We start from the raw sequence: 57,671 nt of genomic DNA on the forward strand, positions 1-57,671 counted from the left end.
TATTTGGTTTTCATAAAACCATTTCTGAAGTATTCCTCTTTTTGGAAAAGGTTCATAATAAACACTAATATTTTCACATTTATAACTACATAAATCTTCTTTAGCAACTAATACTGTAAGTTTAATACTATGATCGAATAAAAAATCTTGATTAGTTTTCATCACATGTAGAAAGGATTTTGCTACTGAATAAGCACCTCTCTTGTTTAAAGCAGTAGCATTAACTAAAAAATTCAATATAATCACCCATTCTGAAATTTTATACCAGGATTATTACTTAATAAGGATAAAAGTTTATTTCTGTTATCATCCATTGATTTAACAAAATCACTGATATTTACTAGATATTGCGAATAAATCTTTTCAGATTGAGTGGAATTCATAAAATCTATAAATTCACCAAAAGAGTTATTATATTGATAACCTAAATTATTATGCCGAATAAAATTCATACCTTTAACACTTGAAGTAATAACTGGTTTAAAATTATATAAGGCATCTAATACAACACCGCTTGATGCAAAGTTATAATAATCCTTATATGGTAATACTATAAATCGGGCACTCTCAATTAATTCATAGTACTGCTCTTCAGTAATATACTCATTCAAAATAGTTATGTTCTCTCCTGCCATTTTTTTAACGCTCTCAAATCTATCGGAATCCACAAATCTTCCAGCTATACAAGCTGTAAAGTGAGTTTTATTTAAACTAGTGACAACATCTTCAACATTTTTATCATCTCTGATAATGCCTAACATTACAAAATCATATTTTAAGTGTGTTGATACAGTAACAGTATTGGGAATATAAAAATAGTCAGGTACCACTACGCCATTAGTTACATTATATGAATTTAGTGATTCTTCTAACCCAGAAATCATTCCACAAACTTTTTTTTTAATTAATTTAAACATTATTTTTTTAAATTTACTCTTATTATTTAAACTATCATATCTTATAAGATAGATCTGTTTATCGCCATAGTAAAAAAATAAACATATTGTCATTACAAGTAAATCACAAGCTTGAATTACTACTTTATCATGATTTGACTTTAGTATAGTTATAAAATTACTTATTATTTTAAAAATCCTTACTAATTTTCCGATTTTCGAGGGTAAAGTGTCGACTAAATGATATGTTAGCTCTAACTTATTACAATTCTCAAATGGAGCTGAATTGAATTTGCTAGTGGTTACAGTAACTTCAAAATGTTCCAAAAGAATGTCTGCATATTGTTGACATGTTTTATTATAGTGTCCTGATGGTATCCCATTTGAATCTACTAATTGAAGGGGATCCGCTATTAATAATTTATTTTTTTTCATTTTGCCCTCTGTAAATAGTTTTTTCGTTTATCGACAAAAATAGTATATATTGTAAAATGGCCATTGAAAACCAAAATACAGGAGTTAGTAAATTATTAATTGAATTACCTAAAATTAATACGCTGATATTACATAACATTGCTATGCGTAGTGGATATTTATTTATAATATATTTTTCGTATTTAATATAGATTAAATATGGGTGGATTAGAAAAATAATATATAGTACGAATCCTAATAACCCATTTTCGGCAAGAACTTGCAGGTAATCATTAATGGCTCCCCAACTACCAAAAAGATTATAATCCCACGACACAAATTTATGAAAATTCCCGGTTCCAATTCCGAAGATTGGATTTATAGCAAATGCATTAAAAGCTAACATAAAAAGTCTAGGACGTGAAAAGTATTGGTCTGTGTAATTTTTGTCTGATACTTCAGATTTATAAAAATCTAACAAATCACTAGTCATTTGATGAAACTGCTCAGAAAATATCCCAATCATTATTATTGATAGTAATATTGAAGTACTTAATAAAGTATATAATAATACTTTTTTATTTAATCTAGTGTAAATCTTCATGGTTAAAAAGTAGCTTAGTAATACTGCAATAACAACGCTAACCCACACACCGCGGGAAAAAGTGTGGAGTAATAAGTATCCTACGACTAGATACTCGAATACATATATCTTTTTACCCGATAAGTTTGAATAGATCATTCTACAGCCAAACAAGATCACTAAAACAATTGCATAACCGGTGGCCTCAAGTGCGAACCCGTCAATCCTATACCCAGAAAAAACAAAAAATTCCCTAAAACCATATTTTTGAGAAAAATCAGGAAACACATTAAATATTGACATAACTCGCTGTAAAATACCAATGACTAAATGAATACAATAAACATAACTAAGAATACGAAAATTAGTAGTAATTGTATTTTGCTTTAAAACCCAAACTAAGAATAGGGAGTACAATAAGAAAAGTAAATATCTTAAGTTTTGATGAAAAAAATAAGATTTCTCATATATTGAAGATACAAATTCGAAATCTTTACTCATTACAAACAGTACTAATCCAATTAATAAATTACTTGATATAAAAAGAATAAAAAGAAAATTTCTCAAATGTAACAATTCGTAAAATCCATTTTTACAGAGAAAATAAATTGAACAAATAAACATAAACCCATAAAAAATAAGTTGAGTTTTGTTGTGATAATACCCAAAAACCAAAGTATACAGTGCAAGAATAAAAATCATTATTAAATACTTACTCTTCATACTCTCATTAATTTCTCTTTCTCAGAAGTAGATAATGAAAGATAATAACGTATTATGACTATTACGCTACCAAGAAAAACAGCTACAAAACCTGCAAGAGCTACATTTAAAATTCTCCTTGGACCAATGGGTTCAGTGGGTTCAATCGCTGGGTTTATTAAAACTGCGTTTATCCCCTCAAATTGATTTGTATAGTTCACATTAGTAGAATCACTGTACTTATTTTCAATTTTCTCTATTAAAGTATTGTTCTCCAGGATTCTATCATTATATACTTTCTTCTCGGCTTCCAACTTTGTAATTTCAATAGAGCTAGTTGAAACCTTTTCTTTGAGTTTAATAAAATTAACATTGATTTGTTCATCAATGAGTTGAAGCGTACCTGACTCTTTTGCGCTAATCTTTAATTCATCCGCTATTATTGATTGCAGGTAAGGTTGTTCCGCCAAGGTTTTTTTAGTCGTCAGCTTTTCGGGAGTTAGTTCTAACTCTTTTTGCGCTTGGGCCAATTCCCCCTTAGACATGATAAGCTTGTCTTCAACTTCAAGTGTTTTTTTACGATAATTAGCGATTAAGTTTAATCTATCAAACACCTCAATATTTGTACTTAGCTGTAATGATGTCAAATTTGCAATTTTTGTTATTTCTTGAGGATTTGTTCCAGTAACAGTTATTTCAATATTGTTAGTCCCACTAGTCTGATCTAACCGTATAATTTTTCTTAGGTATGGAATAGTATATGATTCATTGTTCATGTCAAGTTTACTTTTTATTTTCGTTAGTTGAGAATCACTTTTCATTTGCTCAACAATAGAGGGAATAAATTTTAATTGCTCATCATCAACGTTTATCCGAACTACTGCATTTGAACTGTATTTCGTTTCTAAGATAGTGAAGCTATAAATATATGTAGATACAACACACAATATGGTAATTAGGATAATAACAAACTTACCTTTCCATAGAGCGCCTATCAAATCTCTAATTGTAAAAAAATCTTGCATTTTCTGTACTCTCCTCTATTTATTTGTTAGATTTTGACGAATTACGTTCATTCTATCAGATTAGATGTGCAAAAACCATAATGACAATAATATTGTTACTATCTCTCATAATTGGAATAATAAAAAAATGAGTATGAAAACCTACAATAATCAGTTAATGTCTTATACATACGTAGAATATTTGGATAAACTTATGATTCTATGATAAAATTTTTAAGTGCATTCACGAAATTAGAGGGAGCTAGAACTATGAACCGACAAATCAAAGGAAGTACTTACAAACAACATCTAACAGCAATATCAGAGGATAAGGAGAGTTTCCCATTTATTTACTGGCTTCTATTTGGTTTTATTGTAATCTTCCTCTGTGTTGCTCCTTTTCAGAAAGGCTTGTTTAACGGGTATACCCTACAATTTGAAAGACCTCTTTATTTTTCGATTTTTTGGAGTTCGTGTATTTTGTTGTTAGCATCTGTCTATTTTTTTTATAATTGGAAATTCAAAGACCGAGTGGACGCATTAACAATTTATATATGGTTAATTCCACTCACATTCCTGATTTCCTCATGGGATGCCGCGTCAACACATTTAGCTATCAACATGACTTACTTGCATGTGATGTATGCGATTTTTTTTATTTTAGGGGCTTATTTATCATCAGTTCGTCAAGGATATCTATTACTACAATCTGCTATTATGCTCTCGGGTTATATAATAATCGTTTATGGACTTTTGAATTTATTAGGTAACACATATTATCGTGATGCTATTATGATAACTGACATCGGCGAACTTCGTTTAACTTCTGTCTTTCAGTATGCCAACGCTTATGCAGCATTCTTGATGGCCTTGCTTCTTGCCTGCCTTTTCTTAATCGTCAATTCAAAAAAATGGTACGTTATTGCAGGAAATTCCCTTTTTATCGTTCCGATCATATTATCTTTCTTACTCACTCTCTCCAGGGGCGGAATAGTTGTATTACCCATTGCTATGTTATTTATCCTCCCGTTTATGATGATGACTCGCCAGCTCATGTATGTAATATATTTAACTATATGCAGTGTCGTCACTATACTTGTAACGGATAAGATAGCTGAAATTGGTAAAGAGATTGCAATATTAATAATGAAAACACAACAAACCGATGGAACTGTAAGTCTATCTGGACTCAGTTCGTTTTCAAGTACAGGATGGGGTTATTTAACCATAGCGACTTTAATTGGTGCAGCAATAATAACTCTAATACAAATTTATATTGCTCCGTTTTTGGAAAAAAAATTAGCACACTTGAATAGTTTCAAATATTCAAATCTAACCCTACCTGCATTAGGGGTAGTCGTCAGCGGGATAGCAATATTTCTGTTGTTCAGTAGCAGCTTTATTACAAATCTCTTTCCCTCTTCCATCCGTGAGCGTGTTGAAAATATAAATTTTAAACAACATAGCGTAATGGAAAGGGCTGCGATTTACCATGACTCAATGAAGTTGATAAAAGACTATCCAATCTTCGGTACCGGTGGAGGTGGTTGGGCAGTCTTGTATGAGAAGTACCAAAGCAACCCTTACACCAGCCGACAGGCACACAATTTCTTCCTTCAATATTGGCTGGAGGTAGGCATTGTTGGACTGTTGCTGCTTTCCGCTCTTATTCTGTATATTATCTATCACTTCATACGAACCAACGTCAAAAATGGCATAAAGGGTTCTCAAAACCATATGGTTTTCTACATTTTATGTATTTCACTGCTTCTACACAGTATCATAGACTTTGAAATGAGTTATGCATTTCTGGCTGCTTTAGTATTTCTTAGTCTCGGAGGAATGTCATCATACTTAACTGGACAGAAGATTTCATTCAAAGGTATAAATAAGATACAAAAATGGAAATGGGTTTATCCTGCAATTATCGGAATCATTTCGATTACCGTGATTTTCCAGTCTGCAAGGAATTTGAGTGCTAATTCATCTTTTCGCCAAGCCATTGACACAGCTAATGCCCGCAAACCATTCCAGGAAGTATTAAATCCAATGAATCGTGCTTTAGAGTTGCAGTCGGGGAATCCAGAAATTGTTTTAACAAAAATAAATATGCTTAATCAGGTCTACAAACAATCCAAAGACGAAAATTTGTACAACCAAGCTCTGTCATTGCTAAACAAGTTGAAACACAATGAACCTTATAATCGTCAGTTGTTAGAAGAAGAGTACAATATGTATTTGGTAAAGAATCAATATGTAAATGCATTACAGGTAGCAGAAAACGGAATAGTTCAGTTCCAATGGGAAATCAGCTTTTATGAACGCGCTATACTATTAAACAAAGAACTAGGCAACCAAGCTAAGGTCGAGAATAATAACACAGAATCAAAAAAATACTGGGACAGAGCGATACAACTGTATACCACTATCAATCTAAAAGTTCAAGAGCTAGAGAAGTTACCTGAAGGACAATCACAAGGACGAGCATTCGGAGTAAATTCAAACATGATCCAGGCGATCGGACAAATTCATTATCTAAGAGGAGATTTCGCTTGGGCAGCCCAAATACTGCAAACAGGTCTTCAGGATAAATTAGATCAACCGATTCATCAGCAAATTACACGTTGGTACTTAGCCGCAATAATAAAACAAGGTAAAGAAGACAAAGCACTTTATGACAAATTAATTAATCAAATCCCAACGGAGAAAGGTGAAATTGATCGACTAATAAGTATGAAATTTTAGCTGCACGATCTCATTCAAAAGAGCCACTTCTATTGTGCAGTGCCCCCAAAAAATTAGACACTATTTAATTAGGCAGCTTTTAGGGCATGAATTCAGTATTATACCGGACTCATGCCTTTTAGTTTTGCCTAAATCCGCTTGTGATTGTAATATTTGATGTATTTATCTAATTTAACTTTGAACTGCTCAATACTCTCAAATTCTTGTGTGTATAAGAACTCAAATTTTATAATGCTGAAGAAGTTTTCGATGACGGCATTATCGTAACAATTACCTTTACGTGCGTTATCCTACGTCCCTTTAAAGCTTGCTGATACTAGCGCATTTGAATGCCAGCCCTGATCGGAATGAATCAGAAGTGTATCCTCGTCATTCAAATGATCAAATTTATGCTTTTCGTGGATGTAACTGCAGGCGGATAACCGTAGTACCTGAGTCTGATCCAAGCGGCAATCAATATGGTACTCAATATCTTCAATACAAGCGTAAGGGAGTTTAGCGTTGCCTTTTAATCAATCGATCCAGCTGGCTACTTTTCCGCCGTGACCACTGAGCATCAATAATGAGGCCGAATCGCTCTTCAAAAGATTAAGAAGCATAAGGGGCTCTTCATTTGTTCTCGTAAGGAATCGGCCATCGACCGGAGTCGCATTTCGTTTAGTTTATTAATAGATGTCTCGTTTAGCATGATTATTGCCTCCCGTAGTAGTTTGCGCCGCGTGTAAAGCTATGCTTGTTTTCAGACCGTTCGCCTGCTTGCCGTTCCGCTTCCTGAGGCTGCTCAGGGATCATGTCCTGCCCTGTTTGCAGGATCGTGGAGATATTCTTGTAGCTTGGATTCGGTGTATAACTGGAAGCTCTTATGCAGGCAGCCTCGAGTCGAAGCAGTGAATACTTGTCGGCTAATTTGAGATCCCCCCATACACGCCTTGTAACCCTGCTGCTCGATTCGATGATGCACCAGTATGGCACGAATAGCAGCCGTCGTATTGGGGCCCACATTCTGAGCCCACGACAAAAAGCGCTCAGCATTCCACTGAACGAACTGCTTATGCTTCTCAGGCATATGTTCTTGAACGGTTTAATATTGGCCAGGACGACCGTGTAGGCGCGGATGAGAGCAAATCCTCTGCTGACTAAAGAAGACTATTGTACGGTGGCAACCTTCCAAGTGGCTAATTCGTACACAGAAACCGGTAGGGGTTGAAGCACGTGCTTCTCCTCGGCAAGGAACGTACTCAGCCTGCTACCGGGCTTAACTATATATTGGAAACATTAAAAACAAAGGTTAAAACAACAGCTACAAATAGAAAATCCGATAAAATATTGAACTCTTGTTTTTAAATAATTCATTTTGAATTATATACACTTGTAAAGGTGTAAGAATCGCTGAAGGTATAGTACAGATAATAGTAGATAAAATTACACCGTTAATCATATAGGAATGTGCCAGAATAATAGACAAGGGAATATTGCATACTGCGGCCAGTAGAGCAATCCACAATGTTAATCTAATTTTCCCAGTGCCATTAAGCATATAAGCAAATATATTATTCCAAGCCATTAATATAACAAAAATAGCCATTAATATAATTAATGAAGTGTTTATTTCCATTAAATCTCCAACCCATAATTTGATGATACTTTTTGCAAATAGCGCTAAACAAGAGACAAAAAAAACCAAAGGAACCATTAGGAGTACAAGCCTTTTTATTGTCTTCTTTATCCAAATTAAATCCCCTTTAGTATAAGCCTCAGTGTATGCTGACCATAAAGGAGTAAAGATTATTCCTTGAATTAAAGTTACGATACTAAATAGTTTAAAAACAATACTATATGAAGTAACATATTCAGGGCCTAAAACTCTAGTAATAATAATATTGTCAGTTGTATATAAGACAAGTGCTGCTATTTGAATTACAAAGAACTGAAAACCTATACCTCCAATTTCTCTAATGTATCTCAATTGAAATAACTTAATAGAAGGAATTAAGTCTTTGTTATTCTTAAAAAACTTAATTGTTAGGAGAATATTTCCTATTATCAGTGAGGATCCGTAGACTAATGAGAAATAGACTGTATTTTTATCCGTTAGTATAAAAATGATATACAATGACAAAATAAGATATACATTTGAAATCAATTGACTAAAGCTTGTCATTCCTGATTGTTGATATGCACTAAAAATTTGATTTATCAAACTTAATACAAAGTTTAATAAGATAAAGAATGTTAAAATAATTATTATTAACTTTAAATTATAATTACTGATTACATCAGTGTTTAAAAGATTGTTATAATTAAGGAATAAGGATATAAGTGATACTAATGAAAAGGTAACTAAAGCAAGAACAGCAATAAAAAAATATGTCGTAGAAATATAATTTTTTACTAATTGTCTATTGTTATAGACCAAAGCCTCTGCCAACTTATTCCTCATACCATTTCCCAATCCGATATCAAAAAAAACTATCCATGATAATACTGATATTAACGTTGCCCAAATTCCATACATTTCAGATCCTAAGTATTTTAAGGTTATTGGGACAATTATAAAACTTAAACCTGCTGCAATAAATTTATAAACTAAAGAAATTCGAATTTGGTGAACAATGTTTTTGTTTCTTGAGCTTGAATTTACTTTATCTACATTAATATTATTAAATTTAAGAAATCTCATTAAAATTCACCAAGTGTTTTTGTTAGTTTATTATTGCTATTATTTGGTTTCTTATTCTCTAAAATGTCATAAAATAGATTATTAAAATCTGTCATCTGCTTTTCCTCACTACATTTAGAAATAGCTAAATTTCTACAAGAAGTTGACATTTCGATATATTCTATATCACTCATTGTCAAAACTTTCTTTATCCCATAATATAAATCCCCCGAATCCTTAAGCTTTGCTTTATAACCAGTTTCATTATTAATTATTAAATCTAAAGCACTCCCCATTTCAAAAGAAACAACTGGAGTTCCACACATCATTGATTCACTTATCATCATTGGGCCCGAATCTTCTATAGAAGGGCAAACGAAAAGATCAGCTACCTGATACAATTCAGCTAGCTTAGTACTATCTTTAACAAACCCTATATACTTTGATTCTGGTGATAAACTATTTTTAAAACTTTCATTTGCAGCCCCTGCATACAACAAAAAAACATCATTTTTAAGAGACGGATCTTTATCAAGCAGATTTAAGGCCTTCAATAAATATTTCATACCTTTACGTTCGTCTTCAATGTTTTGTGAACCGAAGAATATAATCTTTTTATCCTTGGGTAAATCATATTTTTCTCTTAGCTTCTTTTTATCATCACTAGGTTTAAATAGATCTGAGTCTAGTCCAATCATTATTTTTTCAATCCTACTATTAGCTAAAAGAGAACTATTTTTAGCTTGAATTTCTAACATTGTTGTAGGTGCAACAAATGTGACATTAAGATCCACTAAATATTTCTTTTTGTCCATCCATTTCCTTCTAGTATAGTCATTTTCCCTTTTATTAATTAATCCAGGACAAAAACCACATTCTTGTTTATACCCTTCACATTCAAATGCATAATGACACCCACCTGTAAATGGTTCCATATCCATCAAATAACAAATAATGGGCGCTCCTGTAATTTCTTGTATTTCTTTGAGGTGTCTCCAATTCAAAAAACGTGATATCCAGTGAACAACAATAATATCTGGTATAAATGGCCAATCCTTTATTATCTTCTTTACCGAATAGAAATCATTAATATAACTAGGCCAGATATATTTTCCCTGATTAGCATGTTTATTCAGCCTTAAACTCTGAAATTTAGACTCCAAACGTAAGAGTTTTTTTGTAACAAGACTGTAAATTTGTGTTATGTCTTCTGAAATTAGTCCACTTTTAATAGAAACGTAAAATTGTGATGAATGCCCTAAACCCAATAAATTTTGGTGAAGTCTGTAAGCAGCAATTGCAGCTCCTCCTTCTGTATAAGTGTTTAGATGAATAATGTTAAGCTTTGTACTATGATTCATTTTTGTTCCTTCCATACTAAGAGGATATGAATTTTAAATATTTAGTAAAACTTCTTTGGCACTATCATATATTACTGTAACAGCATATTCCATTTCCTCATTAGTCATAATATAAAATGGCAACCTGGCAATTCTCTCACTAACTAGATTAGTGACGGTCAAATTATAATTTAATCCACCAAGTCTCTGTCCCATAGGCGCGCTGTGTAATGGAATATAACCTATATATGGGCTGACATTTTTTGATAAGCATAATTGTAAGAACTTATCTCTTTGTTCTGGTTTATTAAAATATATCCAAAAAGCGTGATAATTCGAAGAACATTCTAAAGGTATAGTAGGTATCGTTAAACCATATTTTATTAAATCAGTTAATGTTGATTCATACGTTTTATATAGTTTTTCTCTTTTTATTTGTAATTCATCTTTTTTCTCCAATTGAGCAAGTAAAACAGCAGCAAGTAGATCTGACAGAAGAAATGATGAACCTTGATCAACCCAATGATATTTATTTTTAAGCCCATTTAGAACTTTAGATCTATCAGTTCCTTTTTCCCATAAATATTCGCTTCTCTCATAAAATCTTTCATTATTAATTGTAAGCGCCCCTCCTTCTCCACAAGAATAAGATTTAGTTGCATGGAATGAAAATGTCCCTAAATCAGATAAAGAGCCAGCGAATTGGTTTTTATATTTAGAATTAACGGCTTGTGCCGCATCTTCAACAACAACCAAATCAAATCGTTTCGCTATATCATTAATTGTATCCATTTCTGCTACTGTCCCAGCATAATGAATAGGTACTAATGCCCTAGTCCTTGGTGTTATTACTTCTTCAATTAATTTTTCATTAATATTTAAAGTATCATTTCTAATATCAACAAACACTGGTTTCATACCTCTTGAAACAAATGCTGTAGCTGTACTAGAAAAAGTAAAAGATGGTACAATAAATTCATCCCCAGGTTTAGCATCAACTAAAAAAGCTGCCATTTCCAGAGCATCTGTACATGAAGTAGTCAGCAAAGTCTTTTTTATATTAAATTCTTCATTTATTAGTTGATGACATTTTTGGGTATATGGACCGTTCCCATCATGCTTTCCAGTTTTAAAGGATTCAATTAAATAAGATAGTTCAGAACCTTGTTCAGTCATTGGTGGTTTCACAAAAGGAATTCTCATTTTTTATTACCTCCGTAAACATATTGATATAATTCAGAGATTACTGCCATTCTATTTTCTATAGATTCTCCTTCATTTAAATTATTACTATCTTGACCTATTACCTTTCTATAAAAAGCATTTAACATTTCATAGAAATGGTCTGTGGCAGGAATATTAATTACTTCTTTTTGATCTTGTTTTATTATATTTATTGTTCCTTCAAGATCTGCTGGTCTAGAAAAGCCCCTATTAATACTTAAAATCCCTTTACTTCCCCAAATTTTATATTCATTTCTATACATAAATCCAAATCCGTAAGAAATAAAAGCTGAGTGTTTCTTATAGTGAATGTGAATGAAGCCCCTCGAATCAATCTCATGATTATCATTTTTAATTATGTTGAAATCAACATGTTTATATTTTTCATTTGAAATATCTAAGCAAAGACTCAAAGGATATATTAGATTATCTAGTATCGCCCCTCCACCTATGTGTTTCTGGTTCCTTATATTATCATCTGGAAGTTCTGGGAAGCCAAATGATGCTTCTATCAATCTAATTTGACCAATAACATCATTATTAATTAAACTTATAACATTCTGATAAATAGGATGATATACATACATTAGCGCTTCCATGGCTATAAGATTTCGGAATCCTGCTAAACTTATTAACTCACTTGATGTCTCAAGTGAGTGTGTAAATGTTTTCTCCATTAATAAGTGTTTACCAGATTCAAGAATTTTCTTACCCCACTCATAATGTAAACCAACCGGTAAAGAGAGGTATATTGCATCTATATTATCAGAGTTAATTAAATCTTCATAAGAACAATTACCAACTTTGAATATATCTGAGAACAAATCCCCTCTTTCTTCTGTTCTAGAAGCAACCTTTACTAATTCAAATTTATTATTTTTAAGAATGGCAGGGATTACGGATTTTTTTGCTATATTTGAACATCCTAAGATCCCGATCCTGATTGTTCTCATTTATTCAGCACCCCTAAGTCAACACAAGCTATTAATGACCTAGCCTCAATATTAATATAACACTCAAAATCTAATAGTTCTTTTAGTTGGTATAAAGTAATCCATTTATAATTATTGTCAATGTCTATATTGTCTGTAGTATAGACGATCATGTATTGATTTTGTACATGATAAAATCTCCCACCTTCTTCAGATAATCGAGAAGAGAAGATAACATTAGCAGGCTCAGGAGATACAAAGTAATTAATGAAAGGCGTTGTTCCAACGTTATTTCGAGGTACATTGTGTACTGTCGGGCCTAACTCTGTTCCGTATGTTAGTCCTACTTCATCGCACAGCTTAACCAAAAAGTGGTAAGTACCATTTATTATTTTAACTAAAAAGCCGTTAATTTTCATATTATTGTCTGCAACAATTGGTTGACACCAAGTACTGACTTCTCTATTTTCAATTTTCACTCGAAGATATTTAACTTCAAAGTCTCTATTATCATGGGAGTATATGCTTTCATTATTTAGATTCCAACCATAATTAAGTATTTCATTAAGATTAACAAGCTCGCTTGTGTACCTGGAGGAACTTTTTGATTCTTTAATCCAATGCTCTATCTCCTTTGTTGTATGAAGGGCATGTTGATCTGTGAACAAAGAATAGATCCACTCTTTAGAAACTATCCCATCTATTTGCATTAAGACTTCATTTTTAGCTTCTTCATCCCAAGTATCAATTGAAAATTTTAGGCATGAAATTATACTCCTTAAATCCATATTTACATAATTATTAAATTTCAGAAGTTGTACTATTTGTCCTAACGTTAACCAGTAGTAATTTTCTTTTGTAATAAATTCATCATGTTTTAAGATCTTCCCAATAATATTATAATTTCTTTTTTCGAAAAACTTTGAACCTTGCTCAGATTGTAACTGTTTATAAATTATCTTTACTTCTTTATCTCCCAAGAAATATTCGATATAATTAACAGATTTACCGTTATGAACTTTTGTGTAATTACTTTTTGTAGCCTGCACAGTGGGAGAAATCTGTATTACATCTTCATTTCCTGGTTCAATTTTAAACTGCGTTAAGAAATAAGCTACTCCATTTTCAACTTTATATAAAAGACCTAAAATTCCATGTTCCGGTTGATTAATAATAGGTTGTTGTAATAATATTTTCTTAACTTTATCAATTGTTTTTAATCCCGTGATAGTAAAGAATTTACCAGATTGATGGTTTAGGTTTTTATCTTCATCAAAATACCAGCCTTCTAACTCTTCATAATTAATTAAATCGAGAATACATTTTGAACTTTCTCGTTTCTTTTCAAGTTGTAAAATGAGATCTTCAATAGAAAAAACGGCTGAATTAACTATCATTAAACTTTTAAGAAAAGCTTCTATATCATTTTGATAAACATCTAATGTCATATTAGACCACCTTAATATCTAATAGTAAATACTTATGTAAATTTAATTCTAAAATTTTTCATTGGAAAGAAGTTAGAATTTGTATTTTCAATTACTGCTTTAGTAATCTTAATTAAGCCCTTACCGCAAACTATAGTTGGTTGCCCATTGTGCATAAAAATTACTTTCCCTGGCATTCTATTTTCAATTATTCGATCATCAACTATTTCTGCATCAAGGATTCTTATTTTTTGCTCTACAGCATAGCTAAATGCCCCTTTATATGGAAAGCCAACTGAATCAATGAATCGTTTTATATAATGCGAATCCATATGCCAGTTAATATGGTAATCCTCTTCGTCCCTCCATAGACTATAAGAAGCCTGCTCATTATTTTGAGGTATAGAACTTAATTGATCTCCTGAATGTATCTTGTTTATAACCGAAACTATAAGTTCCGCGAATAATTCTTTTATTAAATCGATTGCTTTTTCAATTTTTATAGGATATTCAACCTCAACAGACCTTTGATCTATGATTTCACCTTCATCATATTCTAAAGATGCGAATAATGCCGTTACCCCTACGACTCTTTCTCCATTTATTAATGAGTTAACAAGCGGTGCAAATCCACGATATTTTGGCAGTAATGAATCGTGAGTAACAATTAACTTAGAGGGTAAATCCTTGATGAGCCATCTCCATCCGATAGCAATGCTGTATTTACTATCTAATTCATACTTATCATTTCTTCCAAAAAACTTTATATTATGTTTCTTACATAAATCATAAATATTGTCATAATAGTCGTTTAAAACATTAGAGTCCCTACTTGAAATAACGCAATCTATAATATCAACTCCGAAATTATTAATAACCTTTTCTAGAACATAAAAACCTTTTAAATTCATCAAAAAAAAAGAAACCTTTTGCATATCTATCACCTATTTTAAAATTAATTTTTTAAGATACCATCTAACAGTTTTATATAATCCCGATTCAAACTCTTCCTCTGGAGACCAGAGTAATTCCTTTTTTATTTTTGATGAATCGACAGCATATCTTCGGTCATGACCTGGCCTATCCTCGACAAAAGTAATAAGGTTTTTAAAACTATTTATACTATAATCCCTTCTAATTTCCGGAACTAATTCATCCATAATTTCGCAAATCTTTTCCGTTACATAAATATTAGTCCTTTCATTTGATCCCCCTATATTATAGGTATGACCTGGCTTCCCTTTATGATACGCTATGTCTATAGCCTTACAATGGTCATCAACGAAGAGCCAATCCCTAACATTTAGACCATCACCATATATTGGGATGCTTTGACCTTTTAATGCCTTTCTAATTATAGTAGGAAGCAATTTCTCTTTATGCTGACAAGGACCATAGTTATTTGAACAGTTAGTAGTAACTACATTTAAACCATAGGTATGAAAATAACTCCTAACAAGCATATCTGAACTTGCTTTAGATGCACTATAAGGGCTATTCGGTGCGTATGGGGACGTTTCTGAAAAAGAACCTTCTATTCCTAAAGAACCGTAAACTTCATCAGTTGAGATATGATGAAAACGACATTCATTATTGTTGTTATAATTATTATTAATTAGCGTTGAATTGATCCATGCCTGTCTTGATACTTCTAATAAATTAAAAGTTCCTAGAATATTAGTGTTAATAAATTCATTAGGATTAGCAATTGAATTGTCTACATGAGATTCAGCAGCAAAATGGATTACTGAATCAATTTTATATATTTTGAAAACTTCCTGTAATAAATCCCGATTACAAATATCCCCTTTTACAAACTCATAATTAATATAATTATTACATTCCAGATAATCCAAATTTGCCGCATAAGTTAATTTATCTATATTAATTATTCTATAATTGTCATACTTATTAATAAAATAATTAATAAAGTTTGATCCAATGAATCCTGCTCCACCCGTAATCAATATATTTGCTTTATAATTGGTCATAATTTATCCACACCATTCTCCACAAACCTATTATCTCTTTGATAATTATCCATTTGGGAAATATCTATCAAATACTTTCCATAGTCGTTTTTACTTAACGGAAAAGCTAATCTAAGTAACTGTTCTCTGTTAATATAACCTTGATTGTATGCTATTTCTTCAATACATGCCACTTTAAAACCTTGTCTTTTTTCAATAGTTTCGATAAATACAGATGCCTCAGTCAGAGAATCATGAGTACCAGTATCCAACCATGCAAAACCTCTTCCTAATAACTCTACATTGAGCTTGTTTTTTGATAAATAACTATTGTTAATATCAGTAATTTCAAGTTCTCCTCTTTTTGAAGGCTTAATTTCTTTAGCAATTCTAATTACATCATTATCGTAAAAATACAAACCAGTAACTGCAAAGTTAGATTTGGGGTTATTAGGCTTTTCCTCAATAGACAAGACTTTTTTATTCTCATCGAATTCAACTACACCAAATCTTTCCGGGTCCTTCACACGATATCCAAATACTGTAGCACTATTGGTTCGTTTACTTGCTCTTTTCAACATTTCAGTAAATCCTTGCCCGTAGAATATATTGTCACCCAATATTAAAGCAACATTACTATTACCAATAAAGTCTTCACCAATAATAAAAGCTTGAGCGAGACCATCCGGATTGGGTTGTATAGCATAAGAGATCGATATACCAATTTCAGAACCATCGCCTAATAAATCTTTATATCTCCCAATATCAGTTGGAGTAGTAATTATTAGGATGTCTTTAATACCAGCTAACATTAGCACTGATAATGGATAATAAATCATTGGTTTGTCATATACTGGAAGCAATTGCTTGCTTATGGCCCTAGTCAATGGATATAACCTTGTTCCACTGCCTCCTGCTAAAATTATTCCCTTCAAATCCGCACCTCCAACTCATCATTAAAGAACTAGTTATATTCAAGCAATCTCAGTCAAACATCTTCGATACTTTTTCTTCTTTCATAATCTTCTTCATATCTGATTCAACCATAATACAAACTAACTCCTCAAATGTTGTTTTTAATGGGTTCCAACCTAATAACGTTTTTGCCTTAGTTGGATCCCCTAATAATAGATCTACTTCTGCTGGCCTGAAATATTTAGGATTAATTTCAACGATAATTTCACCTGTTGCTTTATTTATTCCTTTTTCTTCTAAACCTTTTCCTGTCCATTCAATTTCAATACCAGAATGCTTAAAGGCTAACTCTACAAATTCACGCACTGTATGCATTTCACCAGTTGCTATTACAAAGTCTTCTGGTTTATCGTGTTGTAAAATTAACCACATACATTCAACGTAATTTTTTGCGTAGCCCCAATCTCTTAAGGAATCCAAATTGCCTAAAGTTAATTTATCTTGCTTACCTTGCGCAATACGTGCTGCAGCTAGTGTAATTTTGCGAGTTACAAATGTTTCTCCACGGCGCTCTGATTCATGATTGAACAAAATACCGTTTACCGCAAACATATTGTAAGATTCACGGTAGTTCTTTGTAATCCAGTAACCATATATTTTTGCTACACCATAAGGTGAACGCGGATAGAAAGGGGTCGTTTCCTTTTGTGGAATTTCTTGAACTTTGCCATATAATTCAGATGTAGATGCTTGATAAATACGTGTTTTATCTGTTAATCCTAAGATACGAACAGCCTCAAGAACGCGTAGTGTACCTAAAGCATCAACATCAGCTGTGTACTCTGGCATATCAAAAGATACACGTACATGTGATTGTGCTGCTAAATTGTAGATTTCATCAGGTTTTGTTTCACTAATAAGGCGAATAACATTTGAGGTATCTGTAATATCACCATAATGTAAATGGAAATTTTTATTGTTTATTAATGCGTCGGCTTCTTCTTTTGTAAGTATGTCTTCAAGACGTTCATGGTTGTATGACGAGCTACGACGAATTACTCCATGAACCTCGTAATCTTTTTCTAATAAAAACTCAGCTAAATATGATCCATCTTGTCCAGTTACACCTGTAATTAAAGCTTTTTTCATAATATCCTCCAGTACTTTGTTAGATAGCTATTTTGTTTGGGCAAATCATTTATTTACAACTGTCAATTCATTTTCTAAAAACCATTGATAGGCTGCTTGTAGACCATCTTCTAACGAAGTTTGCGCCCTCCACCCCATGTTATTAATTTTCGATATATCTACTAACTTCCTTGGTGTACCATCGGGTTTGCTTGTGTCAAATTTAATATCACCCTTAAAACCTATAACTCTTTTTATTGTCTCTGCAAGTTCTTTTATTGAAATATCTTCTCCAACACCTATATTAACAAATTCGTCACCATCAAAGTTTTTCATTAAGAATATGCACGCATCTGCCAAATCATCAGAGAAAAGAAACTCACGTTTAGGTGTACCTGTACCCCATACCTCTACAAAAGGAATTTGATTCTTTTTCGCTTCATGAAATTTTCTGATTAGTGCTGGTAATACATGTGATGTATGTAAATCAAAATTATCATTCTGACCATATAAATTTGTAGGCATAGCAGAAATATATTTTGTCCCGTATTGACGGTTATAGGATTCACACATTTTAATCCCCGCTATTTTTGCAATTGCATATGGTTCATTTGTTGGTTCTAATGGTCCTGTTAATAAATAATCTTCCTTTAAAGGTTGAGGTGCAAATTTAGGATAAATACAAGTGCTTCCTAAAAACAAAAGTTTTTTTATATTGTATTGGTAAGCAGCATGAATAACATTTGTTTGGATTAATAAATTATCTCTGATAAAATCAGCTGGATATTCATTGTTAGCTATTATTCCACCAACTTTGGCAGCAGCTAAAAATACATATTCAATCTTTTCACTCGTAAAATACTCAGTTACTTGACAATAATCTCTTAAATCAAGTTCCTTACTCGTTCTATACACCAAATTTGTATATCCTTTTTCTTCTAATTTCCTCAAGATAGCAGAGCCAACTAAACCTCGGTGGCCTGCAACATATATTCTTGAATTATATTCCAATTAAATGCACCTCATATACAATATATTATTATTCCATTTTAATTATTTAACTCTTCCAAAACATTTACTTCTTTGTAATTAGAATAGCATATTACACTGAAGTAATATCACCTTTTCTTTCAGGAATATATTGGGATTTAAAAGTCTACTCCATGCTAAGAATAATATATGGCTCTAATAGCGATACACCTTTTATAGAGCTCCATTGTCAGAGTGAAGCCAAGACTACAGACGATGTTAGACGCTGTTCGAATAACACTCTCGCTGACTAGTAAGTTTGCATTTTTAGCAGATTCATCTAGCCAAGTATATTAAGCAACAATTTCCAAGCCACATAATAACCAGTATTCAAACTTGATTAGGCACCAGCGGATCGCGATTGGTATTGGCAGTATTGATATGACACGTCAGGCAGTAGCGATTCGAAAGCCTGTCTAATGGAAACCTGTCCATCGCTGACAATGCCTACAATGGGATAGCCCATTTCAATAATCGGAACGATAAGCATCCGAAGTTCAACTGCGGCCCCACTCTTCATGCACTGAGCCGCAAGAATGGTGCCGCTGAATACTTCGCGGATGACGTACAGCATCTCGTTTCCCTTTTCCGGTTGGACCCCGTTCATGGATAGGATAATTCCACCATTTTGCGTGGTCGTCTCAGCCAAACTTTGTCTGACATGGTCATCCAAGCTTGCGGACAACAACGCTTGATACCGTTCATACAACGATTGTGCGTAGCGTTCACTGGTGACAATGCCGCGTTCATTTAGAACATTTGCAATTTCCTTAACCGTACAGTGCTGCTTGAAACGCATTTCACCAACCAGGTAAAGAACATCGTAACTGTAAGAGGAGTGTTTCATACTTAGTGCTTCCGCTTCGGCTGATTTGTATGTAATGCCAGCATACGGACAACTAGTGTTGGGGCAAGCATAAGCCATACTCCAAGCATGAATGACGCCTGTCAGTGTTGATATTTTCTTATTCCACGCGGTGTGGGAACGTTTTAATTTGACCCCACAATGAGGGCAGTTTTTCATTTCTGGTCTGAAGTACACTTTCTGCGCTGCGCCGAGGCGATGTTTTGAAAGCATAAGAGTCATCTCCTGCTAATCTTGTCCCTTATGTATTCGACAAAAGTAAGGAAAATCCTGTTAGTTAATTATGCTGTCGTAGAAAAAAAGGCGCTTCCATCGGAAGCGACTCTTCTTGGGTTAACCTCACTTCGATTGAAACTTACCGAAAGACTTATACTGTGCCGATGCCATCAGTGTTCTCGTTTGAACTCTGAAAGGGAATAACATCTCCCCGTCCGTCCAGTGCTCTCTCTTCTTAAACACCTCGATGGCCATACAGCGAAAAGAATTCTGGTGAACAGGGGACAACCCCATTCGATCTGGTTGAATGATCTGATCGCCTTTCTCTTGCTCTGAACGCTGTCTCACCCCGAAGGAGACGATCCGATTATGACGGATGTGGATGAACAGAATACCAGAACTAACTACGGAAAGGTCTTCTACTAGTTCGTCGAATACGACTTCTAGTTTTTTTTCGAGCGATGATGGCCCGATCATTCAAGCAATTCCCCCTAATATATAATTTCAATTCCCGTAGTTTTATTATACATAATTTATACAGATTGAAAATACATATTTTTCCTTACTGTTCTTTTACTGTCCAATACTAGCCCGAGCCGCGGCCTTAGCATCAGCATACTGCTGCCTGTATCCACTTAAATCCGAAGTATAGCCATTTGCTTGCAGTTTACTTCCAAAGTCACTCAATAAACTCTCGAATCGAGCATCAAACTCCGATAGTTTTGCCTCCGCTTGGCTCTTAAGAACTGCTTTGCGTTCAGCATCAGCTGATAGAGAATTCAAATAAAGGTCCATGAAGTAATCAATGGCATCGTTCTTCAACGCATTAACAGACCCTTCAAAGGAGGCTTGCAAACTCTCAAAGGACGGCTTCGTTATACCACCGCCCCCTGTAATAGGCGGGATAACCGGAGGCTTTGCAGGTGGCTTGGTATCATCAGGTTTGGTCGGAGCCAAAGTGTCTGCAGATACCGTATAAGTGACAGGATCCCAATCAATCTTCTTACCGATTGACTCACTGAAGAATCGCATAGGAACGTATAAGGAGTTCTCGTAGATCATCCCTGGTAAATCATCCGATGGCTGCTTCTGCTTATCATCGAAAATATACTGAACTTTCTCGAAATATACATCGATCTGGGTTGGATCTGGCACAATGACTGGACCGGCACTCGGCGAGCTGCCTCTAACTTCCCTGTTCAGTCTGTATTCCTGGATCTCGACTTTCTGATGAACTGAAGGCTCTAGCACGGATACCGTGTATGTATTCGCATCCCATTCAACCCCCTTGTTAAGGGCATACGAGATGAAGCGAAGCGGTACGTAAGTGCTACCTTCGTAGATGAAGCCGCTCTGCCCTTCAGGTGGGACTAGCTCCTTACCGTCGAATACGAAGTGCATTGGAGTGTAGTAGACGGAGACTGGCTTGGATATTTGCTCAGCTGTGGCTGAGGTAGCAGTTAACAGTAAAATGCCTGCTAGAAGGCTTGTGAGTACACTGGGACGTTTTAAATTCATCAATTACACCTGCTTTATTTGGACTCATAATCTTTTTGAGTTTCTTGGAACCCTCTACCCGAGCTTAACCCGAGTTTTGCAGCGATTGCAATTAATTCGTTGTATTCGGCTTCTGTTAATTTTTTTAGAATAACCTCTTTTGCTTGTTTTTTCTCCTCTACAGTAACGCCGTCTCCACTCATCTTGACAAAGAGAGAGAGGTCAGAAGGACTGAGTTTTTTAAGCAATATTGAAGAAACCTGTGCCTTCTCCTTCAAAGTAATGTTCTCCTGCACCTGTTCCATTTTTTCGGGTGTAATATTAGGATCATAACTCTTTTGTGAAGGTGTATTGACATTGATGGGACGAGCAGGTTGATTTTGATCAGAGGAACTAGTAACCGAAGTGTTTCCCTGGGATTCAGGCTTCTGAGGGTTCTGACCAGAAGTAACTGGTAGCTGGGGAGAAAGTAAAGCCAAGTTCAAGCTCTCTGTATTTTCCGATTGTGCCTGAATAGAACTGTCCGAGTTGCTAGTTTGAGTGAGGGTTACCTGTTGTTTGTTATTCTTCTCTAGTAAATCTGAAGAACTGTTCTGAACTTGAGAAGATACGATTATAGATCGCAATATATAATCTGTTGCATAATTCATAGATACTGAGAATCCAATAATTAGAACTCCGATAACACCAAACGTCCATAATATCACTTTCTTACTAAATAGCTTTCTCATAACACATCACCATTGTATGAATTTAATATAATACGATTATACATGATTACGAATAGGGCTGTCTAATGTCCATTATAATGGACTAAGACTATCTTAGCGTAGAAAATATAAGCTGTCGGATTTGTATTTTGTAGAAAGGACGAGACGTCTTTCCCCATTTCAGGTGGTCAGCATGTGGACAAACAGCTATTATAACTCAATGAATCTGTTTCCTGCTCTTGCTGAAAAGGCGAAATCGTAGACATACCAACGAAGCCGTCATTGTGATGTCTTGTTCAAGAGGAAGGTCTATCACACTTCCATTCTACGCTTCCGCTGCCCAATGTGTGACAAGACCTTCTCCCAGATTCTGAGCTTCGTCATCCCTTTCACCCGTTGCTGACGTGATAGTCAGACAAAAAAATGGATCGATCGGTTCCTTTGCCGTGCAAATAGCCGGAACTGCTGCCGAGCGAGTATCTGAAGATATGATTGTCCTGACTCCGTCAGGTCTCGAAGAGTATTTTGAGATTTACGGAAATCATCCCTTCACAGAGACATAAAGTTTGTGTCAGGAGTTAAAGTTGCTCGCCTATCGCCAATAGTGTAATTCTTTAAGGACTACAAGGCCGAGGAGGATTAATCTCTATTAAATAAATCTCTTGTATAAACTTTTACTTCAACATCTGCAAGTTCCTTTGAATATCTATTTGAGATAATGATGTCAGATATATTAATAAAATCATCTAAATCTCTTATTACTCTTGAATTAAAAAAAGAATCTTCCTTATATACTGGTTCATAAACTACAACTTCTATTCCTTTAGCTTTTATTCTTTTCATAATTCCTTGAATTGATGAAGCTCTAAAGTTATCAGAATCTGTCTTCATTGTTAATCTATATATACCTACAACTTTTGGATTTCGTTCAATTATTCTACTAGCTATATGATCTTTTCTTGTCCTATTAGCATCAACAATTGCTCCTATTATGTTGTTTGGAACATTTTCATAATTTGCTCTTAATTGCTTTGTATCTTTGGGAAGACAATATCCACCATAACCGAAAGAAGGGTTGTTATAATGAGTACCTATTCTTGGATCAAGCCCGACACCTTCTATAATCTCTTTTGTATTTAATCCTCTAATCTCTGAGTAAGTATCAAGTTCATTAAAATATGCAATTCTAAGGGCTAAATAAGTATTTGAAAAAAGCTTCACAGCTTCTGCTTCTGTTGCTTCTGTAAATAGAATAGGTATATCTTCTTTTATTGCACCTTCAATTAGTAGATTTGCAAACCTTTCTGCTCTTTCTGATTTTTCCCCTACTATTATTCTAGATGGATATAAGTTGTCATATAATGCTTTTCCTTCGCGTAAGAATTCTGGTGAGAATATAATATTATTTGTTTGGAATTTTTCTTTAATCTCTTTTGTATATCCTACTGGAACAGTTGATTTAATAATCATTACTGCATCTGGGTTTATTGCTAAAACGGTTGCTAAAACACTTTCTACGGTTTTCGTGCTAAAGTAGTTCTTTTCAGGATCATAATCTGTTGGAGTAGCAATTATAACGAAATCTGCATCTTTGTAAGCTTCATATTTATCTGTTGTAGCTAATAAATTTAACTCTTTTGTTGCTAAATATTCTTCAATCTCTTTATCCGCTATTGGAGATTCCCTTCTGTTAATCATATCCACCTTTTCTTGAATTATATCATATGCTATTACTTCATTATGTTGAGCTAATAGAACTGCATTAGATAAACCTACATAACCAGTACCAGCTACTGCAATTTTCATAGTTATTGTCCCCTTCTCGCTTATGATGATTTTCGGTTGGAGAGCACACACAGGATTATGGACAAAGGAACAACAAAAGACATTTATTAAAGAGAATACAGACTCTGGGTACCAATTCCAATAACAGCTACATTCATACTTGTCTCCTCTTTGATTTTAATAAAACAGTCGAATTTCTTCTATTAAGAAGAATACTTTTATTTAGTGCATTAAAAGCATAATGCACAAAACACCATAAAGAATATAAGAAATTTAGCTTCATTACATTACGGTATAGCTTCCACGTTTGCTTTGCTGCTTTAATTTTATTATTTGAAACAGAACCTTTAACCTTGCGATACTTAGACAATGTTTCCTTTATTCCATATGCTTTAAATCCCTGTTTTAAGATAAATAACCATAAGGCTGTATCCTGTCTAGACCTAATATCAGGCATTTCAATATCGGCAATTTTTTTAACATCTAACATAACGGTTAAACAACCAATTACAGTATTTTTTAATAGACTATGATAATTTATTTGATTAGGAACAGATACAACAACATTTGTCTCAAAACCATCTTCATTTATTATTGAGTATGCAGTAAATGAAAAGGCAATTTCGTTTTCTTTCATAAAGAATAATTGAGTTTCTAGTTTTTCCGGAACCCATAAGTCATCACTATCCAAAAAAGCAATATATCTTCCTTTTGAAACATTGATTGCTGTATTTCTAGCTATAGCTGGTCTACTATTTCTGTTGAGCTTAATAAGTTAAGTTTAATACGTGTATCTTTTATAATTTCATTTTGAATTATTTCTATAGTATTATCTGTTGAACAATCATCAACAATTATCATTTCCCAATTTAGATAAGTTTGATTTTTTACAGACATTATTGTATCGACAATAAATCTTGAAGAATTAAATGAAGGGGTTATTATCGAAATAAGGTCGTCATTAAGTTCTAAAAATTCTTTACTTACCATTAGTCTACTCCAACTATATCAAAATAAATATTTTTCCATTTATTTTTGATAGATTCTTCGCTAAACTCATCACTATTAGATAATTCAAGTGAATTTAAGCTCATCTTTATTCTCTCTTCTTTATTTTCAATTAAAAACTTAACTTTACTAACTAAGAATTCAAATATATGTTGGTCAAATCTTTCTTTTACTAATGAATAAACCTTCATTCCCCAGAACTCTTCTACCCATTCAAAGTTCTTATCAAAAAAGGAAATCGAATTCTCTATCAAAAATCCATTATACCCATTTTTTACCATTTCAGGAACTGCAAACGTATCAGTAGCTATTATTGGTAACCCCGACTTTAAAGCTTCTAGATAGACTAATCCAAAGCTATCTCGAAACGTTGGCAGAACAAATATATCTGCTTTCGAGTAATATTCTTTATAAAGTTCTTCTCTCTTGAGGTTAGCTTCAACTATCTGAATATTTATGTTGGATTTAATACGATTCAAATATATTTCTCCAACATCATTCTCTTTAGTAACCAAAACTAACTTCAGGTTTGAATAGATTTTAGATAAAGATTCAAACGCAGATACTACCTCTTTTCCGCCTTTTAAGTGAAAAGTTGTTGAAATAAATAATAACATTATCTCGTCTTTATTTTTTTTACTTATAATATTCCTCGTAGATACATAAGGGTTTTTGGGGACTAAAGGATATATATAATCTATTTTTTTTTCCAAGTTCTTTATATCATAGTTATATCTTTTTAAGAAGTTAATAAACGAATATTTACTAGCTTTACTTATACCAATTACCATCTTTAAATTTTTGTGATCTAATAGGTACTGAATTAATGGTTTTGAAAAAGACTTGAATTTATTTGGTTGATAATGTAAAAACGAACAACCATTTTCCAATTCCATAAGATAGGGCATATTAGATAACATAATCCTGTTATAAAGATGAATTAAATCAATATTCTCATTTTTTCGTTTATTCATATATATTTTTGGTACAAATATCCCGAGTTTATTAGACAATTTACTTTTAAGAGCTACATTAATCAATATTTCAGCTCTCTTTTTATAGTTACTTAACAAATATTCGTCTTTCATAGAATCTAATTTTTGCTCTGTAAAATAATTAATATTACGAGGAGGATCAATTAGTAATGCTTTATTTAATAATCTTAAATCTCTTCTTAAATAAAGAACATTCTTATTATCTTTGCTCATGGCTTTCCTCCAAGTTTAGATTTAATAAAATTCTTTATTCTATATAGTAAGTAAATATTTTTATTTGTTAAAGCGATTTGCTTTCTTTCAATAAATAGTTGCTTTTTTAATCTTTCACTTATACCGTCCACCATGTAATCACATATTACCAATTTTATTTTTTGGAATTTCACTTTATTAAGATACATTCTAAGAATTAGTTCATGATCTGCAGCAATAGCAAGTTCAATGTTATATTTATAATGTTTGTGGATTGATGAATTAAAAAAAATTGCCTGATGGCATAAAGTTTTAGTGCTCAATATAAATGCATTTAGATATTTTGGTTGCTTTATTAACTTACCATCTCTAACAATATCACCATATAAATGTCTGTTATTATATCTTTGAATGGATATAATCTCTAAAATTCTCTCATTTATAAAAACATCTCCAGAATTCAAGAAAAACAAATAAATAGAATCCTGGGATAGAGCCAGAATTCCTTTATTCATTGCATCATATATGCCTTTATCAGGCCCTGAACTCCAATAAGTTATAAATTCTTTATATCTATTTATGATCTCTACTGTGCCGTCAGTTGATCCACCGTCAATTATAATATATTCAATGTTATTATATGTTTGCGTTATTACACTTTTAATAGTATTTTCTAATGTTTCAACAGCATTGTAGGTTACAGTAATTACACTTATTTTAGGTAAATTGTTTAATTGTGCTAAAGTCATACTTTTCCAACCTCACTCAACATATCTTAATTTTATGTTAAAAATGCTTTTAGGAAAATTAAATTAGTCTCTTCCTATAAGTTAATATACCTAAAAAACAGAAGAAAAATAAAAACCTACTATCATACAGATCCCCACTAAACTGAGCAGTTATAAGAGAAAATATAGAATTTAATAAAATGAAATTGTAAACTACAACCTGTCTAATTTTGTTTCTATTTAATCCTTTTAATAATTTATAGAACGATTTGTAAGCAACTAATAATGAAATGGTAAAAATGATTAATCCAAGAAGTCCCAATTCAGAACTAATTTCCAAAAAAATATTATGTGGATATATGTCATAAACTGAATAATATTTAAATGAATTAATTCCATTTCCAATTATCGGGTTATTCAGAAACATATCAAATGCTGTTCTATACATGTCATTTCTTGTAATAATAGAAGTGCCTCCAGGAACGTCTTTAAATAAATAAACCATTCTTGTGTTATAAAAAAATAAAATTTTATCATATGAGACAATAAATATGAAAAATAGACATAAAATAATACTTGCCGTTAATTTAACATTTATAAAGACAAGTTTTACTTTTTTGATATTTAGGAATAATAAAAAAAGCAAGCTTACTCCACAGGCAATATACACTCCGCGTGATCCCGAAGCAATCAAATCGATAAAACTTAAACACATAAACATTAACAAAGTTATTTTTGCTAAGGGTTTTAAAGGCGTTACAACATATATATATACTGTTGAAAGGAAACCTATAAACATCATCCGACCGAATGTATTAGGCCCACCTCCAAGTGCAGTCATTCTGCCTCCATTAAAAGATATGAGTCCTGGCAAAGCTGAAATCACAAGAATAACACTAACCAAAAAAAAACCAAAGATGAGATTTTCTAAATTATCTTTCGAATTTATATTTAACATAGAAAGAATACATATCAGGATAACTATTGAAAATTCAATCAATTTTCGGTATCCTTCAATTACGTTAGGAGTGTTTAACATAGCTAACAGTAATACGATAAAAAAAAGTGTTATTGTTATCTCATAAATACCATAACTTATTTGTGATTTATTATATCTAAGTCCAGCAATTGTAAGTATAACAATTGAAGAAATAATTAATAAGACAAGTCCTAAATCTAGGTTTATATCAATACCTATTCTTTCCAGAGAACTTCTTCCAGCAAACAAAGCAAAAGGAATATATAAACACGGGTCTAAAAATCTTTTATATAATTTCATATGTAATGGCACCTTTAGTATATTTCTTAGATCTATAAATAGTTAATGCAATCCCTCAAAGTGGTGTGTGAACTAAATCTATTTCTGTAAGCCGTGTATTATCTTTTTTTCAAATCATATAGATTACTCCTAAGTTTTTATCTATAGCCTTAATAACAGAGAAACAAGTTAAGTAAATTATCTTTAAATCAAAACTTAATTTTTTATTTTTCAGATAATACTCATCAAATTAGCTTTTTCCTGGACACTAATCTCATCTCTTCCGTTGATTTGAGCCCAACCTGTTATCCCTGGAAGCAACGTATGCACATTTCTTTTAGTTCGTTCTTTGATTAAATCTTCTTGGTTATATAGTGCGGACCTACCAAACACATTTCACCTTTTAGAATATTTAATAATTGAGGAATTTCATCTAAACTCATTTTCCTTAAAATTTCACCAATTTTTGTCACGTAATCTGATGGTTTAATTAAGTGGGTTGGTATAACCGGGGTCCCAGTTTTCATAGTTCTAAACTTGTACAAAGTAAAATAAGTGTTATTTTTCCCCACTCTTTTTTGCTTAAAAAATACAGGACCCGGAGAATCGATAATAATTACTAATGAGATTATTAACAAAATAGGAATAAAAAAATAACTGCTGAAATTGCTAAAATTAGATCAAACAACCTTTTCATTATATTCTCCTTATCACAATCTCACTTTTTCTATGCTCTAACTATCCTTGGGCTCTTTATAATTATTATTATTTGTGATTTCTCTATTTATCTATTACCTTGTACTCTCCGCCTTCTCCCAGAATGGCTTTGCCCTTCCAGTCAATATGTTATAAACCCCTACCCATTGTGCAAATATTGTAATACAGTAGTAATAAATTAAAGTCAAATATTTATTGTTTGATCTAGTAAACACTCGAACAAGTGCTAAGGAATAAAACAGCACCTGTCCAGCTATAGACACAGCATAAACCCATGATTCTAGCATAAGAAAGGCATTGGATATTAATAGCATTAAATGTGAAATCCACAATAAATATCTACATGTCCTATGTCCAAAATAAAAATATGAAAACCACTTATATTTATATATGTTAAGTATCCTTGCATCAGGTAAAATATTTTTTAGAATTACCCTATTCATTCTTACTTTCCGACCAAACTCATCTTCAATTACTTCTCCAGCCTTCTCATAAGCTATAGCATCGTGATTAGCAATTGCCCTTTTACCTTCAAGCGCATAGAAAGGCGGCATTGCACTGTCATGACATTCAATTGGATTGAAATCATAATATTCCTCTGTCCTACAGGCATATAATGCTCCATTTCCAGCCGTTATAGTTTGAATTCTTCCTTCTATTTCGCGTATAGCCAGATCACTATCCCAATAACTAGCCTCAGCACCACTCACATCACTAGATTCAGAATTTATAATAGACAATCTCCCTGAAACATAAGCAATATCATCTGATGTAAAGGCCACCATGAGTTCTTTTACAGAATTTTTGCCCATAATAGAATTTGCATCAGTCATAACTAGATATGCAGTTGTAACTGTTTTTTGGGCTTCATTTTGAGCGTTTGTTTTTCCTTTACGAGCCTTCACCTCATAAAGCCGTATCTTATGATCTTGATGGTTTTTTATAAATTGTTTAACAATTTCATTTGTTCTGTCTGTACTATTATCAGAAGCTATCAAAAATTCTATTTTGTCTTGAGGATAATCTGAATCAATAATGTTATTTAGTTTGTCTAAAATTACTTTTTCTTCATTATGAGCTACTACCATAACCGTTACCGTAGGTCGATGAGAATAATCTTTTTTAAGTTTTCGATTCTTATATAAATTACCAATTAGCTTTAAAGATATTGGATAGCCAATCATTGCCCATACTATAATAAATCCACTAATATAAAATAGAGTTTTTAAGAATAATTCCATGTTATTTCTCCTCAAATTATATACTATCAGACTATCTTTATTGCTGGAATCCCTATATACGTCCCGTTTTCAGTTATATCCTTAATCACCACAGCACCTGCACCAACTTTGCAATTGCTAGTGATGTTTATGTTATTGCATACTGTACTCCCAATACCCAACCACGTTCCTTGTCCAATTCTCACTGTACCAGCTATATGTGTTCCTGGTGATACATGGACATAATCTTCAATCCAAGTATCATGGTCTATTGTGGCACTCGTGTTAATAATGCAGCCTTTCCCAATTCTAGTACAACAATTAATTACTACTCCAGCCATGACTACTGATCCGGGCGCTAGTACAACTTCTTCCCCTATAACAGCAGTTGGATGAATCAAAATAGGAATGCTAGCATCTTCAGCTTCAAGTTTCTCATGAATCTTTTTTCGTGTGGCATTATCACCAACACCTACAAAAATGTCGTAATCATATATTTGTTTATGTGCATTGGCTGATTTACCGATCACTTCTATACCCATTGATGACTTAATACTTTCGTCGTCATCTAAAAAGGCAATAGTCTGCCATTTATTCATTTTTAATGCAATGTCAGCTACAACTTTTCCGTGTCCACTAGCACCTATTATAAGAAGTTTGTTTTTCATATCTCCAATCTTCTCTTTTGCGATCCCTTAAAAGGCTCCATCGTAGCTGCAGTTTCTGAATTAATGCCTTCTCTAATGAAAACCTTTTTCATGGTCAAAAAAATAATATTCCAATCACCAATAAAACTAATATTGTCTACGTACTCTACATCCATATTAAACTTATCTTCCCAATTAATTGCATTCCTGCCCCTTACCTGTGCCATACCAGATAAACCTGGTCTTACTTCATGACGTCTCTTTTGATGTTCATTATAAAGTGGTAGATACTGCACCAATAATGGTCTAGGCCCTATAATGGACATATCTGACCTTAGAATATTAAATAGTTCCGGAAGTTCATCAAGCGATGTAGAACGTAGGAACTTCCCAAACTTCGTCAACCTGATACTATCAGGAAGTAGTTCTCCATTCTCATATCTTTCATCTGTCATCGTCCTAAATTTATACATCATAAAAATCTTCTCATTAAGCCCCGGTCTTTTTTGCTTAAAAAGTACTGGACTACCTAGCTTAGCACGTACTAGAATAGCAACTACCAAAAAAACTGGACTGAGAACTATAATAGCGATTAAAGATAGAATAACATCCATCGGCCTTTTAATTATTCTTCTATAGATTCCACCCTTAGAATTCTTCATTACTCTAACCACAACCCCTTTACAATCTCGACAACTCTCTCCAAATCCCCAACTGTCATCTTCGAATCACTCGGCAAACAAATACCATTCTCAAATAATTTCTGCGATACATCCGTTCCAACAAAATCATACTTCTCAAAGAATGGCTGCATGTGCATGGGCTTCCAGATAGGCCTAGATTCGATATTCTCTTTTTCAAGAGCGTCCATGATATCAATCGGTCTAACTATACCCTTCAAAATCATACTGCTTAACCAATAGTTAGGCTCATTCCAATCATTACTAGGCATGAACTCAACACCCTCAAGTCCACCTAACTCTCTCTTATAAAACTCAAAAATATATTTCTTCTTCTCCACTCTCTGCTCTAACACCTTAAGCTGTCCTCTACCAATCCCGGCAACTACATTGCTCATACGGTAATTAAACCCTAATTCACTATGCTGATAATGCCTTGCAGGATCTCTAGATTGCGTAGCCCAGAACCTAACTTTAGCAATTCTCTCTACATTGTTAGAAACAAGCATTCCACCACCTGAAGTAGTAATGATCTTATTTCCATTAAAAGAAAAAACCCCATAATCGCCTAAAGCCCCTGTATGTTTTCCTTTATAATAAGTGCCTAAAGACTCTGCTGCATCTTCTATCAAAACAACATTATGCTTTTTACAAAGTTCTATTATTCTATCCATATCTGCAGACAAACCATAAAGATGCACTACGATAACTGCCTTCACCTTGGGATACTTTTCAAAGGCTTCTTCTAAAGTGTCAGGACACATATTCCAAGTTTTATAATCACTATCAATAAAGACAGGGATTGCATTTTGATAGATAATTGGGTTGGCTGTTGCAGAGAAGGTTAGTGAGGTGCAGAACACTATATCCCCTTCACCCACTCCCGCAGCTCTTAAAGCTAAGTGAATAGCCCCAGTGCCAGAGGACAGTGCTGCAGCAGATTTAGAACTTACCTTTGCAGCCAGCTCTTTTTCAAATTCATTTACGTTTGCTCCAAGAGGAGCAATCCAGTTCGTGTCAAAAGCTTCCTTCACATATTGCAATTCAAAACCTTCATCACTCATATGTGGCGATGAAAGAAATATTCTGTCTCCCATAATCTAATACTCCCATCTAACGTTAGGTAACTTCTTTAGTTTGTTAGGACTTAATTGGAATTAAGAAATGCGACTTCCAACTAACTACTAACCCTCTAACAGTAAATCCATTTAAGGGCTCCTAATTAATAAGAAACAAAAAACTAATTTCAACGCTTTTAGGTAACTCACTAATAACTACTTAACTAAAAGAATTGAAATTAGTTTTCTATTTTACTCGCATAAGATAACAAAAAAATAATTAAGGGCATTTAACCCTCCCTCACATCAAACCATCGACGATGATGTCTAAGGATATTCTCCCACGGCTTGATCGAGTGCCTACAATAGTATAGGTACAGTAGACATTACCTGAGTCAATACTTCATCAATTCAATCTATTACGAAACATTCTCATACCCTGGCACGATATGCTTTACTACATCCTTAATAATATCCTGCCCTTCTCCAAGCACCTTCTCTAGACGTTTAAATTCCAGTTCCAATTCGGTGTGACTGATGGTTGAAGGCTTTCCAACAAAGATCCGATTATGTATAGTACTAGTAAGCCCTTCTTCATTCGTTAACAACTCTTCGTACAATTTCTCACCTGGACGAATTCCACTAAACTCGATTTCTATATCTTCACCAGGAACAAATCCAGAAAGTCGAATAAGATCTGTGGCCAAATCCAGAATCTTAACCGGCTGTCCCATATCTAGAATAAATATCTCCCCGCCACGAGCGAACGAACCTGCCTGTATAACTAGCTGTACAGCTTCCGGAATCGTCATGAAATACCGAATCATCTCCGGATGAGTAACCGTAACTGGCCCACCCCGAGCGATCTGCTCCTTGAAATGCGGAATTACACTCCCTCTGCTTCCGAGTACATTACCGAATCGAACAGCTACGAATTTCGTCTTACTGCTCCGCCCTAGAGATTGGATGTACATCTCCGCTATACGCTTGGTAGCGCCCATTATACTGGTAGGGTTTACAGCCTTGTCTGTCGAGATTAATACGAAGCGCTCAGCACCATATTTATCAGCAGCATCTGCAACATTCTGTGACCCGAATACGTTATTCTTAATAGCTTCTTCGGGATTTCGCTCCATCAAGGGAACATGCTTATGAGCGGCTGCATGAAACACGACTTGTGGCCTGTGTGCGGCGAATACTTGTTGAATCCGCTGCTTGTCCTGTACATCGGCAATGACACTCTCAATCTGCATATTTGGGAATAGCTGTCTAAGTTCCTTATCGATTATATAGATCGAATTCTCACCATGTCCAAGTAATAGAAGCTTCGATGGTAAGAACGGTGATATTTGTCTACATAATTCAGAGCCAATAGACCCCCCAGCACCGGTAACTAAGACAGTCTTACCTGCTACATAATCTGCGACTCCCTCAAGGTCTATAGAAACTGGGTCACGACCTAACAGATCCTCTACCTCGACGTTACGAATTTCTTTCAAGCTTAATGGTTTGCCCTGGATCAGTTCATCCAACTTGGGAACAATCTTCAACTGTGCATTCGTCTGCTTACAGATGGCAATGATCTTGGAAGTCTCGTTCCTGGATAGCGACGGGATGGCCAAGATAATCTCATCAATTCGATGCTCGCTCACTGCTCTAACGATTGACTCTCTCCCCCCGAAAATCGGAATTCCGAGAATTCTCATGCGCTGTTTATAAATGTTGTCATCTATAAACGCAACTGGATACAGGGGTGAGGCAGCATTCTGCTTCAACTCTTTGGCAATAAATATCCCGCATGCTCCAGCTCCAATAATAAGCGCACGCCTATGATCCTTATTCCTCTTAATGTAATTATCTCTGAATATTCGCCAACAGAATCTCGCTCCTCCCATAAGCAATAATGTTGTCTCAAACGTGCGAAGGAAGATGGATAACGGAACTATATGACCAGATAGAAAACTTGTTATAATATAAGAAGATATACCGCTGAAAACAACTGCGTTGAATAGCGAGATCATCTCACCGATACTGGCGTACTGCCAAACCCGATTATATAACTTAAAGTAATGCAAAAAAGCAGCACTGAAGAGCGCTGAGACAATTAAATAAATAAACGACTGATCAACATATATTTCTGGAATAACCCCATTAAATCGGAACAGATATGAGGTGTAGATACTTACGCCTACTATCAGTATGTCCATCAGGACTAGAACTGTCATTCTCCTAGAGTAGTTCATAAGTCCTCCTTCTTATGTACTAATATCTGTATGATATTACCATAACATATAATGTAAGCTTTGAAAACGATTATTCAGGTGCGGCACCATAGTAATAGTAGTAGTAGGAGTCAGCATGCTTCCGATCAATATTATTAAGAACAACCCCGAGAATCCTGGCTTTGACATGTTCAAGACTGGCCTTCGTCTTCACGGCCATATCTGTCTTCACTTTACCAGAATCGATAACCAGTATTACACCGTCCACCTTGGTCGCTATAATCTGCGCATCCGTCACGGCCAGTGCAGGAGGGGTGTCGATAAGAATAATGTCATATTTTTCTTTCAGTTCATCCAGTATTCTCGTCATTCGATTCGAGGAGAGGATCTCTGAGGGATTCGGCGGGATAGGACCTGCTGTGAGGATGTCGACTCTCTCAATATGTGTCTCCTTGATTACTTCCTGAATAGTAGCCTGACCCGTAAGCAGACTAGTGAGTCCCCAACGGTTCGATTTGGAGAATGTATGATGCATGGTAGGTTTACGTAAGTCTGCATCAATAATGAGAACATGCTTATGGGATTGAGCATACACAACTGCCAAGTTAGCAACCGTTGTAGATTTGCCCTCACCGGGTCCAGCAGAAGTAAGCATTATCACCTTCACACTAGCGTCGATAGAGGAGAATTCTATGTTTGTCCGAAGAGCTCTATATGCTTCCGATATGGGTGACTTAGGGTTCGTGTCCGTAATAATCGGCCGTTGATTCTTCAGAGTTCTAGTTAGTGGTTGTGACATTCGGTGTCTCACCTACCCTTGTTCGTGGAGTCGCGTGCTGTGTTGTCCCTAGATCTTCTTCCTTCATTTTCGAAATCATAGCCAGTGTAGGAAGACCAAGAATATTCTGAATATCTTCCTCACTCTTGATCGTATCATCGAGATACTCTAAGAGAAACGCGATGCCGAATGCAACCATCAAGGATACAACCAAACTAATCGCTATATTCAGTTTCGGATTCGGCTTGACCGGAACCGGATTATTACTAGGTTTCGCTTCGTTCAACATGGACACATTGTCTACCTTGTAGATATTGCTGATTTCTACTTGGAACACTTTGGAGACCGCGTTAACGATATCTACTGCTTTGTTATAGGATTCATCTTGTACAATCAAAGTCATCACTTGCGTATTATTAACCGAGCTAACTCTTACCTTGGAGATTAATTCACCTACAGTTAAATTTAGAGCCGGGTATTGAACTGCGACCTTCTCCATAATTGCCGGGGTCTTAATAATTTCCTTATAAGTGTCAATCAGTCTTATATTCAAATTTATATCGTTAATATTGAGTTGATCCACGGTCGATCCAACACGATCCATCGATTTATTCACAATTAACTTGGTAGAAGCTTCATATACAGGCTTAATAAACAGGTAACTAACCAGGCCTGTGACGAGAGTTGAGCACACTACTATGATTACAATCATCCATAACCGTTTGCGAATAATCTTGATGTAGTCCTTCAAATCTAATTCCATTAGTGCCCTCCAGTTAATGAGCGAAATCCCCCTCCCTATTGAACTGAGAGGAGGATTCCGACCATTTTACTTATTAATTAGTCTGTATAATACGACAGCGGCTTGGGCTCTTGTCGAGTTGCCATTCGGATTAAATTGTCCTTCGGCCTCACCGATGATGATTCCTTTGTTAGCCGCTAATGCTACGCCGGCTTTTAAGCTATCATTGATTTCTGAAGCATCATTAAAACCTTTAAGGGACGCTACTACGTCTGCATCGCTGTAACCTTTAGCCAGCTTCAATGCTCTAGCAGCCATGGTAGCCATCTCAGCGCGAGATATCGAGGCATTTGGAGCGAACTCAGTATCGGTACGTCCGTTGACAACTCCTGCTTTGACTGCAGCTGCAACATAGGAAGCGAACCAGTCGGATGCGTTAACATCGGTGAAGTTTTCTTTGGCAGTTGCATCTTCAAGGTCAAATGCTTTTACCAACATCTTAGCGAACTCAGCACGTGTTACAGCTTCGTTAGGAACGAAGGAGCCTTCTGCGCGGCCTTCAATTAGACCCTTAGCAGCTGTAACTTCCACTTGACGACCTGCCCAGTCTTTCACCGATGCCATGTCATTGAATACTACTTTGTTCTCCACAACCGTGTAAGTAGAGAAATTCTTACGCTTAGCGTTAAACACTTTCTTAATTGCGTCATAAGCACCGCCGTAGAACTCCAGCTTGCCGTCAATAATCTTCGCGAATACAAGTAGTCCTGTGTCCACTCCGTCTACTGATCCGATTGGAACTTGAACCTCAACTGCCTTTGTGAACGTCCCTGAAGACCCGCTATCCGTTGTGAATGTAAATTCAAGTACGTCGGAAACAACTTTTTTGTCGGTAGCCTCGGTCGCAACAGAGTTGTTTTGCTTGGTGATAGTAAGCTTGGTGTCCGAACCAAGATCCGTAAGATCTACATTAAGTGTAACTCCATTCACCTTGAATGCCAGTGAATCTACACCCGCTGCCTTGGCCTTGTCTACCAGACTCTTAGTGATTGGAACTTCTGTCGTCTTAGCATTCACTGTACCAAGGTCGATCGTTGCAACAACTTTCGGCTTCTTGTCTGTCTTATCCAATCCTGCAGAGGCCTTTTCATTCACTTTATCTACATTCTTCGATATGTTCTCGAATTGCTTGGTAAGAGCAGCCTCATCTAGCTTAGGTGTTGCTACATCACCCTTCACTTCAACTGTTTTGGACAAATCTAGCGTAGCGATCTTCTCGATGGCTGCCTCCAGAGCGGCAAATAGTTCTTCAATATTCTCATCAGTCAAGTTGTCTAAGTCAGGGATAGCTTCGAACAATCCTTCCAAAGCCTTACCGACTTCTTCCAATGCTTGATCAATCTCTTTCTCAGTCAATCCTGTCTCATCATCTTCTTCAACAGGAGGAAAGGTCCCACCGCCGCCTGTGCCGCCGCCATTGTCTCCGCCGCCTGTGTTACTCTCATCGTAAACTACTGAGAGATAGGCCGCTGCGATAGCTTTACTTGCTAAGCTTAAAGAAGGCGCAACTGTATGTAAGCTATTTTTTACAGTAGCAAGATTCTCAATTGTAATTCCAGATCCATTGATAATGGCAGCAATCTTGGTAGAAGAACTGGCAAGCACTGAACTCAACACAGTATCAAGAGTATCCGTCGTAATCGCTCCAGGATTCGAGATATTCCCTAATGTAGCATATGACTTCATTGCAAGTTCAAGTTCGCGAACGAAGGTCGTAAGATCTTCAATATCAGGCGTGGCAGAACCGGTAATCTCTGCAAGGAATTTGAAATCATTATAGTAGTGTTCTCTAACAAAATTCAGATCATCGAAACCCGTTGCAAAATCTAAGCCGGTAATAAAACTAGCTATTCCCATCAGATGATTCTTAAAATCAATTATTTCTTGAGGTGTTTTGCCTGCTGTTGTAGCCTTTGATTCAATCTTGGTCCAAACAGGTCCCAGTAATGTGGGTAGTTGGGAAACAACTGCGTTAAGCTCATTTTTTGCAGCTAGAACAGTGCTCCAGTTATTGGTACTAACCAACTTAGCTTTTAGTTTATCTAATCTTGCTTTTAATGTAGCAGCACTCGGTGGCAACGTGGTATTTGCGGAAGCATGCTCAATCCCAAGAGCCCCCATCACACCTTTCTGGGACAAAGGAACCCCTACTAATCCCCCAGCTATCAAACTAGCAGCTAGTGTGGTTGCTGCGACTTTTTTCATCAATTTCATAGTCTCACCTCTTGAGTAAATTTGTCGTTTAATATTATATGAGTAATATTATTCATTACTTATGTACTAGGACTTACAAAAGTTTACCATCATCACTTATTAAAATCAATATAAACGTTGGTAGAATTCCCAAATATTATGCATTACCAAAACTTATACCATTTTTTCTTATTTGGCATATGCTCACGAGCTCGAAAGACCTGATCCTTTACTACACATTCTGCATTTGATTTGTAATACTCCATCAGGTCATTTCCTAAAGTTCTCTCTATATAGGTGTAAGCTTGTTGCAAATCAAATCCCCTGTGCACCATATGGTGGGCGTCCGTTGAGATGAAATGGACCAGGTTCCTCTTGCAGAGCTGAAGGGACAACTGCTGCACTCGGGAACCAAACACGCCGTTAATGGAATGGCTCGTAACTTGGGACAGTGCCCCCCCTTCAATTAGTTGAACCAGCAGCTCGGGATTACGGGCTATCTCTGCGTTTCTCTCTGGGTGTGCGATAATGGGTTGAATGTTATGAAGGGAGAGCTCATATATGAAATCTAACGTATTTGCAGGTATGCTGCTTGACGGGAATTCAATCAGAATATAGGAAGAATCATTCAAACAAAGAAGGTTCCCAGTCTCCCACTCTTCTAGGAACTGTTGTGTTAACCGGATCTCCTGACCGCACAACACTTCAAGTGGAATGTTCGCCCTGTTCAGTTCCTCATTCAATTGATTAACGAGGCTTTTTACCAGCAGTGCCGGATTATTATATTTGCCATTCGCATGATGCGGGGTTGCGATTACAGTATGAATGCCGTTCTCTACTGCTGCCCGAGCTAGCTGTAAAGAAGCTTCCATCGTATCTGCTCCATCGTCTATTCCGGGAAGAATATGGGTATGTATGTCGATCATGTGTGGTTTCTTCTCCAACATCTATTATATAGGACTAAAGGGAAAACTTCTGTGTATTCTCTCACATTCTAAGCAAATAGTTCGATATACCTACTCAAACTTACTCATCATTATAAAGAAACTTATTAACCATTATATCGGCAAAGTTTTGCTGAAATATGAACACTATTGCACTAGTAATTATTGGTATCTACAAGGAATTGCTTTTTAGCCTCTCCAACTTAGCCTTCACCTTCTCAAGCTCCGGATGTTCCTGTACGATTTGTTCATAGCGCTTAATAGCCTCTCCCTGCTTGCCTGATATACGGGTTAAATCAGCTAGGGCAAGATCCGCTTTCCAATTTAAAATATTTCGGTCAGCTGTGACGGTTCCACGGTAGGTTTGGAAGGCTTCTTTGGATTGATTCAGATTCTTTTCTGCATTCTGCAGTAACAGCACTGCCTTTCTCATCTGAACTTGTGCCAAATGATACATAGCATCCGGGTAGTTAGGTTCCACTTCCAGGGTTCGAAGGCATACCTTTTCTGCTTGGTCGAAATCTTGTTTGCTCATGTAAATTCGGTGCAGGTACATCAGAATGTCAGCAAGCCTGCCAAATTGTGGAGTTTTCTCTGCTGCACGTTCTGCTTCAAGAAAAATATGTTGAGCCTTGTCAATATCACCTGTCCCCAATGTTTCACGACCGTAATACAACAGCCAGCCAGGGTTATCTGGCTCTTCGGCAACCATTTGCTCCAGGAGGTTGAGATTGCGATTCAGCTTGTCCTTTTGCTGTATAATATGAGGCTCATATCCATCGTGATGCAAGCGAACCCGTACGGACTGCCGGAAAGCCCCGCCCTCGTACATATTCTTCCCCTCAACGACTACTTGTTCATGTACACGCCCGTAATAATGGAGCCCCCGATTAAGCGGGAACATACGCGGCAAAGAATAATCCCTTGACTCTCGACCACTCATATAATTAACCTGACATACATTGAGGATGGTTGGGAGTTCGGTTGAATGAAATAGAGCAGCAGCCTCCCGTACAGCTGCGACATCCTCTAGGAATAGCCACTCATCGGCATCCACCCATAGCACCCAATCACACGTGATGTGAGGAAGCCCTTTATTGCGTTTTCCCGCAAAATCATTATTCAGATCGACATTACAGATCAGCTTAACCTTTGACAGATGCTCTATCAGCTCGATCGTACCGTCAGATGAATCGGAATCTACTAATACTATGATTTCATCTACAGCGTCTACTAAGCTATTAACACAGCGTACTATACACCTTGCTTCATTGCGCGCAATAATAGCAGCAGCCACTGTGACAGGAGGTAATGTTAGTAGCTCGTCGACCGCTTGGCGAACTGGGCCATCCTTTCTATTCTTGAGAGCTTTCTCTACGGCACCCGTCCAGACCGCTTGCGGATCGAGCAGCCAGCCGCGGTCTAATGCACGTCGCGCTTGACCTGCGTAACCCTGATGCAGAAGCGCTTCACCCAAGTACACCCATGCTTGAGCATGGAGTGGATTGGTACTTATGAATTCGATGGCTTGCTCCTCTGCTTGCTTGAATAAACTGGATTCTAATAAACCTCGAAGACTATCTATAGGTGTTAAGGTTTTCGTGCTTAAGGCGGATTCTTTGATTTGGTCCATAGGTTCGCACCTGCTTCTGAGAGATGAAGGAAAAAAGAAGGCCAACATGTGTGTTGGCCTATAGTTGTGTAATTTGATTATAACCTGCCTTGGGCTACTTACACACTCTAATGATTAAAGTGTTTTCTGGGTCCTCCTTATTTACAAGGGAGTCATCGGAATCGTTACACGAATTACACCTTATGAGTTCCACTGAACAGTAAGGTCACTGCTTTAAAAGAAAGGCCAACACGAATGTTGACCTTGGGTCTAAGGCAATATGGCTTGAATCAATATGAGCTAGACTCTATAGGGGGATATCGGGATAAGGGATAAACACATAGAAGATGAACCGTCTGGTTATCATGTTTTCATCGGTCAGCAAAATAATGACACCTCCTGATCCATTAACAGGTATGTTAGGCAGGTCTCCGCCTATACTATGAGCGGTCAGAGTCAATACGTTATTTGTTAACGATACCGATTCAATCAGTGGATGTGACTCGCCATAAACTGTCGCGGTAACGGTCCCTGTCATGCCAGCTGTGTAATGAGTCATATCAAGTGTTGTAGTTAAAGAATTTTCTGGAAAAATCACAGCTCCATAAATAGGTATGGTCGCTACTACACTAATGTATTTGGTAATGATGCCATCCGAAACTTGAACTACAAATTCTTCGCTACCACCTACTGCATCGGGCTTGGCTGTAAAGATCAAGTTACCATCCGATAACGAAACAGATTGAATTTGATAGAATGGCGTATATACATTAGCCGTGACAGTACCTGTCATTCCAGATAAATAACTGCTTATGTCAATAGAAGCGTTCAGCGACTGCGGCAGGAAAATAACCTGCTCATCCATATTTTTAACTATGAAAAGATCTACAAACTTCGATGTATCTCCATCCGATAACCGAACTGTAACAGGCTCAGAGCCGACCAAAGTATCCTCGTTAGCGTTTAGACGTAAGGTTGTTCCTGATAAGGAGGTCGATTTGATCAAAGATGAAGTTGCCCCTACAAGGTAAGCGGTTAAAGATCCTGAATTCATGTCCGTCACATATTCGAGTATGTTGTAGGAAACTTGTCGTTCCCCCTTACCAAAAGATAAAATCTCATCTACGATAGCCACACCTACATATTCATAATCATATTCGCCTGAGGTTCCACCTGGAAGCCCGTCAGATGCAAAGAGCCTGAGCTCGGTGTATCCCTTATAGACGTCTGCCGTTACGGATATTACCGCTGGGCTTGGATTATTCAGTGTTACGCTTGGCGATCCGTAGACAATTCCAGTAAACGATGTAATAGCATCCCCGTCGGGGTCATCAAACCAATCGGCAGCATTCAGTGAGATGGTTGTTCCTTTTTTGATCCCCAATGGCCCATATCCAATAAATTCTGGGGCTTGATTGGTCTTGAGTTGAATGATATAGGATGCCGGCGCTTCATCCGGGTTGTTTCTAGCCTTTACTATGATCGTACTGGAGATTGGATAATCCGCATGGACATCCAACATAGTGGGATCTGAAATATTCCTCGGGAACCATTCTCCTACCGTACGATACGTTTCTAGCCCCTGACCAATTGCTGTTACCATGTATTCCGTTGCATTCGTGAATATATTTTCCAAGTTAATCTCGGTTCTAAAAGCTCCATCAATGTCAGGCATATATTGAAGCCCAATATTGTCTACAAGTACACCTGACATTACTTCAAACTCATCATATATGGACCCGCCATGTCCATCATTCATAACCACAGCAACGGATGAAACTCCATTGGTCAGTCCTCGCAGCGATAAGGTGTTCCCAAGTATTGTAGCACTTACATTTGCATTATTTGTGATAGCTGAGAACGACCAACTTCCATCCGGAACTACATCAAAGTAATGATCGAGTAAGAGTTCGGTTGAGTGGGATGAGTTGTTCGGAATTGTTATATCAGGTATGCTCCCATATGTGCTGGAGACAACTGTCGCTGTAATTGCATATGGAGTACCAGTTCCATGATTACCATCAGAAGCGGATACGTTAATCACTCTCGGCAGTCCGCCCGACGGTGAGCCAGCAGATAGAGACAATATTCCGTTAGTCAATCCAATCCCCTTAAACTCCGAATAACTTCCAGCCGTATGATTAAAGACTAACTCATCATCATCTATATCAGTAAATATTTGATTCAGATTGATAGCAGCTTTTTGGCCTTCTCTTAAATTAAAATGTCCATCATTATGAACTCCGCCCCGATAATCAGCAGAAACTGAAGGTGGGGAATTCAGATTCACTGTCAGAACAAAATCAGCACTTGCGCTTAACATTCCATCTGTAGCGGTAAGACGTAAGGAGAATTCTCCCGCATTGGTAGGTGTCCCGCTGAATGTGAGGGTATTGGGATCGAACATCAACCAGTCTGGTACAATCTCGCTATTTGATAGTGACAATGAGTAAGTGAGAGTATTCAGATCCGCATCAGTGAAGGTATTCGCAGGGAGTTGGAGATGAAATGGCTTATTAACTGTAGCGAGCTGATTCATTATGGGATAAGAGAGTACTGGCGCATGATTCTCAGCATCTACGTAAATATAGACGGTTACTGCTCCCGAGTATTTATTCCCATCCCAGACTTTATATGTAAAGCTATCCGTTCCCGCAAAATCAAGCTGTGGCGTATACACAAAAGAACCATCCGAGTACATAGATAAAGTTCCGTACGTTGGACCCGTCTCCTTGATTGCGATTAGATTCAGACCGCTACTCGCCAAATCATTATGCAGCACGCCTGTCGCAGCATTCACTGTTAATGTAGAATTCGTATGCAAACTGTATGTATCTGGAAAAGCTATTGGTGCACTACTTTCTACCTTAACCTGGAACTGATGGGTTGCTGTAGAAGTAGGAGTAGACTGCTGGTCATTCGCTTCCACTGTAATCGTGAGCGCTTGCGAGCTATAGGATTGACCAGTAATTGTAAGAATGTTGCTGCTGTTGATGTATGCGTTCACGTTCAATCCGTGGGAAGGCATTGCCGGAGCAATCCTGTACGACAATAAATCCCCATCCTCATCACTAAAAAAGTCGTCCATGCTCAGCGCAATAGAGCCGTTCAAAGGCACATTCAAATTCGTAATCTCACTGTGTTTGGCAACAGGAGCGAGGTTGACTAGTGGAATATAGGGCTTGACGGTATTTAGCAGGCTTTTATAGTCTTCAACATTCTTCCCGGGGTGAACATTCATATATTTCACAATCTCATCCACTCTAATCTGCTCATCCTGATTCATGTCCAAAGTGCTTGGTGTCTCCGCCGTTAAGCGGAATCGTTCAAGAACAATACCCGTTTGATCTGCTTTGCGTGCTGTAACGGTTACCATTGTCGTGCCTTTTTTCTTCATGCTTATATGTAAATTTCCGCTCTGAATCGTTACCTTTGCCACATTGTAATTCTGAACTCCGATGGTGTACATCAACTGACCTGCATCTTGAAAAATATGATCCAAATCAATCGTCAAGCTATCCCCGACATTGAGACTCTGGCCCGCTAATTGATTCGTTATTTGAGTCTGGATAGGGGTGATAACGACAGGAAGTATCCCAGGCGATATAACTACTGCTCCTATGGCAGTCGGAACCGCCAATATCAGCGGACTTAAAGCAGCAGTTGCTCCAATGAGCTTCGCTACTTTTTTGGCGATCTGCTTCTGTTTGTGCCTCTTATTTTTTGGCATAAAGGTGTCTCTCCTTACAACTTATAATTGTACCCACGGTTGAATATCCATTTCTTTCTAACTGTATTCATATTCGATTTATATAGTGAAAACCCTGCCAACATGAATGATAAAAAACTGTGAATTTCTTCACACTTTTTGCCCAAAAAAACCTGGATCGCTTCAAATGAGAAGGACCCAGGCTCTTTATATGCTCTTTTATTTTAAGCTTGAAGCTTATTCTTAATATACTCGGACGCCGCCAACTGAAGACTAGGCGCCTTGTCATACAATAGCAAGGTCGGCACATTCGGCAAATGTGCCAGATCATATTGGGAGCCAAGGTGAACTAACGCTAACTGACCAGGTTTGGATAATGCATAATGGTTCAGCTTCTCCAGAACCTCCGGCTTCATCAGCTTGTTGAAGGTAAGCGCGACTAGCAGTCTGTTGTTAGCACGGCCGCCGTCAAGCTCCTTCGAATCCAGAAACTCAGCTATACCCTCATAAGTACGCAGGGCCGTGTCATTAGCAATAAAGCTCTCTCCGCCAAGTTCCTCAGCCAAGATGGTTAGCTGATCATCCCAAGCTAATGTCCACTTATCTCCATTGGTCACAGCAGTCTGCAGCGCCGCTGCAAAACCATTCACATCTTCCATTGCACCTTGAGCTATCTTCAAACTAACTGCTTCATATTCCGGACGCAGGAAAACTTCTTGATTCAGTTCTTTCAGCTTGAATTTGTCCACGGTCAGCCCGTATTTCTCTTTGGCTTTCAAGATCCGCAGGACAGAAGCATCGATGTGAGATTCCTCAAGTTCACCACTGCAAGCAGCTGATAGCACACGTGCAAAGATCTCGCGGCCTTCATCTATGGTGATGGCACAAACGAGCAGGATATCTGCTCCCGCTTGCAGCGCCATTACGGAAGCGTCCGCTTGTGAGAACTGTGCGGTGACGCCCTTCATCGACATGCCGTCGGTGACGATCAAGCCCTCGAAGCCCAACTGCTCACGCAGAATTCCCGTTGTGATCGGGTTCGACAATGTGGCTGGCAGCCCGCTTGGATCCAGGGAAGGCACGGCAATATGCCCTACCATTATAGCATCCACACCTGCAGCGATTGCACGGCGGAACGGCTCAAGTTCGAACTCTTCTATTCTGGGGCGATCGAAGCTGAGGATAGGCAATGCAAAGTGAGAATCTACGCTGGTATCCCCATGTCCTGGGAAATGCTTCGCTGTAGCAATCATGCCATGATCCTGGTACCCTCTGATTACAGCGGTGCCCATCCGGCTGACGAGCTCTGCGTCTTCACCGAATGAATGTGTCCCGATAACCGGATTGAGAGGGTTGTTGTTGATATCTACTACAGGACTGTAGTTGAAGTTGACTCCGTATTCTAGGGACTCTATCGCTGTAATGCGTCCGGATTGATAGGCCAGATCTTCGTCTCCGGATGCTCCTACGGCTTTATTTTTCGGGAAATGGGTTGCCCCTCCGCCCTTGACGACGAACTTGCAACCAGCACCCGCAACCAGATCAGCCGCGATGAATAACGGAAGACCTTTCTCCTGCTGAAGCGAGGTCTCCTGAAGGGTTGATGTCAGTCGATGAACCTGTTCCGGATCCTGCAGGCTCTGCATATCAAGGAACATGCCTCCAACCTTCCACTCGCGAATGGCGACATCGACGAACTCAGAGTACAAAGGATTTCGATTGTAGAATGTGAATAATTGCCCTACTTTTTCCTCCAGCGTCATGCTCTTCATAATTGCTTCTAGTTGCTGGTCGTTTCTCATAAAGGTCTCCCGTCTAATCAAAGATCGATTCATCCAAAAGTCCAAGCAGCATGCCTGTCGGGATCATCGCATTGGTCCAACCGCTTTCCATGCAGTAAGGTCCCCACCCAGTATCCCCGTTATTGCCAAAATATTCACCAAGACCTAGATCGTAGGCCCTCATCCAACCGCCATTGAACCGCGGGTCTTGACTGCTGATCTGGATTCGGCACAAGTACTCCGATAATTCGCGATAAAGCTTCTCGTATTTGGCTTCACCTGTTGCCTTCCAAGCCTCCCATACATTCATCAGCAAAAAATTGTTCGTATAGAGCTGGTCCGCGATTCCTTCGCCATTGTGAATATATACGCCTGCATCCTCTTGGCCGAAGCGATCTGGATCTGGATTGTCCGCTTCCTGAATGCCGCCTGACGGATGCTGCCAAGACAGCAAATAATCGGTTACTCGTGCCAAGCCAGCACTAATGGTTCCGCTCGGATCATGCTTCCCAAGGTAAGCCAGCGGCAGGATGAATCTCCCGTAACCTGAGGTGCGGCTGTACATGAACTTCAGCTCGTCTATATGCTCTAGCAAATAAATCGAACCGCGTATAGCTGTATCCAAGTAATCCTTTTCACCTGTTACGAGGTAAGCCTGGATAAATGCCGCGTGCGCAATGCTCTCAAAATGCGGGTTCATGCTCGGTTTGAGCTCTGCCGCTATACGTTCCCGGCCCATCTCCCCCAGTTGGATGTCCGTCACCACATTTGCTCTAACGCCTGTCTTGTTCTGAGTAGCCAGAAGGCCTTCCGCAACTAACATTCCCTTTGTGCGGTACTCTTCTTTACGGGTTTGGCGATACAAGTAGAGAAGGACCAGACATACCCAAGCATTATCGTCTGTAAAAATCTGATGAGGCTTCTCACCTGGGTATTGGTACCATTTATAGAACCCGTAGGAAGGGGAATTCGGATCAAGATCTTGATAACCGCCATCCACTAGCGACTGTAAAAGTCCATGGGACGCATCGATCCATTCTTGCTTACCGATTGATTTGCCATATAGATAAAACATTAGTGCCGTGTGCGCGTGGCAATCTGGACGACGATCGTAAGAGACGGAAGCTGTAACGGAATGTATATTCTCATACACTCCTTGAAGCCCGTCTGGCTGAGGCAGCATACCCGATTGGACAAACCAGTCTATGCTTCTGTGGACGGCTTGTTCGGGTGAGGCACTCTCTGTATTCTGCAACGCTTGCGGCCACATGGCAAAAGGAATGCCTGTCCGCTCAGAGAGCGCGCTTACTACCTCTGACCAACGTGCATGCGGACGCAGTGCAGTCGTTTCCTCGTTGCTGAACAGGGCAAAGTTAGCATTTACAACTAAGCCTTTATCCAGGCTGCGAACGGCTAGAGCCGGGTATCCTTTGATAGCTGCGGGAGGTTTATCGTGATCTCGCTCATGATCATGGTCACGGACACTGCCGATCGCGGATACATGAGTTTCCTTGAAAGGACCGAATTCCAGCCACACATCGCCATAGAAAGCGAATCCGTGCTGCAACGCTCCTTCCCATTCCAGGATGCTCCCTGCGGGAATTGCTAGATTCGCGGCTGTTGTAGTGCGCAGCTTTTCGAGCGTACGGCGGCTTTTGCGGAAGTCCTGCTTCCAGCCGGTCAATCTAGAGGTCGGAAAGTCAAACGCCGCCACAAGCTCCACATACAGCTTGCCCCCTTGGCTCACATAATGCCAAAGTGCGGCCGTTTCCTCCTTGTTCAGTTCTATTTGCTCCTCGATTGAAGATGAGCCGATCACTGCGATGGCATCATACGCCTCAAGCTTGGTTTTCAATAAGTCGGTTAGAGCGTAGCTCTTGCTTCCCTTCACAACCTCTCTCTTAAGCGGCGTATGGGAAAATACTGCGATATTCATGGTTGTCCTCCTTAATATTTGTGATGCGTAGCGCCTGGGTGAAAGTGCTTCGCGCGGCGCGGGGGCGCGCCAAAGCGGATTTTCCGCTTTGCAGCGGCTCGCGCGGACGCGGGGGGCGCGCGCTAAAGCGGATTTTCCGCTTTGCAGCGGCTCGCGCGGCGCGAGGGCGTGTGCTAAAGCGGATTTTCCGCTTTGCAATGGCTCGCGGGGCGCAGTGGCGCGGGCTGAAGCGGGTTTTCCTGCTTATTTCACGCGTTCGGTCGCACGAGCTCAATTTAGCACGGGTATTCCGGCTTATTTCGTGAGTTCGGCTGCGTGTGCTCGATTTAGCACGGATTTTCCGGCTTATTTCGTGAGTTTGGCTGCGTTAGCTCGATTTAGCACGGATCTCCCTTGCTATTCTTACAAACCAAGCAGCACTTCAAGCCTCTCACTCACTTCTGCTTCATCCTCAACCCGCGACCAGTAAGCCTTCAACTCCTCGCGAATGGCTTCCAGCACCTCGGTGCTCATGCTCAGATCCGAGTAAGTTCTAGCATGATCCCACTGCTGCGAAACCGCTCCTTCACCATGTGGTCGATTACCAATCAGGCCAGCATGAATACTTATCGCGTCCGGGTGAACAGGCAAGGTCGTCGTGTTCCGACGAATATCGGTTTGAACATCCAGGCTGCTGAGGTGCTGCACCAACAACCGCGCCGCCTCCTGCAGAGGTGATCGCTGATTAATCGCCAACCCGGTCACAAGGAGCAGCGTATCTTGCGTACGCAAGGCCGGCAGCGGTGCTACCCCATAATTCAGATCGGTGTCTTTTAGCCTGTTCATTCCATAAAAAGTCGTTAGAATCATGGAAGCTCTTCCATCCCGGAACCAACGCTCCACGTCGGAATCGCTCTCCGTCCAGAGGGTGGGAGCACCCTGCTGGTAGATAAGATCTCTTGAGATCCGAAGACTTTCCCATAACGCAGGGTCCTCGGCAGCTCTTTGTGCTTCACCCGCCTGGAAACGGAAGCCATTCTGCAGTAGAAACACCGGCCAACGGTTGACGGATTGGATATGGGCTACGAATCCCCGTACATCAAGCTGTCTATGAAGCGCTCTTGCACTCTTGAGCAGGGTGTACCACGTCCAGCCTTCACCCGGATCTTCCATCTGACAGGCCGCAAAATGATCACGATTATAACAAAGCACGATAGGCGAATACACGAATGGTGACGCGACTACTCTGCCCTGGTCAGAGTGAAAAGGGGTAGTCAAGAGCGAATGAGCGAACTGTGTATCCAACGCGTCGGCAAGCAACGACAGGGATGGATCCTTCTCCTTAAGCTTCAGCGCATCCCATGCAGATAAAGTAATCACATCGGCTATGCCATGCTCAGCAAAATCCAACGGAAATGAAGTCGGCATCAATTTCACGCTGATATCCGGGTTGGCTTGCTCGAACGAAGCTATCGCTTGCTGCAGCCTCCCCTCATCGCAGAGTGTTGGATAATGGGCTAGGCGAAGCTCCGTCAACCCAACCGAATCAGGAGAACCCACCGAGATCGAGTTAACCTCTTCCTCAATGTGATCCGATTTATTAACCCGATTCCCTACACGCCGGATCTTAACAATCCATTCATCGTTCACGAGAATATCCAGTGCCCGCCTGACAGACTCCTTACTTAAGCCGAACCTTCTTCCCAACTCCACCTCGGATGGCAAATAATCACCTACTCGGAGTGTTCCTACCTTGATTTCATCCCGCAGGTAAGCGACCAGCTGCTGAGTTCGAGCATTAAATTCACTTCGGCTAGGTCGCTGCATCGTTCTCATCCTTTCCTGTTCATCTACACGGTTATCATAATTGGGATTATATCACAGCCACTATTTTGTGCATAGCTGTAGAAGTTTTCTAGGATATGAATATTTCATAATTATGAATTGACAGCGCCTTCAAAAGTAGTTACCCTTATCTGTATAGCCTAGAAATCGCCTAGTTAAAGTTTGCTCTGTGCGATAATTTTAAAAAGGAGGATTGGACTTGATGAAGTTTGGAAAAAAAATAGTGGCACTTATCCTTAGCGCACTTCTAGCAATACCGGTCATCGCCCCTATGGCGAATCATGCTTCAGCGGCGGATGTAGAGTACATCCCGCTTACCGTGCCTAATAGCGGGTTTGAAGAAGCTATGCAGGGTGGAAACATTCCAAGCTGGACAACAATACCGGCCGCTTCTACATTCGGCACAAGCCTTATAGCAGAAGCATCTACGGAGAGATTTTCATCCGGTACGAAAAGCCTCAAAATGGTAGACAACGATACTTCACGTTCTTTGGAAGTATTCAGCAGTCTGATTCCAATTACAGAAGAACAAACTTATCGCGTACGTGCACAAGTTTATGTGCAAGCCAAAAGTGTGCGGGTGTATGTCAGGTTCAAGAAATCGGGCAGCGCCACTGATTTGACGAATGGAAGTTTCAACTTCCTTGCCAATACAGTAGGCTCATGGAATACGGTAGAAATCGAGGCTTTTGCTCCCAAGGGAGCCGAGTTGGCACAGGTCACCTTTTACTATGGTGGTTCAGGTACCGGTACGATCTCATTCATTGATGATGTACGAGTCGACCATAAAAAGACAGTAGAGTCCTCCGTCAAACCTCCTTATGGGTCAACTGGAATTGATTTGGGAGAACCAGTCAAAATCGGTTTGTCCCAAGCTGCAACCTTTGGTATGGGGCCTGATGGCAAATTGGAGCAGTACATCACGACGACCGGTTCCCCTGCCGCATTCTCCGTGGTCGATCCTGTTACCGGGAAATCGAAGTTCTCTGAACGCGTGACTGGTGCAGCCGACCCTATATGGGGTATCGCTCAAGGGTCCGACGGCAATATTTACTTCACTTCCACAGGCAAACTATACCGCTATCTAGTCACCGAGAAACGGATCGAGAACCTCGGAACGAATCCGACTGGCAATACGACGATGTACGATGTGAAGGCAAGCTCAGACGGGAAAATTTATGGGAGCACCTTCCATACTACCAACTTGGGCAAAGTATTCGAATACGATATCGCTACTTCCACGTTCAAGGATCTCGGTGTAGTGAAAGCTGGAGAAACTTACGCGCGCGGTCTCGGTGTAACGGATCAGTTCCTTTATGTTGGAACAGGGCCAAATGCTAATATCATTCGAATCGACCGCCAGACTGGTGAGAAGTTCCAGATTGACGTTCCTGGAGTAACTGGCTTAAGCGGAAAAACATTAAATGAAGTAGAAGTGCACAACGGGTTCTTGTTCGTTTACGGGACTGACCTGCATATCCTAAGGGACGGTACTTATGAATATGTGCGTTCCATCCCTTTTCAATCCAAAATATCAGCTCCATCACCAACGAATCCTAACCTAATCTACTACAAAGTGGCGGAAGAATTATTCAGCTATGATATGTCCAATGATACTGTAACCAAGATCACAGCCGTTACCCAACCTTTACCGGATTCGGCTTTCAAGGTTCACTCTTGGTTAACCCCTGACTCCGGACCATTCGCTGGGAAACCCGTATTATTCAGTATGGCAGCCTTTGGGGAAACTTTCGTCTTCGACCCGATCAGTGGACAGTATTCCACTCATGTTGCTGAACTTGAGGTAATCGGAACTCCGATTAATGTGTTGGAACATAAGAATGGATTGCTATTCGCAAGCGGATTCCAACGCGGTATGAGCATCTACGATACGGCGAGCAATCAGATTATTCATGACTTCCCGTCGTTTCACCAATCGGAGAGTATCGACTTCTACGGTGATATTGCTTACTTCGGAACCTATACAGGTGCTAAAATGTACCGCATGGATCTATCGAAGCCGATTGAATTCAACGATTATGGTTGGGGCAATCCCGGTATCGCCTTGGATATTGGTGATGAACAGAATCGTCCGTTCACGTTCGCAAGCGGCGGCGGCAAAATATTCATCGGCACCTTCCCGTCCAGCGGCTTCCAGGGTGCATTAACCATGATGGAGGAAGTGCGAGACAGCAGCGGCAACGTGACAGACGTCACATCCGAGACGTTCCGGAACATCATGCCAAATCAATCTATAATCGGTCTGGATTATAAAGACGGAAAGGTTTATGGCAGCACTACCGTATATAGCGGCAGCGGATCCGCAACACCAGCACCGCTCAAAGCTGAGGCAGAGGTGTTCATCTTCAATCCTGTTACCAAACAGATTGATCGTTCTGTCACTCCACGGATCCCAGGTATAACAGGTGAAGTGAAAATTATCGGCGAGCTATCGGTTGGTCCAGATGGGTTGATCTGGGGGATATTAGATGCATTCGTTAGCACGACTGTCGGTTACGATGCAGCTATTTTTGCACTCGACCCTAACACACTTGAAGTCGTCAAAGCTAAGAAAATCACCCAGTCCCCTTACAGCACAAGCAAATACCGTCCTTATTATATCCGTTGGGGCAATGACGGTCTCATGTATACCACTATCGGTCGGAAGCTGATCGCGATCGATCCAGCCACTCTGGATTCCAGAGATCTTCTTCCTGGTAAAACGGTCAACCTGATGACTATGGCGGACAATGGAGATATTTACTACGCGGAAGCTAACAAGCTCTACAAATTGCCGATTGCGATTAATGTGTCTAAACCGGTTTTGAGCAATTCCATATTGGTACCTGGGGTTAGCACGACAGTGTCGAGTTCTTATGTATTGGCAAATGGTTCTCCAGCTGGTACGCCTTCCGTATCCTATGTTTCCAGCAATCCTGACGTACTTGCCATTCAAGGCAATCAAGTAACAGCGGTAGCAGTCGGTAAAGCTTCTATTCGCGCAGTCGTTACTTCAGGAGAGACAACCGTTACCAGCCAAGCCCTTGAGGTTCAAATCTTCAGTGGAGAGCCGAGAATTAGTCCAATTACCAATATTGCAATTGATGAAGATACAAGCTCGGCTGCAATACCTTTTACTCTTGAAGATTATGACACACCGCTTGGCTCGCTGACGGTAACTGCCTCGACTTACAATGAGGTTCTAATCTCTAATATCGTTCTAGGCGGAACAGGTGCTCACCGCACTATTCAAATTACGCCAGCCGCGAATCAGTTCGGCAGCGCGACGATTGAAGTAACTGTCACGGATGGAACGAACCGTGCAAATACATCGTTCGAAGTTCAAGTTAACGCGGTTAACGATGCGCCGACAGTCAGTGTTATACCCGATCAATCGCTTAAACCAGGTAAACGGACGATTGAGCTGCCTTTTAGCATCGCAGATATCGATTCGCCGATCAGCAGCTTGAAGGTAGCAACCAGCTCGAGCAATGAAGCGATTGTGCCTAACGCCAACATTGTCATTAAAGGTGAAGGAGCAGAACGCATCATCCAGTTAACTACTAAGCCTGGCAGCTTCGGTGAGGCAACCGTTACGATTACCGTCAGCGATGGCGCCCAATCGATTACAGGATCATTCACTGTCGAAGTGGGGCCTCACGCCGGCTGAATAGACAAACCATACAAACCTGAGTAACCATTAACGAAACAAAAGCGGACTGTCGACAATTTCTCGACAGTCCGCTTTTGTTATGGTTATTGCTCTCGATTGATTAAGTACGCATAGTATTTACGTTAGACACCATCGTTCTGTAAATACCTGCTGCAAGTAAAATCCCCAAAGAATCAATCAACAAATCGACCGCTCTACCATCACGCATAAAATAAAGCTGCGCAATTTCAGTTAGCAGAGCGACAAATATCGCTATGGAGCATGATTTTTTAATGTTCCCTGTCAGATGAAAGAGTAGTATTTGCAGGAGAGCAAAACACATAAAATGTCCGAACTTAACAAACAGCCAATAAGGTTCTGTAAACCTGGCATCTGTTAATAACAATAGTTCATTATAATTCGGGTTCCCCGTTACTTGAAAGCTTACGATTTGATCCTCGAAAAGCTGATCCAAGCTTGATGTACATGTAAGAACAAACAATATAGCAATCCATATTACTACTGCAAAAAGTCTCATCGATATGTCCTTTCCTCAAAGAGTTCTATATCGATGTTTTCCATAATTTGTAGCAATCATACTAATTGAGCGAAAGTAGGCTGCAGTGAAATTCACCGTAGCCTTTTGCTTATCTTCATGCGATCAAATATAGCCACGTTTAGTATGGGCTAATAAGATGGATCGACCGGTTTTAACGCAATTAGCCCCTATTACCATGGGTTATATGTCCGATTTCAGGGTGTATTACTTCATTTGGCAATAATAAGGGATAGCAGGATTGGCTAAACGCCTCAAAAGTGTGTACTTGGTGATATTAGCCCATAGTAATATGGCTTATTCCATAATTGTTGCGGACGATCGGATCATAACCAGTTCCAACCTTACAGAATCCTCTCCCCAAACAACGAGCTGATGAGCTCAACCGCCACTTGCGCTGTCTGGTTCCCATGATCCAGCAGTGGATTGACTTCAACGAACTCCGCGCTGCACAGCATACCTGTATCCGCAATCATCTCCATGGCAAGGAGGCTCTCGCGCAAAGTGACGCCGCCTGGAATTGGAGTACCAACGCCGGGCGCATCACGCGGGTCAATAGCATCCAGATCGAGACTCAAGTGAATCCCATTAGTACCATCCGCAGCGATGGCTAGAGCTTTTTCCATTACTTCTGCTATACCTAACCTTTCTATATCACGAATTGTAAAAATGCTGACCCCTGCTCTTCGCAGAAATTCACGCTCTCCGCCATCAATGGAGCGTACACCTACAATCACCGTATGCTCGGGCGTTACCTTTGCCTGCGTACCACCAATTCCGGTTAGAAGAGGATGCCCATATCCTAGTGATACAGCCAAAGACATCCCATGAATATTCCCGGAAGGCGTTGTGTCAGCCGTATTCACATCGCTATGCGCATCGTACCAGATGAGACCAACCTTGTTGATCCGCTGACATATACCCGCTAGTGCACCGATCGCGATACTGTGATCTCCGCCAATTATGAGCGGAAGTCGGCCTTCCCCTGAGGTCTGAGCTACTACTTGGTATAGCTCCTTGTTTACTCTCACAATTTCGTCCAAGTGTTTGAGTTTCGATGCAGTCATGGATGCAAGCGGCAAGCCGTTAGGCCGTCTTACGAGTAAGTCTCCCTCGTCTCGCACGTTATAGCCTAGCTGCTCTAGCCTTTGTACAACACCGGCACTTCGTATGGCATCCGGCCCCATGTTGGTACCTAATCGGCCTGATCCCAGATCCAACGGTACACCGATGATCGAAACCTTTTTAGCGGAATGCTGAGCCATGTTCTCACTCCCTTTATGGTCAAGAGCGAAGCATATGCTTGGCGACGAACCAGAGGTTTGCTGGCCTTTCGGCAATGCGGCGGGTGAAATATGGATACCAATGACGTCCAAAAGGTGTATAAATCCGGACGAGGTACCCTGCTTGCATTAACTCCCTTTGCAGATCGCTCGCGATACCGTAGAGCATTTGAAATTCGAATCGGTCACGGGAAATGCCCAATTGAGTAGTGAGCTCGAGTATTTCAGTGACAATCACCCGATCGTGTGTCGCTATGGCCGCATAACCCCCGTTGCCCAAATGAGAGCGAACGATACGAACATAGGCTGCATCCACATCCGATTTATGGCGATAAGCGACCTCAGGCGGCTCCCGGTAGGCACCCTTTACGATGCGTAGATTCACCCCGTTTGCCCCGAGCTCTTCTGCGTCCCTTTCGCTTCTGAACAAATAAGACTGCAGGACAAGGCCGATTCGGTCGGGACCAAATCTGTGCAGTAGCTCTCGGAATATATCAATGGTGCCTTGTGTGATACTGGAATCCTCCATGTCGATTCGCACGAAGCTGCGATACACCGCAGCATCTCTCACTATGCGATCCATAAGCTCGAGACAGTGATCTTCATTTAATCGTAAACCAAGCTGAGTTAATTTGACGGATACATTGGCACGTAGTCCAAGTTGGTCGATGACCGGAAATAAGTCGAGAATACTATTCGCGGTTTCAGTTGCCTGCCCGGAATCCAGGACGTTCTCTCCCAATTGGTCAAGCGTTACATAGAGCCCCTCTTCGTTCAATTTTTGGACTTTCTCCAAAGCCTCAGGCAGTGCCTCCGCAGCGACAAAACGATCGACTCCTAACCTCATGCCATACTTTTCAAAAAACAACCGGACTGGTGCAAACCCCGTTACCGAGAGTACTCCTTTTCTTAAAATCGGGTCCAGCATAGGATCACCTCCTGTTATAACCGTTCCGATATGAGCTTGGGCTGAGTGAACAACAACAAGTAGTCTGGTCCTCCTGCCTTGGAATCGGTTCCTGACATATTGAACCCTCCGAACGGATGAACGCCGACAATTGCACCTGTACACTTGCGGTTCATATACAAATTACCGACCGCAAATGCTCCACGGGCAAGCTCGATGTTGTTGCGATTACGGCTGTACACCGCACCTGTTAGTCCATAATCGGACGCATTGGCGATACGCAGAGCATCTTCGAAATCATTAGCTCTCGCAAATGCCAACACAGGACCAAAAATTTCTTCCTGCATAATCCGTGCCCCAGGGTCCACATCGGCTACAATCGTGGGTCGAATCAACCAACCGTTCCCCTCAGCTGGAACTCCTCCGGCCACTATACTACCTTCTGTCTTGGCGATTTCGATATAACGCATGATGGAATCATAAGCGCTTTGGTTGATAACCGGTCCGGTGTAAGCAGTAAGATCCCTCGCATCTCCAACCTTCATCCGGTCAGCAAGTTCGACACACCGAGCTTGAACAGCTTCATATACATCCCGATGCACAATGGCTCGCGAACAGGCTGAACACTTCTGACCCGAATAACCGAATGCGGAGGCCACAATCCCTTGCGCAGCCATCTCCAAATCAGCATCTCGATCAACAATGATGGCATCTTTGCCTCCGAGCTCCCCTACAAATCGTTTCAACCAACGTTGCCCTGGAGCTTGACGCGAAGAGAGTTCATGCAAATGAAGGCCCACATCTTTTGATCCTGTAAAAGAAATGAAACGGGTCAGCGGGTGCGCCGCCAAATATTCACCTACTTCAGAACCGCCTCCAGGTACCAGTTGAACCGCCTCTGTTGGAATACCCGCCTCTATTAACACTT

General features: G+C 38.8%; 45 protein-coding genes and 2 pseudogenes (2 of these 47 cut by a window edge). 2 read left to right on the plus strand and 45 right to left on the minus strand.

Annotation, left to right across the window (positions count from 1 at the left end):
• From AC58QD_RS27315 to AC58QD_RS27330, 4 genes are all read right to left on the minus strand, one after another.
• Positions 1 to 237, minus strand: the 5' portion of a protein-coding gene (locus tag AC58QD_RS27315) for a glycosyltransferase (RefSeq protein ID WP_497338200.1). It extends 882 nt beyond the left edge of the window; the window shows 237 of its 1,119 coding nt (coding positions 1-237); it begins with the start codon at positions 235 to 237; its stop codon lies off the left edge, out of view.
• A 5-nt stretch (positions 238 to 242) separates the two neighbouring features.
• Positions 243 to 1,331, minus strand: a complete 1,089-nt coding sequence (locus AC58QD_RS27320; protein WP_497338201.1) for a hypothetical protein — start codon at positions 1,329 to 1,331, stop codon at positions 243 to 245.
• Complete coding sequence (locus tag AC58QD_RS27325; protein WP_497338202.1) at positions 1,318 to 2,394, minus strand: O-antigen ligase family protein; 1,077 nt, start codon at positions 2,392 to 2,394, stop codon at positions 1,318 to 1,320. Before AC58QD_RS27325 ends, AC58QD_RS27320 begins: the two co-directional genes overlap by 14 nt.
• Positions 2,395 to 2,612: 218 nt before the next feature.
• Positions 2,613 to 3,620 carry a Wzz/FepE/Etk N-terminal domain-containing protein gene (locus tag AC58QD_RS27330; RefSeq protein ID WP_497338203.1) on the minus strand — a complete coding sequence of 336 codons (1,008 nt, stop codon included), beginning with the start codon at positions 3,618 to 3,620 and terminating at the stop codon, positions 2,613 to 2,615.
• A 249-nt stretch (positions 3,621 to 3,869) separates the two neighbouring features.
• Between AC58QD_RS27330 and AC58QD_RS27335 the strand changes: the two genes are divergently transcribed.
• Entirely contained in the window at positions 3,870 to 6,344 is a 2,475-nt protein-coding gene (locus AC58QD_RS27335; RefSeq protein WP_497338204.1) for an O-antigen ligase family protein, read from the plus strand.
• A 128-nt stretch (positions 6,345 to 6,472) separates the two neighbouring features.
• Here the strand turns inward: AC58QD_RS27335 and AC58QD_RS27340 are convergent.
• From AC58QD_RS27340 to AC58QD_RS27520, 37 genes and pseudogenes are all read right to left on the minus strand, one after another.
• Positions 6,473 to 6,721: pseudogene (locus AC58QD_RS27340) on the minus strand (IS3 family transposase); the annotation flags it as partial.
• Between the two features lie 313 nt (positions 6,722 to 7,034).
• Positions 7,035 to 7,346, minus strand: coding sequence for a hypothetical protein (locus tag AC58QD_RS27345; protein WP_497338205.1), 312 nt, complete (start codon positions 7,344 to 7,346; stop codon positions 7,035 to 7,037).
• 298 nt (positions 7,347 to 7,644) lie between these two features.
• Positions 7,645 to 9,024 carry an oligosaccharide flippase family protein gene (locus AC58QD_RS27350; protein WP_497338206.1) on the minus strand — a complete coding sequence of 460 codons (1,380 nt, stop codon included), beginning with the start codon at positions 9,022 to 9,024 and terminating at the stop codon, positions 7,645 to 7,647.
• Complete coding sequence (locus AC58QD_RS27355; RefSeq protein WP_497338207.1) at positions 9,024 to 10,364, minus strand: glycosyltransferase; 1,341 nt, start codon at positions 10,362 to 10,364, stop codon at positions 9,024 to 9,026. Before AC58QD_RS27355 ends, AC58QD_RS27350 begins: the two co-directional genes overlap by 1 nt.
• A gap of 33 nt (positions 10,365 to 10,397) precedes the next feature.
• Positions 10,398 to 11,546, minus strand: a complete 1,149-nt coding sequence (gene rffA, locus AC58QD_RS27360; protein ID WP_497338208.1) for a dTDP-4-amino-4,6-dideoxygalactose transaminase — start codon at positions 11,544 to 11,546, stop codon at positions 10,398 to 10,400.
• Positions 11,543 to 12,520, minus strand: a complete 978-nt coding sequence (locus AC58QD_RS27365; RefSeq protein ID WP_497338209.1) for a Gfo/Idh/MocA family protein — start codon at positions 12,518 to 12,520, stop codon at positions 11,543 to 11,545. Before AC58QD_RS27365 ends, rffA begins: the two co-directional genes overlap by 4 nt.
• Positions 12,517 to 13,947 carry an NDP-hexose 2,3-dehydratase family protein gene (locus AC58QD_RS27370; protein WP_497338210.1) on the minus strand — a complete coding sequence of 477 codons (1,431 nt, stop codon included), beginning with the start codon at positions 13,945 to 13,947 and terminating at the stop codon, positions 12,517 to 12,519. The genes AC58QD_RS27365 and AC58QD_RS27370 overlap by 4 nt, the downstream gene beginning before the upstream one ends.
• A 32-nt stretch (positions 13,948 to 13,979) precedes the next feature.
• Positions 13,980 to 14,861 carry a methionyl-tRNA formyltransferase gene (locus tag AC58QD_RS27375; protein ID WP_497338211.1) on the minus strand — a complete coding sequence of 294 codons (882 nt, stop codon included), beginning with the start codon at positions 14,859 to 14,861 and terminating at the stop codon, positions 13,980 to 13,982.
• A 9-nt stretch (positions 14,862 to 14,870) separates the two neighbouring features.
• Complete coding sequence (rfbB, locus tag AC58QD_RS27380) at positions 14,871 to 15,917, minus strand: dTDP-glucose 4,6-dehydratase (RefSeq protein ID WP_497338212.1); 1,047 nt, start codon at positions 15,915 to 15,917, stop codon at positions 14,871 to 14,873.
• Positions 15,914 to 16,831 carry a glucose-1-phosphate thymidylyltransferase RfbA gene (gene rfbA / locus AC58QD_RS27385; protein ID WP_497338213.1) on the minus strand — a complete coding sequence of 306 codons (918 nt, stop codon included), beginning with the start codon at positions 16,829 to 16,831 and terminating at the stop codon, positions 15,914 to 15,916. The genes rfbB and rfbA overlap by 4 nt, the downstream gene beginning before the upstream one ends.
• Before the next feature lie 49 nt (positions 16,832 to 16,880).
• On the minus strand, positions 16,881 to 17,960 hold the full coding sequence (gene gmd, locus AC58QD_RS27390; protein ID WP_497338214.1) for a GDP-mannose 4,6-dehydratase: 1,080 nt from the start codon (positions 17,958 to 17,960) through the stop codon (positions 16,881 to 16,883).
• A gap of 45 nt (positions 17,961 to 18,005) precedes the next feature.
• On the minus strand, positions 18,006 to 18,950 hold the full coding sequence (fcl, locus tag AC58QD_RS27395; RefSeq protein ID WP_497338215.1) for a GDP-L-fucose synthase: 945 nt from the start codon (positions 18,948 to 18,950) through the stop codon (positions 18,006 to 18,008).
• Between the two features lie 358 nt (positions 18,951 to 19,308).
• Positions 19,309 to 20,046, minus strand: coding sequence for a transposase (locus AC58QD_RS27400; protein WP_497338216.1), 738 nt, complete (start codon positions 20,044 to 20,046; stop codon positions 19,309 to 19,311).
• 126 nt (positions 20,047 to 20,172) lie between these two features.
• Positions 20,173 to 20,526: a hypothetical protein gene (locus AC58QD_RS27405; protein WP_497338217.1), complete on the minus strand. Its 354-nt coding sequence runs from the start codon at positions 20,524 to 20,526 to the stop codon at positions 20,173 to 20,175.
• Between the two features lie 96 nt (positions 20,527 to 20,622).
• Positions 20,623 to 21,567: a copper amine oxidase N-terminal domain-containing protein gene (locus AC58QD_RS27410; RefSeq protein WP_497338218.1), complete on the minus strand. Its 945-nt coding sequence runs from the start codon at positions 21,565 to 21,567 to the stop codon at positions 20,623 to 20,625.
• A gap of 14 nt (positions 21,568 to 21,581) precedes the next feature.
• The gene (locus AC58QD_RS27415) at positions 21,582 to 22,277 is read right to left on the minus strand and encodes a hypothetical protein (protein ID WP_497338219.1); all 696 of its coding nucleotides are present in this window, start codon (positions 22,275 to 22,277) and stop codon (positions 21,582 to 21,584) included.
• A 618-nt stretch (positions 22,278 to 22,895) separates the two neighbouring features.
• A complete protein-coding gene (locus AC58QD_RS27420) occupies positions 22,896 to 24,062 on the minus strand; it encodes a nucleotide sugar dehydrogenase (protein WP_497338220.1) in 1,167 nt (388 codons plus the stop codon).
• A gap of 133 nt (positions 24,063 to 24,195) precedes the next feature.
• Positions 24,196 to 25,031, minus strand: a pseudogene (locus tag AC58QD_RS27425) (glycosyltransferase family 2 protein).
• Complete coding sequence (locus AC58QD_RS27430; protein ID WP_497338221.1) at positions 25,031 to 26,257, minus strand: glycosyltransferase family 4 protein; 1,227 nt, start codon at positions 26,255 to 26,257, stop codon at positions 25,031 to 25,033. Before AC58QD_RS27430 ends, AC58QD_RS27425 begins: the two are co-directional and overlap by 1 nt.
• On the minus strand, positions 26,254 to 26,985 hold the full coding sequence (locus AC58QD_RS27435) for a glycosyltransferase family 2 protein (protein ID WP_497338222.1): 732 nt from the start codon (positions 26,983 to 26,985) through the stop codon (positions 26,254 to 26,256). Before AC58QD_RS27435 ends, AC58QD_RS27430 begins: the two co-directional genes overlap by 4 nt.
• Before the next feature lie 58 nt (positions 26,986 to 27,043).
• Positions 27,044 to 28,243, minus strand: coding sequence for an O-antigen ligase family protein (locus AC58QD_RS27440; RefSeq protein WP_497338223.1), 1,200 nt, complete (start codon positions 28,241 to 28,243; stop codon positions 27,044 to 27,046).
• Between the two features lie 210 nt (positions 28,244 to 28,453).
• Positions 28,454 to 28,615 carry a sugar transferase gene (locus tag AC58QD_RS27445; protein WP_497338224.1) on the minus strand — a complete coding sequence of 54 codons (162 nt, stop codon included), beginning with the start codon at positions 28,613 to 28,615 and terminating at the stop codon, positions 28,454 to 28,456.
• On the minus strand, positions 28,576 to 28,860 hold the full coding sequence (locus AC58QD_RS27450; protein WP_497338225.1) for a sugar transferase: 285 nt from the start codon (positions 28,858 to 28,860) through the stop codon (positions 28,576 to 28,578). The genes AC58QD_RS27445 and AC58QD_RS27450 overlap by 40 nt, the downstream gene beginning before the upstream one ends.
• Positions 28,861 to 29,013: 153 nt before the next feature.
• Positions 29,014 to 30,180 (minus strand): glycosyltransferase family 2 protein, encoded by a 1,167-nt coding sequence (locus AC58QD_RS27455; RefSeq protein ID WP_497338226.1) that lies wholly within the window; start codon positions 30,178 to 30,180, stop codon positions 29,014 to 29,016.
• A gap of 26 nt (positions 30,181 to 30,206) precedes the next feature.
• Positions 30,207 to 30,827, minus strand: a complete 621-nt coding sequence (locus AC58QD_RS27460; protein ID WP_497338227.1) for an acetyltransferase — start codon at positions 30,825 to 30,827, stop codon at positions 30,207 to 30,209.
• Entirely contained in the window at positions 30,824 to 31,468 is a 645-nt protein-coding gene (locus AC58QD_RS27465; protein ID WP_497338228.1) for a sugar transferase, read from the minus strand. Before AC58QD_RS27465 ends, AC58QD_RS27460 begins: the two co-directional genes overlap by 4 nt.
• Positions 31,468 to 32,583: a DegT/DnrJ/EryC1/StrS family aminotransferase gene (locus tag AC58QD_RS27470; protein WP_497338229.1), complete on the minus strand. Its 1,116-nt coding sequence runs from the start codon at positions 32,581 to 32,583 to the stop codon at positions 31,468 to 31,470. Before AC58QD_RS27470 ends, AC58QD_RS27465 begins: the two co-directional genes overlap by 1 nt.
• A gap of 380 nt (positions 32,584 to 32,963) precedes the next feature.
• The gene (locus tag AC58QD_RS27475; protein WP_497338230.1) at positions 32,964 to 34,787 is read right to left on the minus strand and encodes a polysaccharide biosynthesis protein; all 1,824 of its coding nucleotides are present in this window, start codon (positions 34,785 to 34,787) and stop codon (positions 32,964 to 32,966) included.
• Positions 34,788 to 34,857: 70 nt separating this feature from the next.
• Positions 34,858 to 35,565 (minus strand): CpsD/CapB family tyrosine-protein kinase, encoded by a 708-nt coding sequence (locus tag AC58QD_RS27480; RefSeq protein ID WP_497338231.1) that lies wholly within the window; start codon positions 35,563 to 35,565, stop codon positions 34,858 to 34,860.
• Positions 35,546 to 36,307, minus strand: a complete 762-nt coding sequence (locus AC58QD_RS27485; protein WP_497338232.1) for a YveK family protein — start codon at positions 36,305 to 36,307, stop codon at positions 35,546 to 35,548. Before AC58QD_RS27485 ends, AC58QD_RS27480 begins: the two co-directional genes overlap by 20 nt.
• Positions 36,308 to 36,373: 66 nt before the next feature.
• On the minus strand, positions 36,374 to 38,560 hold the full coding sequence (locus AC58QD_RS27490; protein ID WP_497338233.1) for an S-layer homology domain-containing protein: 2,187 nt from the start codon (positions 38,558 to 38,560) through the stop codon (positions 36,374 to 36,376).
• A 143-nt stretch (positions 38,561 to 38,703) separates the two neighbouring features.
• Entirely contained in the window at positions 38,704 to 39,465 is a 762-nt protein-coding gene (locus AC58QD_RS27495; protein ID WP_497338234.1) for a tyrosine-protein phosphatase, read from the minus strand.
• Positions 39,466 to 39,655: 190 nt separating this feature from the next.
• On the minus strand, positions 39,656 to 41,116 hold the full coding sequence (locus AC58QD_RS27500) for a tetratricopeptide repeat-containing glycosyltransferase family 2 protein (RefSeq protein ID WP_497338235.1): 1,461 nt from the start codon (positions 41,114 to 41,116) through the stop codon (positions 39,656 to 39,658).
• Between the two features lie 286 nt (positions 41,117 to 41,402).
• Positions 41,403 to 44,825, minus strand: coding sequence for an Ig-like domain-containing protein (locus AC58QD_RS27505; RefSeq protein WP_497338236.1), 3,423 nt, complete (start codon positions 44,823 to 44,825; stop codon positions 41,403 to 41,405).
• Between the two features lie 203 nt (positions 44,826 to 45,028).
• Positions 45,029 to 46,606 (minus strand): glycoside hydrolase family 3 protein, encoded by a 1,578-nt coding sequence (locus AC58QD_RS27510; protein ID WP_497338237.1) that lies wholly within the window; start codon positions 46,604 to 46,606, stop codon positions 45,029 to 45,031.
• 13 nt (positions 46,607 to 46,619) lie between these two features.
• A complete protein-coding gene (locus AC58QD_RS27515) occupies positions 46,620 to 48,521 on the minus strand; it encodes a hypothetical protein (protein ID WP_497338238.1) in 1,902 nt (633 codons plus the stop codon).
• 402 nt (positions 48,522 to 48,923) lie between these two features.
• Positions 48,924 to 50,327, minus strand: coding sequence for an extracellular solute-binding protein (locus AC58QD_RS27520; RefSeq protein WP_497338239.1), 1,404 nt, complete (start codon positions 50,325 to 50,327; stop codon positions 48,924 to 48,926).
• Between the two features lie 220 nt (positions 50,328 to 50,547).
• Here AC58QD_RS27520 and AC58QD_RS27525 point away from each other — a divergent pair, with 220 nt between their 5' ends.
• The gene (locus AC58QD_RS27525; protein WP_497338240.1) at positions 50,548 to 54,015 is read left to right on the plus strand and encodes a hypothetical protein; all 3,468 of its coding nucleotides are present in this window, start codon (positions 50,548 to 50,550) and stop codon (positions 54,013 to 54,015) included.
• Positions 54,016 to 54,118: 103 nt separating this feature from the next.
• On the opposite strand, the gene AC58QD_RS27530 is transcribed toward AC58QD_RS27525, so the two are convergent.
• From AC58QD_RS27530 to pruA, 4 genes are all read right to left on the minus strand, one after another.
• Positions 54,119 to 54,535, minus strand: coding sequence for a VanZ family protein (locus tag AC58QD_RS27530; protein ID WP_497338241.1), 417 nt, complete (start codon positions 54,533 to 54,535; stop codon positions 54,119 to 54,121).
• 362 nt (positions 54,536 to 54,897) lie between these two features.
• Positions 54,898 to 55,818: an arginase gene (rocF, locus tag AC58QD_RS27535; RefSeq protein ID WP_497338242.1), complete on the minus strand. Its 921-nt coding sequence runs from the start codon at positions 55,816 to 55,818 to the stop codon at positions 54,898 to 54,900.
• Positions 55,819 to 55,837: 19 nt separating this feature from the next.
• Positions 55,838 to 56,764, minus strand: coding sequence for a proline dehydrogenase family protein (locus AC58QD_RS27540; protein ID WP_497338243.1), 927 nt, complete (start codon positions 56,762 to 56,764; stop codon positions 55,838 to 55,840).
• 14 nt (positions 56,765 to 56,778) lie between these two features.
• Positions 56,779 to 57,671 carry the 3' portion of an L-glutamate gamma-semialdehyde dehydrogenase gene (gene pruA / locus AC58QD_RS27545; protein WP_497338244.1) on the minus strand. The gene runs 658 nt beyond the window's last position, so only the last 893 of its 1,551 coding nucleotides appear in the window; its start codon lies off the right edge, out of view; the stop codon is at positions 56,779 to 56,781.

It is taken from the genome of Paenibacillus sp. J2R1T-4, from assembly GCF_059692235.1.

Excerpts from the sequence above, each read along its gene's own strand:
- AC58QD_RS27320 (WP_497338201.1), bottom strand. The coding sequence starts at position 1,331 with ATGAAAAAAAATAAATTATTAATAGCGGATCCCCTTCAATTAGTAGAT.
- AC58QD_RS27325 (WP_497338202.1), bottom strand. The coding sequence starts at position 2,394 with ATGAGTAAAGATTTCGAATTTGTATCTTCAATATATGAGAAATCTTAT.
- AC58QD_RS27330 (WP_497338203.1), bottom strand. The coding sequence starts at position 3,620 with ATGCAAGATTTTTTTACAATTAGAGATTTGATAGGCGCTCTATGGAAA.
- AC58QD_RS27335 (WP_497338204.1), top strand. The coding sequence starts at position 3,870 with ATGAACCGACAAATCAAAGGAAGTACTTACAAACAACATCTAACAGCA.
- AC58QD_RS27345 (WP_497338205.1), bottom strand. The coding sequence starts at position 7,346 with ATGTGGGCCCCAATACGACGGCTGCTATTCGTGCCATACTGGTGCATC.
- AC58QD_RS27350 (WP_497338206.1), bottom strand. The coding sequence starts at position 9,024 with ATGAGATTTCTTAAATTTAATAATATTAATGTAGATAAAGTAAATTCA.
- AC58QD_RS27355 (WP_497338207.1), bottom strand. The coding sequence starts at position 10,364 with ATGAATCATAGTACAAAGCTTAACATTATTCATCTAAACACTTATACA.
- rffA (WP_497338208.1), bottom strand. The coding sequence starts at position 11,546 with ATGAGAATTCCTTTTGTGAAACCACCAATGACTGAACAAGGTTCTGAA.
- AC58QD_RS27365 (WP_497338209.1), bottom strand. The coding sequence starts at position 12,520 with ATGAGAACAATCAGGATCGGGATCTTAGGATGTTCAAATATAGCAAAA.
- AC58QD_RS27370 (WP_497338210.1), bottom strand. The coding sequence starts at position 13,947 with ATGACATTAGATGTTTATCAAAATGATATAGAAGCTTTTCTTAAAAGT.
- AC58QD_RS27375 (WP_497338211.1), bottom strand. The coding sequence starts at position 14,861 with ATGCAAAAGGTTTCTTTTTTTTTGATGAATTTAAAAGGTTTTTATGTT.
- rfbB (WP_497338212.1), bottom strand. The coding sequence starts at position 15,917 with ATGACCAATTATAAAGCAAATATATTGATTACGGGTGGAGCAGGATTC.
- gmd (WP_497338214.1), bottom strand. The coding sequence starts at position 17,960 with ATGAAAAAAGCTTTAATTACAGGTGTAACTGGACAAGATGGATCATAT.
- AC58QD_RS27400 (WP_497338216.1), bottom strand. The coding sequence starts at position 20,046 with ATGCTTTCAAAACATCGCCTCGGCGCAGCGCAGAAAGTGTACTTCAGA.
- AC58QD_RS27405 (WP_497338217.1), bottom strand. The coding sequence starts at position 20,526 with ATGATCGGGCCATCATCGCTCGAAAAAAAACTAGAAGTCGTATTCGAC.
- AC58QD_RS27410 (WP_497338218.1), bottom strand. The coding sequence starts at position 21,567 with ATGAATTTAAAACGTCCCAGTGTACTCACAAGCCTTCTAGCAGGCATT.
- AC58QD_RS27415 (WP_497338219.1), bottom strand. The coding sequence starts at position 22,277 with ATGAGAAAGCTATTTAGTAAGAAAGTGATATTATGGACGTTTGGTGTT.
- AC58QD_RS27420 (WP_497338220.1), bottom strand. The coding sequence starts at position 24,062 with ATGAAAATTGCAGTAGCTGGTACTGGTTATGTAGGTTTATCTAATGCA.
- AC58QD_RS27430 (WP_497338221.1), bottom strand. The coding sequence starts at position 26,257 with ATGAGCAAAGATAATAAGAATGTTCTTTATTTAAGAAGAGATTTAAGA.
- AC58QD_RS27435 (WP_497338222.1), bottom strand. The coding sequence starts at position 26,985 with ATGACTTTAGCACAATTAAACAATTTACCTAAAATAAGTGTAATTACT.
- AC58QD_RS27440 (WP_497338223.1), bottom strand. The coding sequence starts at position 28,243 with ATGAAATTATATAAAAGATTTTTAGACCCGTGTTTATATATTCCTTTT.
- AC58QD_RS27455 (WP_497338226.1), bottom strand. The coding sequence starts at position 30,180 with ATGGAATTATTCTTAAAAACTCTATTTTATATTAGTGGATTTATTATA.
- AC58QD_RS27460 (WP_497338227.1), bottom strand. The coding sequence starts at position 30,827 with ATGAAAAACAAACTTCTTATAATAGGTGCTAGTGGACACGGAAAAGTT.
- AC58QD_RS27465 (WP_497338228.1), bottom strand. The coding sequence starts at position 31,468 with ATGAAGAATTCTAAGGGTGGAATCTATAGAAGAATAATTAAAAGGCCG.
- AC58QD_RS27470 (WP_497338229.1), bottom strand. The coding sequence starts at position 32,583 with ATGGGAGACAGAATATTTCTTTCATCGCCACATATGAGTGATGAAGGT.
- AC58QD_RS27475 (WP_497338230.1), bottom strand. The coding sequence starts at position 34,787 with ATGAACTACTCTAGGAGAATGACAGTTCTAGTCCTGATGGACATACTG.
- AC58QD_RS27480 (WP_497338231.1), bottom strand. The coding sequence starts at position 35,565 with ATGTCACAACCACTAACTAGAACTCTGAAGAATCAACGGCCGATTATT.
- AC58QD_RS27485 (WP_497338232.1), bottom strand. The coding sequence starts at position 36,307 with ATGGAATTAGATTTGAAGGACTACATCAAGATTATTCGCAAACGGTTA.
- AC58QD_RS27490 (WP_497338233.1), bottom strand. The coding sequence starts at position 38,560 with ATGAAATTGATGAAAAAAGTCGCAGCAACCACACTAGCTGCTAGTTTG.
- AC58QD_RS27495 (WP_497338234.1), bottom strand. The coding sequence starts at position 39,465 with ATGATCGACATACATACCCATATTCTTCCCGGAATAGACGATGGAGCA.
- AC58QD_RS27500 (WP_497338235.1), bottom strand. The coding sequence starts at position 41,116 with ATGGACCAAATCAAAGAATCCGCCTTAAGCACGAAAACCTTAACACCT.
- AC58QD_RS27505 (WP_497338236.1), bottom strand. The coding sequence starts at position 44,825 with ATGCCAAAAAATAAGAGGCACAAACAGAAGCAGATCGCCAAAAAAGTA.
- AC58QD_RS27510 (WP_497338237.1), bottom strand. The coding sequence starts at position 46,606 with ATGAGAAACGACCAGCAACTAGAAGCAATTATGAAGAGCATGACGCTG.
- AC58QD_RS27515 (WP_497338238.1), bottom strand. The coding sequence starts at position 48,521 with ATGAATATCGCAGTATTTTCCCATACGCCGCTTAAGAGAGAGGTTGTG.
- AC58QD_RS27520 (WP_497338239.1), bottom strand. The coding sequence starts at position 50,327 with ATGCAGCGACCTAGCCGAAGTGAATTTAATGCTCGAACTCAGCAGCTG.
- AC58QD_RS27525 (WP_497338240.1), top strand. The coding sequence starts at position 50,548 with ATGAAGTTTGGAAAAAAAATAGTGGCACTTATCCTTAGCGCACTTCTA.
- AC58QD_RS27530 (WP_497338241.1), bottom strand. The coding sequence starts at position 54,535 with ATGAGACTTTTTGCAGTAGTAATATGGATTGCTATATTGTTTGTTCTT.
- rocF (WP_497338242.1), bottom strand. The coding sequence starts at position 55,818 with ATGGCTCAGCATTCCGCTAAAAAGGTTTCGATCATCGGTGTACCGTTG.
- AC58QD_RS27540 (WP_497338243.1), bottom strand. The coding sequence starts at position 56,764 with ATGCTGGACCCGATTTTAAGAAAAGGAGTACTCTCGGTAACGGGGTTT.